Below are 57,671 nucleotides of genomic sequence, written 5' to 3'. Positions count from 1 at the left end.
CCTTCACCTATCCATAGGGGACAGACCATGGCTACGGGAGAACCAGGTAAGCTTGGCGTCGCAAAAAATGGGACGTTCGGCGTATTCACCCTCGCGATAATGAACGTCACCGCCGTGGTGAGCCTGTGCGGCCTGCCGGCGGAGGCCGAGTACGGATTGACCTCGATCTTCTATTATCTGTTCGCCGCGGTCTTTTTCCTGATCCCGGTGTCCGTGGTGGCGGCCGAGTTGGCGACGGCCTGGCCCCAGAAGGGTGGCGTCTTTCGCTGGGTGGGGGAGGCCTTCGGACCGCGGTGGGGATTCGTCGCCATCTTCGTGCTGTGGGCCATGTCGACGATCTGGTTTCCGACGGTGCTCAGCTTCGCCGCAGTGTCGCTCGCCTTCGTGGGCACGGACCAACAGTTGGACCAGGCACTCGCTGCCAACAAGGTCTATACCATCGTCGTGGTACTCGTCGTCTATTGGGGTGCGACGCTGGTGACACTGCGCGGGCTCAAGGCATCATCCACCCTCAGCACGTGGGCGGGGATGGTGGGAACCATCATTCCGGCAGCGGTCCTGATCTTGGTAGGCACCCTTTACTTGTTTCAGGGCAAGCCTTTGGAGATCCAGTTCGGATGGGATAAGCTGATCCCCGATCTTACGAACTTTGATAATTTAGTGCTGGCTGCCAGTATCTTTCTTTTTTATACCGGTATGGAGATGAACGCGATCCATGTCAACGAGATCGAGAACCCGAGTAGAAACTATCCCAAGGCGATCCTGATCTCCTCGATCGTGACCGTGATCATCTTCGCTCTCGGGACGCTGGCCATCGGCTTGATCGTGCCGAAAAGCCAGATCAACCTGACCCAGAGCCTGCTGGTCGCCTACGACGACTTCTTCCGCGTCTTCGGTTTGCCGTGGTTGGGCTCGGTGCTGGCGGTGGCGCTGTTTACAGGGGTCGTCGGCGGGGTGACGATGTGGGTAGCCGGTCCTTCGGCCGGTCTCGCCGAGGTGGGGCGCGCCGGCTATTTGCCGCCCTTCTTCCAGAAGATGAATAAGAAGGGGGTTGCCAGCCACATCCTGCTAGTCCAAGGGCTGATCGTGACTTGCCTGGTAATCATGTTCGTCATCCTGCCATCGGTGCAGGCAGCCTATCAGATCTTGAGCCAACTGACGGAGACGCTCTATCTGATCATGTACCTGCTGATGTTCTGCGCCGGCATTTACTTGCGGCACACGCAGCCGGTGACCCCACGCCCCTACAAGGTGCCCGGAGGTGAGGCGGGGATGTGGCTCTTCGCGGGCGCCGGGCTAGTCGGTTCACTGATCGCCTTCGTGCTGTCATTCGTGCCGCCCTCGCAGATCCCGGTGGGCAGCCCCACCAGCTACGTCGTGATCCTGATTTTCGGCAACCTGCTGTTCGTCACGATTCCGCTTGTCATCTACGCGTTACGCAAGCCGCACTGGAAGACGGCGGAGGGTGCGGCCGACTTCGAGCCGTTCGGCTGGGAGTTGGAGGGAGGGCATCCGGGCGCGGTCTAGCAACATACACCGGCATCGGCGGCCGGCGCCGTCGCCGTCGCCTGAACACCACAAGGGCTAAGGTCATGACTATGGACACCGATGCCATCGCCGCTGCGGCAGAATATCGGGACAGACCCTGAGATATTGACACAACAGGTATAAAAAAGTAGGGGTCAGTTCAGTGGGTGTGGCACCTCAATTTTGAACCCGCTAGGTTTCAGGTTGCTACAATTGGGTTGTCGCTGCCTCCCCCCGCATCCGGGCTTCGCCTGGCGCAATGCAATTTTGATCAACACCCGGAATCATAACGGGGACTGCGCGCCTATCTTCCATCTTGCCGCCACAGAGTATCCAATCAGTGACCATTGACGAATGTATTCGTGACGACCTCACCACCGTTGCCCTGACCGGCCGCCTGGATTCCATGACCGCTCCCGAAGTCGAGCAGCGGTTGCTGGCGCGGGCCACGGTGGCCTCGGTGAACCTGGTTCTCGACCTGTCCGGACTGGACTACATCTCCAGTGCCGGACTGCGGGTCATCCTGATGGTGGCCAAGCGGACCAAGGCTGCACAGGGGCAACTCGTCCTCTGCGGTATGAACCAACAGATCAGTACGATCTTCGAGGTCAGCGGTTTTCTGACGATCCTGCGGGTGGTGGAGCGGTGCGCAGACGCCCTGCCGGCCGCTGGCTCGGCTTGACCGCCACTGGCCCGCGGACGTTGCGGTTCTTCGCGTTCCTACGCGCGAGTGCAGCGGATGCTCCGCCGATCCCTCTCACCGTCCCCACCGTCCGCCTGTCCCGCATTCCCGGTCGCAGGAACCAAGAGCATCGAAATGACATACTCTACGCGGGCCGCTCGCCCGCGGTACCGCCCGGCCATCGCCGCCGGCCTCGGGGTGGTACTCACCGTCGGATGCGGATTCGCTATCCCGGAACCCACAGCGCCGGCTACCTTACCGGACGCCCTACCGTCATCCGGCACCGCGCTCACGGTCGTTCGCCTGGCGCTACAGTGGCAGCCGCAAAGCCAGTTCGCGGGCTATTACCTGGCGCGCGACAAGGGGCTATACCGGGCAGCGGGGCTCGACCTGCGGCTGCTGCACGCGAATCCCGAGCACTCCTCACTGGACATGCTACGGGCGGGGGCCGCTGACCTCGCCACCCTCTTTCTCACTGACGCACTCATCGCGGCGTCGCCGCGATTTGCGGACCGGTCTGTGGAATCGGCAATCGTGCAGGTAGCGCAACTGGTGCAACGTTCCAACCTCATGCTCCTGGCCTGGAAGGATATGGGTATCACCAAAGCCAAGGGGCTTGACGGACAGCGGGTCAGCTATTGGCCGGGGGGCTTTTCGACGAGTTTCCAAGCCTTCTTTGCTGCCGGCGGGATACGCCCCGCGGTGATACCTCAATACTATTCGGTCAACCTGTTCTTGCAGCGCGGCGTGGTCGGCTGCGCGGCCATGGAATACAACGAGTATCACCGGATCTGGCAGAGCGGAATCGACTCCGAGCGCATCACGGCCTTTCGTATGCGCGACTACGGGCTCGGGTTTCCCGAAGACGGACTCTATGCAACGGCACACTGGGTGCGCGACCATCCCGAACTGGCTCGCGCTGTGCGTCGGGCGATCCTGGCCGGCTGGACCTATGCCCGTGCGCATCCGCAGGAGGCGATCGATGCAGTCTTGGCCGAAGCCCGCCAGGCCGGGGTGTCGACAAACCGGCCACACGAGCGCTGGATGCTCCGCCACATCCTCGATTCCATCTTTGTCGCTGGGACCCCGCCCGCCGCGTTCGGCAGCCTGGACCGGAGCGCCTTCGCGAGCGCCGTGCTGGCGCTGCGGTCTGCCGGGCTAATGGATCAGGCACCCGAGTTCGCGGTCTTTGTGCCATTTGAAGGCGGGGCGTCGCCATGAAGGACCGACCGCCGCGCGGGGAGTTGTTTGCCTTCAGGCATAGCATTCGCACGCGCATGCTCCTGTGGACGGTCGGCGTGACCGGATTGCTCCTGATTGCGGTGGTCGTGTGGAATTACGTGACGGTCCGCGACCAGTTGAAAGTGGAGGCGAGAAACCGGGCGGCGTTCCTGGCCGCCGGATCGGCCGACAAGATTGATGCCAAGCTGGGGCCTATGCAAGGTCTGGTCCAAGGTATTGCGCTGACTTTGCAGGCACAGGCGCTGGATGTGCCTTTCGAGCGGCTGCGAGTATTGCAGGACGCCGCGTTGCGTGACTATCCGGAAATCTACGGTACGGCCGTGGCCCTGCTACCGGCCAAGAGGCCCGCCGCTTGGCCGGACGCCGCCCCCTACGCCTATCGCGAACGCGATGCCCTCGGCTACCAGAACCTCGACGAGGCTGATCACAGGTACCTCGGCGAGGACTGGTTCGCCCTTCCCAGATATCTGGACCGGGGGATCTGGAGCGAGCCCTACCGGTGGTCGAATGGCGTCAAGATGGTTACCTATTCGATGCCGATCCAGGTCCCGACGCCGACCGGGCCGGTGTTCGCGGGCGTTGTCACCTGCGATATCGACCTCGATTGGCTTGACCGCACCCTTGCGGACCTGCCACTGGGCCAGCGTGGATACGCTCTGCTGATGACCCGTAACGGCACCTACATTTCCCACCCGTTGAAGGAGCTCGTTCTCACCGAAAGCGTGTTCAGCATCGCTGAGGCCCGCGGCAGCGAGTCATTGCGCGAGGCTGGCCAGCGCATGGTGTCAGGCAGTCCCGGTCTCATTCCTTGGGTGAGTTGGACGACCGCAGAAGATGCCTGGCTCGCCTGGCAACCGCTCAAGACGGCCGACTGGACGATGGCCACGGTGATTCCGCAGGCCGAACTGCGGACTGAAATCCTGCGCCTCAGTCGGAACGAGGCCCTGGTCGGGGCGACCGGGTTGGTCGTGCTCACGCTCGCGGTGTGGCTCATCGCCCGGTCGATCACGCGCCCGGTGGGCGCGCTCAGCGCAGCGGCGGCGACCTTGGCGACGGGAGACCTCGACGCCGCGCTTCCCAGGCCGCGGGGTAGCGACGAGATTGCGCAACTGACCGCCGCCTTCGGCGCAATGCGCGACAACCTCAAACGCCACATCGCCGACATGGCGGTGACCACTGCCGCCCGTGAGCGCATGCAGAGCGAATTGCGGATCGCCCACAACATCCAAATGGACTTGGTACCGAAGACCTTCCCCATCATTCCCGCACGCACGGACCTGGATCTTTTTGCGCTCATGGCGCCGGCTCGCGAGGTGGGAGGGGATTTTTATGATTTCTTCTTCCTCGATCACGATCGGCTGGTGGTCGCGATTGGGGACGTCTCCGGAAAGGGCATTCCGGCCGCACTCTTCATGGCGGTCACGCGCTCGTTTTTTCGCTCGGCATTCAAGGCTGACCCCGATCCCGGGAGGGCCTTGGCCCGAGTGAGCGATGACCTGTCCGAGGGGAATGAGTCCTGCATGTTTGCGACCCTTTTCTGTGCGGTGGTCCGCCTCGCCGAGGGTACAGTCGACTTCGCTAACGCGGGTCATAACGCGCCACTGTTGGTGCATAATGACGGACGGATGGAATGGATCAGCAGCCCCCACGGGACTGCCGCGGCCATCCTTCCCGGCGCCGTATATGAGAGCGGCCGTCTAACCTTGGCCGCGGGGGATGCCCTGCTACTGTATACCGACGGCGTGACTGAGGCCATGGATCCCGAGCGCCGGCAGTACGGGGAAGAGCAGTTAGCATCCCGGATGGACTCATATCGCGCTCTGGCCTGCCGGGAATGTCTCGACGCCCTGGCCGGAGATATCCGCGCCCATGCTGCCGGGGCGGAGCAGTCCGACGACATCACCATGCTGATGCTCAGGCGCCTGGTGACCAGCGCCGCGGATGTTTCCCGTGATGATGAAAGCAGTCTGCAGCTGGAAATCGCCAATCACCAGGAGGGCTTGGCGAGCGCGCTCAAGCGGCTGGACAGCTTCCTCGCGACCGCCGCCTCCCCGCCGACACTACCCTATGTCCCCCGCCTGGTGCTCGAGGAATTGGTCACGAATATCATAAAGTACGGCTATCCTGACGATGACGTGCATGGTATCCACGTGGTTTTCAGGACCGGGCCACCCGCCACGATGACGATCGAGGACGACGGACAACCGTTCAACCCGCTCCTTGATGCACCGGCGCCCAACTTGGACGCTGTAACCGAAGAGCGTCCCATTGGGGGCCTTGGTCTGCATATGGTGAGGACTATAACAGCGTCCCTGAACTACCGGCGTGAGGGTCGGATCAATCGACTCAGCATCGTGTTTCCACTTGCTGCGTCTTTGCTACCCCCGGTAGCTGTAGCGGCCGACAAACATCCGCGCCCCGCCCCATAAACGTCGCGATTTGCGGCCCAGATTAACTGCAAGTAACCATCCCCCGGCACAGCCCGGCGGCTTTCGATCGCTGGCCCCTCAAAGGGGCCTAATCATGATCGGTTAAGACTGGCTGCAAGAGCGAAGTAACAAACCGAGCCCGCCTGGTGCTGCTGATCGGAAAAATGGCTGTCGCTCGTTGTCAGCACTGTCTGACCTCTACCCAAGCGTCGTGCCATCATCATCGCATCCCGGAAGTCCGACGGGCTGCTAGGAAGGGCCTGCCCCGGGACTTCCGGCGCCCTCGGCCGGTCGTCTCACTGGGGTATACCCCAGCAAGGCGTCAGACCGACCCCCAAAAAGCGTCAGGCTAGGGTAGCACGGTGGCGTTTCCTGACACCTGACACGACGGGTCTGAGGCCCCAAGCTGACAGGCGCTGTCGTTTTCGGAAGTCGTCTGCACCAGTTTGCTGGGCTCAAGGGGCCGTTGTGCAGGGGACTGCTGACACGCGCTGCTCAGACGTCGCCTGCACCAAGATTCGGGTTTATCATGGGGTCAGAAATATCCTTGATCGCCAAGTCGGTCCCTCAAAAACTATCCATTTGTACAGTAAGGATTTTATTGCACGACTCGCCAGGAGCCAGCCCCGGTTTTCCTTGTTTCTTCGTAGGTAGTGCAGGGATCTTCTGATATTTGGTGCAGACGACTTCTGATGAACAACCGACATAGCCCCTGTTGCGTCGCCGCGTCGATCACTCCTGCATCCAAGGTGCGGAACAGGCAAGTCTGCATGTTCAGGCCGTACTCATGCTTGAGCAGCACCAACGCGTTCGGCTCCAAGTGACGCCGCTGTGCGCCGAGATGCCCCATGACTGCCTGGCGCGGCATCAGAAAGGCACCCAACGGTTGCACAGGCGCTGCAGCGGGTCGCCACCGGAATGGGGCTTGCGCCAAGCGACCAGGCTTGGCGCAGTCCCTCGGCGCGAGCGTCTCGACCTGCCCTTCCTCGTGGATCGTGTCGATCAGACCACGCGGCACTGAGAACGCTGCGATCGGCGAATCAGGGTAGAGACTCAATAATTCCCGCCAACGCGCGGCCTGGTCCAGGACATCACCATGGACGTGATCCAACAGGCGTTTCGGCATGGACGCCTGCTTGCGGTACGCGACCCCGGTGATTTCCGCTTGCATCGGGCGAAAGAAAACCAGCCATCACTTCGCCGTCCTGACCTTGATCTGGTGTGTCGTTACGCCGTACCCGTCACGCCTTGGCCTTCCCCCGGCGACCTGCGGCGGTCCCGCCGGGGCCTTGATCAGGCTCCTCAGCGCCGCCTTCCCGGCCGATCTTGCTGGTCGTTGCCGCCTTTGCTACGTCCTGGTCCCTGACGACCGCTGCCATGTCGGTTTCGGATGCGCGGGAACGTCTCACGCCACCCCCGCCAACCGCACCGCCTCTTCCACATCCACCGCGACCAGCCGGGAGACGCCCGGTTCATGCATGGTGACGCCCAGCAGATGATCGGCGATTTCCATGGTGACCTTGTTGTGGCTGATGAAGATGAACTGCACCTGCTCGGACAGCGAGCGGACCAGGGCGCAGAAGCGGCTGACATTGGCATCGTCGAGCGGCGCGTCGACCTCGTCCAACATGCAGAAGGGCGCCGGGTTCAACTGGAAGATGGAGAACACGAGCGCGACCGCGGTGAGCGCTTTCTCGCCGCCGGAGAGCAGGTGGATGGTGGAGTTGCGTTTGCCCGGCGGGCGCGCCATGACGGTGACCCCGGTCTCCAGCAGGTCGTCCCCGGTGAGGTCGAGATACGCCTGGCCGCCGCCGAAGAGGCGCGGGAAGAGTTCCTGGAAGCCCTGGTTGACCTGGTCGTAGGTGTCCTTGAACCGGCTGCGGGTCTCGCGGTCGATCTTGCGGATGGCCGTCTCCAGGGTCTCCAGGGCGCGCGTGATGTCGGCGTGCTGGGCATCGAGATAGGCTTTGCGCTCGGACTGCTCCTTGTACTCGTCGATGGCGGCCAGGTTGATGGCGCCCAGCCGCTGGATGCGGGCAGCCACCCGCGTGAGGCGCTCCTGCCAGGTCGGTTCGTCCGCCGCGGGGTCCAGGTCGCGCAGCGCGTCCTGCGGGGTGGTCGCGGCCTCGGCGAGTTGCTCCTCCAGGGTGCGGCGGCGCACCAGGCGCTCCTGACGCTCCAGACGCAGACCGTCGAGCTCACGCTGGGCGTTCTGGGCGGATAGTTCGACCTGCTGGCGCTCCGTTTCCAGTGAGCGCACTTCCTGGTCCAGCGCTTCCAGACGGTTGCGCGCGGCACCCAGTTCGGCCTCGACTTCAACCCGCCGGGCGAGTTGTTCGTCCAGTCGCTCGCGCTGTTCCACCAGGGGCTCGATGGATTCCTCGTGGTCGGCCACCAGGTCGTCACGCCGGGCACTGAGTTGATTCTGCTGGTCCTGGGCGCGGGTCATGCTGCGCCGGGTGGCTTCACGCGCGGCGCGGCTGGATTCCACGTCGACCCGCAGACCCTGGGCGCGGTCGCGCGCGGTCTGCTCGGCCGCACGCGCCTGGGTGCGGGCGGTGCGCAGGGTTTCGCGCTCGGCGCTGAGCGACTCGCGGCGCTCGGCCAGACGACTGACTTGATCCAGGAGATCATTGAGCCGCTCGCGGCCGTCCTCGATCTCGGCCAGGGCGTCCTCGCATTGCGCGGCGAGTTCGGCGTGCTCAGCCGCCAGGGCCGCCTGGCGTTCGCGCAGATGACCGTCGCGGGCGCGCTGGCCGGTGAGCTCGGCACGGGCCGCGGCCAGGTCGCGATTGACGGCGGCCAACCGCTGGGCGGTCTGAGCGCGCGCGTCCTCGGCCTGGGCACGAGCGGTCCGCACCGCCTGCTCCTCGGCAGTGAGGGACTGCTCGCGGGCAGTGAGGGCGGCGATTTCGGACTCCAGCGCCTTGAGTGCCTCGGCGCGGGCCAGGACACTGTCGCCGGCAGCGGCGGCCGGGGTGCGCAGCCAGTTGGCGCCGACCTGGACGCCATCGCGGGCGATCAGCCACTCGCCGGGTCCGAGGTCACCCCGGCGGTCCATGGCCTCGTCGAGGTCCGCCGCCGCGTAGACCGGACCCAGCAGGCCGTCCAGGGGCCAGGGGGCCTTGACCCGCGCGGCCAGGCGCGTGTCCGGTCGGTCGCCCCGCGGGAGCGCCGGCACCGCGGCGTCGATCAGAACCAGCCCGGGTCTCAGCCCACCGGCCGCCATCGGGCGCAAATCCGGCACCGGGACGGCCTGCAGGGCAGCGCCCAGCGCCGTCTCCACCGCCCACTCCCAACCCTCGGCGACCTCGAGCCGATCCACCAGCCGCGGCGTCTGCGCCAGCCCGTTGGCCGCCAGCCAGGCGGTCACCCCCTGATCGGCGTCGGCGCGGGCGGCCTCCTGCAAGGCGGCGAGCGAGGCCCGCCGGCCCTTGGCCTGTTGCAGCGCGGTCCGGATGTCGTCCAACGCGACCGTCAGGCTGCGCAGCGCCGCCTCACGCGCGGCCAGCTCCGCCGCGTTGGCTTGTTGGCCGTCTTCCAGTTCGGCCACCTGTTCGGCAATCCCCGCCTCCTGCTCGATCAGTTCGGCGAGGCGCACCTCTGCCCCCGCCAGGTCGAGCCGGCCGGCGTCTTCGTCACTGCGCCGCAGCCGGTCCCGGTCGCGGGTCAGGCGTTGCTCCAGGGCGTTGATCTGGGCGCGCTGTACCTGGGCCTGCTGGCCGGGGCCGGCGGCTTCCTGATTGAAGCGGTCCCATTCAGACTCCCACTGCGCCTGCTGATCCTCGGCGAGCGCGACCGCGGCAGCGGCAGCGGCAAGTTCGGCCTCGGCGACGGCCAGCAGGGGCTCGTCCCGCGTCAGCGCCTCATCGATCTCGGCGAGCCGGGTCTGATCGCGCTCCAGATGATGGGCGGCGTCGGACAACTCCTGATCCAGGCGCACCAGTTCGGCCTCGCGGCGCCCGCGCGACTCGTTGGCGAACTGGATGGCCTGCTCGGCGCGGGCGATCTCCGCGCCCACCGCGTAGAAGCGGCCCTGAATTTGATTGAACGTCTCGGAGGCGCCCGTGTAAGCGGTGCGGCGGTCCTCGATGTCGGCCTCGATGCGGCGCTGGCGGGCGAGCGACGCGGCCTGATCGGTCTCCAGCGCGCCGAGCCGCCGGTCCTGCGCCTCGAGTTCCTCATCCAGGGCACGCCAGCGCAGGGCCTTGAGTTCCTGATCGAGCCGCCGCTCCTCGGCCCGATAGGCGGTGTAACGGGCAGCGGTATCGGCCTGACGTTCCAGATGCAGTAACTGCTTGCCGACTTCATCGCGCAGGTCGTCGAGGCGTTCCAGGTTCTCGCGGGTGCTGCGCATGCGCCCTTCCGTCTCTTTGCGCCGCTCCTTGTATTTGGAGATGCCGGCGGCCTCCTCGAGAAACAGGCGCAAATCCTCCGGGCGCGCCTCGATGATGCGCGAGATCATCCCCTGTTCGATGATGGCGTAGGACCGCGGACCCAGACCGGTGCCCAGGAAGAGATCCTGGATGTCACGGCGACGGCAGCGGCTGCCGTTCAGAAAGTAGCCGGACTGACCGTCGCGGGACACCTGACGCTTGACCGCGATCTGGTTGAAGGCGGCGTACTCCCCCCCGGCCCGCCCGTCGGCGTTGTCGAAAACCAGTTCGATGCTCGCCATGCCCACCGGCTTACGGCCGGTGCTGCCGTTAAAAATGACATCCGCCATCGACTCGCCGCGCAGCATCTTGGCGGACGACTCGCCCATCACCCAGCGCACCGCGTCGATGACATTGGACTTGCCGCAGCCGTTGGGACCGACAACCCCTACCAAATTACTCGGGAAATGGGCCGTGGTGGGATCGACGAATGACTTGAAACCGGCGAGTTTGATCTTTTCCAGGCGCATCCCGGCAGGGTACCGGAAGCGGGAGTGGGGGCCAAGCGTGTGTGCCCGCCACCAACGCGAACACATCGTCCGGCGTCTGGAAAGGACGGCGGTTGGTAAAGCAGCGCGAGGCCGAGGATGCGGAACGACTTGCCGCGCTATGGGCCTCCGGCGCTAGGCCGGCGGTGCTACCCGACGGCCCGGCAACACCATTCCAGGTTCAGAGATCCGGCAGCGGAAAGACGTCCGCCGACAACCCATCCGCCGCGCCCCGACGGCTGGTGTGCAAGGTGCTGGAAATGACCATGACCCCGGGCCGGCCCAGTCCATCGTAGCGTTCCATGGCGCGCGGACGGTCGCCCTGCAGGCTGCCGGTCAGCGGCTGGAGGAGCGTCAGGCGCGGATCATCGGCAAGCGTCAGGCTGTCGACACCCAGTTGGGCGGCCCCGCGCAGCCGATAGAGGCCCGGCTGCCCGGCCGCGGGATCAGCGGCTGGATCAGTAACCGGCCCGGACAGGATCAGCAGGCCGTCGCCCTGCCAGCGCAGCCCCTGGACGCCGCGGCCACCCAGGTCCACCAGATGTTTTCGATAGGGCCGGCCTTCCAGACCGATGGGCTCCAGGCGCAGCACACAGGGACTCTCCACCCGCGGCTCCACCTCCAGCACCACCGCGAAACCGCCCAGCACCGGCCCGCTGAAACCGATCCACAACCGCCCGGCACGACACCCGAGCCCCGCCAGTTCCAGACCGTTCTCGGCCATCGGGATGGGGCCGGGGGCGAAATAGGCGGCCAGGTGCGGATCCTCAGCCAGGGCGCGGGTGAGCGCATTGCCGCCGTCCTCGATGGGCAGCAGGGCCAAGTCCCGCGGCTCGGGCAGGCGGTCGGCCCTGACTTGGGCACAGCCCAGGCAGGCGCGCCGATGGATCGGCTCGATCCAGGTCAAACGCTCCAGGTTCTGCGCATCGCTCAACGCGGGGTCCGGGCGCAGTCGCGCGCCGGCATGGGACCCGATGAACCAGAGCAGCTCGCCGGCGCAGGCCAGGCCGGTCAGGTCCATGGATTCCCCCGGATTCGGCAGATCGAGCATCGTCGCGAGGTCCAGCGCGCTCGGGTCAGTCCAACCGGGCCGCGCGGACGAGGCCCCCCGCTTGGCGGGTTGGTCACCGGCGGCCTGGGGAAGCAACCGGAGGAGACCGTCCAACGGGGCGGCACCAAACCACAGATGACCGCCGCCATCCAGGGCAATCGCCGAGACCTGGGCGGGAATAGAGGCGGCGTCGATGGCCTGGCCGAACCGCAACTGGACCTGGCCGATGGGGATGGGCTGCATGAAAGGATACCTCTTCGTTTGGATGACGCGGGGGGCGGCCCCGGGTGCCTGAACGGATCAATTCCGGTCTGGGTGGGGGATTGTTGGGCGGCCGGCGATGCGGGTCAACAGGCACGCGTGATGGAAACAGCGATCGGCATCGACCAGCGGCAGCGGCGGCGTACCGTCATGGCGCGTCGGCACGCCCGTGGATCGGGTATCGGCACGCCCGTGCGTGTCGCGCCGATGCGCCCCGGCACCGCAATGCGGTAGGATTACGGCTCTATTCTTAGAAGGAGATGCTAATGTTCCCTCCCGAGGACGTTCGTAACAAGCGGCAGCCCATCGACATCGGCCAGTATTTCGTCTGGTTGGTCGTTTTGGCAGCCGCGTTCGGCATTTACTATGTCTGGTCTCATCCGGCACCGCGCTCCGCGCCGCCCGACGCGACCCAGGCGCAGCGGCTCGCCCCGATCGGGCTGGTCACCGTGACCCCGCCGACACCGCCGGCCGCACCGACCCCCCAACCGGCCGCCCCGGAGCAAGCCGCTAAAGCGCCGCCTCCGGCGCCGCAGCAGACTCAAGCCCAGGCACCGGTCAAGCCCGCGGCTGCGACCGCGGGGAGCGCACCCGGCCAGACGCCGTCAAGCGCCGCGCCCGTGGCGCAGCAGCCGCCTGCCAGGACCGCACCGGCAGCCGCACCGGCGCCCCAGGCCGGCCCGCAAAGCGCTCGGCCGCCGGCGGTCAGCACAGCACCAGCCCCGACACGCCCGACCGACCTCGGCGCGGGACCCGCCGGCCCCAAGGCGCCCCCGGCAGCCGCCGTGCCGAGCCGCGGCACTCCGCCGGCCGTCGCCCCCGCGGCCCCGGCCCGGCCTACCGGCCCGCCACCCGCCGCGCCCGTCCCCGCCGGTCCGCCGGCGCGCTATCCGGGCCGACCGGACATGGCGCAGCCCGGCTATCCACAGGGCTATCCCGGCGCCTATCCGGGCGCCTATCCGAACCGGTATGGACCAGGGTATCAGCAGGGCTACCCGGGCGGTTATGGCGCCGGGCAGTACCCGCCCGGCTATGTGCCCCCGTATCCGGCTTACCCAGGCGCCCCCCAGCAGCCGTCGTACCCGCCGGGGACCACCCGTTAAGGCGAGACACATGTAGGGGCGACTTTAGTCGCCCCTTCAGCCCCTTACGGACTTTATAGGCATGCGCAGTCGGGATCTATGTTCCTGGGAATCGCTAAGGCGAGTTTCACTGAGTTTTCAGGCAACCCGCTGACATCAGGGCACCAGAGATGGTCCGAGCGGAAACGCAACGAGTACGGACAGGAAATCGGCTCCGATGTTATACTTAGATATAACTTATGCCCCGCGGAGCGACACTATGCTGACGACGACACTGCGCAAGGTGGGCGGTTCGATCATGTTGACCGTGCCCCCCGCCATCCTGGACCTGCTGCACCTGCGGGCCGGCGAGACCGTTGGCGTGACCGTCGATGGGGGTCGGCTGGTGATCGAGCCGAGCCCGACACCGCACTACAGTCTGGACGAACTGTTGGCCCAATGCGACGCATCAGCCGAGGTCAGCGACGAGGATCGCGTCTGGCTCGACGACCGCCCGGTCGGTCGTGAGCTGCTGTAGTGGAGCGCGGCACTATCTGGCTCGTGTCGCTCGACCCGACAGCGGGGCACGAGCAGCAGGGTACGCGTCCGGTCTTGGTGGTCTCTCCGACCGCCTTCAATCGGCTGACCAAGACTCCGGTGGTGGTGCCGATCACCAGCGGGGGCAACTTCGCCCGCAGCAAGGGCTTCGCGGTGTCGCTGGTGGGCGCCGGGACGAGCACCACGGGGGTGATTCGCTGCGATCAGCCGCGCACCCTCGACCTGCGCGCACGCAATGCCCACAGGCTGGAAACCGTACCGGCAGCGATCATGGACGAAGTGCTGGCACGTTTGGCTCCGCTCTTCAACTAACCCTAACGGCTTTCTGGATGACCCTGCCCTGCGCAGCGCCAACGCCGCGGCCCAATCAACCGGCAAGGAACGGCTGACGCCCCACCAACACCCAATGACCCCGACTGACCACGATGCCTGAACCGACCGACAGCCCCACCCTTGACCGCTACGTCAGCTTCCTCGGCCTGGACTGCGACGCCAAATCGCAGCAATTTGTCGACACTTTGCGTACTGCGATGGCCAGAAATGGACGACAAGACCCGTTCTGGGACTACTTCGCTGCCAAACTGGACGGCACCCAGGGGCCGACGCATCATGATGCGCTTTACCATATCCACTGCCATCTCAACGATCTGCGCGACTTGTTGGAGCGCTGGGACGAGGCGGATTTGACGCCGATGCTCGAATCCCTGGAGATCGAATGCTGTTAGCAGGCCGTTCCGTTTGATCTCGTAGATCGACACTGGCTGAAAGTGACCATCCCTGGCCCTGAATTCCGGCATCCTGCCGGAATGACGGGGGGTGGTCTTCCGCGATGTTTAGGTAGAACACGGCACGCGTCGGTTCAGCCGACGCTGCCGTTCAATGACTTACCGATTCAAAGACCCTATGCCGACAGAACCAACGATTTCAGCCATTGCCCACGTCATTCAGCTCTCGGTCGCGCCGGTCTTCCTGCTCTCGGGAATCGCGGCGATCCTCGGGGTCATGGCGGCCCGCCTGGCGCGCGTCGTCGATCGCGCCCGCGCGATCGAGGAAGAGGTGATGGCCCAGCCGCTCCCCCCAGGCCCGCTCCATGAAGAATTGGCGGCCTTGTCGCGGCGGGCACAGATCATCAGTCTGGCCATCGGACTGTGCACTACCACCGCCCTGCTGATCTCGGCGGTGATCGCGGTCCTGTTTCTCAGTGCGTTGTTTTCTTTCGAAACCTCACCGGTCGTCGCGAGCCTGTTCGTCGCGGCCATGTTGACCTTGATTGCCGCGCTGATCCTGCTGTTGCGGGAGATTCTGGTCGCCACTGCCGGTTTACGCTTCGGGCCGCATTAGCGCGCACATCCGCGAAATCGGAGAAGCGAATCCTCGCGGGAATCATTCACTTGATTACGACAACGATTGTGTTGTACGTGTTATAGCATTCGTACCTGATATCCAGACAGACCCTTGGTGTAAAGGCGGGTTTGAAACCCGCCCCTACGTCCGGTTATCACGTTCGAATGCTCTATTGACTCGTTACTTGACGCGACGCCGCCACAGCAGCAACAGACCCGACGCCAAGAGCCCGAGTGTGGCCGGCGCCGGGATGGCCTTGATCGCTCCTTGCGATCCGGTACCCGCGTCCTCGGCACTCAACAAACGCAGGGCCGCGGCGCCGTCCGCGAAGCCCTTGACCCAGGTCACTTCGTCGACACCGGCCGCCAAGGTAAAAATGCCGGCGAGACGGTATTGGCCGACCAGTGGGCCGCTGATCCGATCCCGCTCGAACAGACACTCCAGACCGCCAAGCCGGGTGCCCGGACCCGATGAGTTCACCGAGTCGTTGAGTAATTCGGCTTCCGGACGGGCCGCCAAGGCCGGCAGGCTGCCGAAGGCATTGAAGTCCGCGCCGCGGAAGTCACCGAAGCGATCGGTCTTGACACCAAGATGCAGGGAGCCGCGCAGAGGCTCCTGCGCGCGGTCCGCGCTGCCGTCACCCAAGTCCGGGTCGGTTACGGGAAAGGCCATCGCACTGTCGACGGGCAAGGCGCGCGCACCCGGGTCGGGGGAATACGCCAAGTCTTCGCCGATGAAAGTAAAGTTGGCTAAGGTCCGCTCCGTCGTCAGGAGTCCGGCCGCGAGCGGCATGGCGCAGACGAGCAGGCTGCACCCGAGCCAGACACCGAGCACTTGCAACCTGCCAAAGGACTTACCAGGCACGCGGTCACCGGCCATGAGATCGCGGTGACCTCAGAGCAGTTTTTCGATCGCCTTCTCGATCTTCCCGCCGTCCGGCGCGGTGAAACTCACGTAGTGATCGACCAGATTCCCCTGGCGATCGATCAAATATTTGTAGAAGTTCCACTTGGGATAAGGTGCCCCGGCCGCGGCGAGTCGCTCGAATAGGGGGGTCGCGCTGCCCTTGGTGACGCTGACCTTCTCGAACATCGGGAACTCGACCGCGTAGGTCAGGCGGCAGAATTTCTGAATTTCCTCCTCGCTCCCCGGCTCCTGACTCATAAAATCATTGGACGGGAACCCCAGCACGACGAATCCCTGATCCTTGTATTTGCGGTAGAGTGCCTCGAGCCCCTCGTACTGGGAGGTAAAGCCGCATTTACTGGCGGTGTTGACGACCAGGATCACCTGGCCGCGGTAAGCCTCGCACAGATTCACCTGCTCATCCCCCGCCAGCCGGCGCAAGGTGACGTCCAGCAAGGGCGGACAGGGTGTGGGGTCGGCACCGGCGCCGGCACTGACCGCGGCAAGACTAAGGGCGAGCAAAGCTGTTTTCACGTCGAATCTCCGGTTATAAGGGACAGGAAGCGGGCTTGGGAGATAGTGCGCTCACTGCGGAAAGCAACCAGTCCCCGCCTTGCCGCGGCCAGGGTTGCCGGTGGTTTGAATGCGGATGCCGGAGGACCAATGTCCCAGGTAGCGGGGCGCATCGGATCGGCGCGCCCCGCAACCCCTTATAATCAGCAACTCCCCGATGTAAACGGAACAAAAATGAGCGAATGGGTCAAAGGCACGGTCGTCGGCAAACACATTTGGACCGACGGGCTTTACAGCATACAGGTCGACGCCCCGATGGCGGATTTCACGGCAGGTCAGTACACGAAAATCGCCCTGGATATCGGTACCGATCGCGTGGGACGGCCCTACTCGCTGGTCAATGCACCCCAGGATCGCCCCTTGGAGGTCCTCTTCAACGAGGTGCCGGGAGGGCCGCTCACCCCGCGCCTGTCGGAACTGAAGATCGGCGATCCGGTATGGGTCGCGGCCCAGGCCGGCGGCATCTTCACCCTGGAGTCGGTGCAGCCCGCCGACACTCTGTGGCTGCTTGCCACCGGGACGGCGATCGGGGTTTACCTGTCGATTCTGCGCACGGCGGCCCCCTGGGAGCACTTCAAACGCGTTATCCTGGTCCATGGCGTACGTGCCGCCGCCGATCTGGTCTACGGTGAGACCCTGGCGTCGATCGCGGCCCAGCGCGGGCCGCAATTCAGCCTGATCCCGGCGATCAGTCGGGAAACCCAGGCGCAGGCCCTGCACGGGCGTATCACCGACCTGCTGACCAGCGGCGCGCTGGAAGAGCGGGCGGCCGCCCGGATCGATCCGGAGTCCAGCCACGTCATGCTGTGCGGCAACTCCGCGATGATCAAGGATGCCAAGCAGATCCTGGAGGCGCGCGGTCTGGTTCGCCACCGCCGCCATGCCCCAGGCCATTACTCCGCCGAGCAGTATCACTAATCGCAATCGCAGGGCGTGACCGGGCCATGAATGCGGATGTCATCATAATCGGCGCCGGCTTGTCCGGCCTCGCCTGCGCCTCGACGCTGCGGGACAACGGGCTTGAACCCCTGGTGCTGGAGGCGTCCGACGGCATCGGCGGGCGCATCCGGACCGACCAGCGCCAGGGATTCCTGCTCGACCGCGGGTTTCAGGTGCTGCAGACCTGGTATCCGGATGCGCGGCACCTGCTCGATTACGACCGGCTCGATCTGCGGCCCTTCTATCCGGGCGCGCTGGTGCGCGTCGGCGGGCGTTTGCTGCGGGTCAGCGATGTCTGGCGGCGACCGCTGCGGCTGCCGGAAATGCTGGTCTCGCCGGTCGGCACCCTGGCGGATAAGTTACGGCTGCTGCGACTGCGGCACCGCTGCCTGCGCGGCGACTTGGAAGCGCTCTACAACCGTCCGGAAACCGAGGCCTGCGCCTATCTGCGCACCCTGGGCTTTTCTGCGCGGATCATCGACCGCTTCTTCAAGCCATTCTTCAGCGGAGTGTTCTTCGACCCTGAGCTGGCGGTCTCGTCGCGCGCCTTCGAATTCGTCTTCCGTGCCTTCGCCCTCGGGGATACCTCACTGCCGGCCCGCGGCATGGGCGAGATTCCGGCCCAACTCGCCGCTCGGCTGACCCGCACCCAAGTCCGCACCGGGTGCCGCGTCGACAGCATCACCGAGCGGACGGTCACCCTGGCCTCCGGCGAGCGCCTGCGCGCCCGCGCCCTGGTGATCGCCGCCAGCGCACCCGCGGCCGCGCGCCTGCTCGATCCATCCGACGCCGCCACCGCGAGCCGCGGGACCACCTGTGTCTATTTCGCGGCCGTGCGGCCGCCCATCGAAGGGCCTTACCTGGTCCTCAACGGCGAGGGCCACGGACACATCAACAGCCTGCTGTGCCCGAGCAACCTGTCCGGTCATTACGCCCCGGCGGGTCAAACGCTGGTGAGCGTCAATTGCCACGGGGCAGAACACAACCCGGACACATTGGAAACCATCCTGCGCCGCGAACTCGCCGGCTGGTTCGGCGATCAGGTGCGGGGCTGGGAGCGGCTTGCCGTGTACCGGATACCGCAGGCCCTGCCGCTCCAGACGCCGCCGGTCCACTATCCGGGCGACGCCGGGCAACGCGTCGCCGATTGGCTCTGGGTGTGCGGTGAGTACCGCAGCGCGCCCTCGATCCAATGGGCGCTGCACTCCGGCCGCCGGGCCGGGGCCGATGTCGCACGGTCACTGCTCGGCCGGGTAGCCGCGCAAAGCACCGCCGGGCTGCGACTGCCGAGCGCCCCGCCGACCCTCAGCGGGAGCGCGGTCCAGAAACCCTGAACGCGCACAGTTGTAGCGGACGAGTCGGCTCGCGTATGCTCCCGGCGTTTCACGGCCCGGACCTCCGGCTCGGGGCCGGGCGTTTCACCAGCAACACCATCACCAGTCCAGCGGACGCCGCATGACAGAGTACGCCCTGATCCTGATCAGCACGGTGCTGGTCAACAACTTCGTACTGGTCAAGTTTCTCGGCCTGTGCCCCTTCATGGGTGTCTCCAAGCGATTCGAGACGGCGCTCGGCATGGGCCTGGCCACCACCTTCGTCATGACCCTGTCATCGGTCTGCACCTGGCTGGTGGAAGCCTATGTGCTGCTACCCCTGGGGATCGAATACCTGCGTACCATCGCCTATATCCTGGTGATCGCGGCAGTCGTGCAGTTTACCGAGACCGTCATGCACCGCCAGAGCCCGGTTCTCTATCAGGTGCTGGGCATCTTTCTGCCGTTGATCACCACCAACTGCGCCGTACTCGGCGTCGCGATCCTCAACACGCAGCAGGGACACACGCTCGCGGAGTCAGCCGTTTACGGATTCGGCGCGGCCGTCGGTTTCTCGCTGGTCTTGATCCTGTTCGCCGGTATCCGTGAGCGCGTGACCGTGGCTGACGTACCCCGACCCTTCCAGGGCAGCGCCGTCGCCATGATCACGGCCGGTCTGATGTCGCTCGCCTTCATGGGCTTCGCCGGACTGGTCTCGCGCTAAGGCGATTGCATCCGATGTCCTCGGCCGTGCTGACCGCCATCCTCGCCATGACCACGCTGGCCGCCGTGCTGGGTTTGCTGCTGGGCTATTCGGCTATCCGGTTTCGGGTTGAGGGTGACCCCATCGCCGATCAGATCGATGCATTGCTCGCCCAGTCGCAATGCGGGCAGTGCGGATATCCGGGCTGCCGTCCTTACGCGGAGGCGGTGGCCAAGGGCGAAGCCGCCATCAACAAGTGCATTCCCGGAGGGGAGGCGACCGCGCGTGCCTTGGCCGACCTGCTCGGCCGCGAACCCGAGCCCCTGGAGACCGAGGTTCAGGCACCCAAGGTCGCCCTGATCGACGATCAGGCGTGCATCGGCTGCACCCTGTGCGTCCAATCCTGCCCCGTGGATGCCATCGTCGGAGCGGCCAAGCAATTGCACGGGGTCCTCGCCGCCGAGTGCACCGGCTGCGGACTCTGCCTGGCGCCCTGCCCGGTCGCCTGCATCCGCATGGTTCCGGTGGGTAGTGATCTGGCCCATTGGCGCTGGCCGGCACCGACCGAGCGCCTGGCAGCTTAGTCGGATGAGTGTCACCAACCCGGAATCCGAACACGGGCAATCGCGGCTCTGGACCTTTCATGGCGGGCTCCACCTGCCGGATGAAAAGGCCCTGTCCAACGATCAGCCCATTGAACCGCTGCGCCTGCCGCCGCTGCTCGTCATTCCGTTGCGCCAACACATCGGCGCGCCGGCCCGGCCCGGTGTGCGGGTCGGCGACCAGGTGCGCAAAGGCCAGGTGATCGGCACGGCGGACGGCTATGTCAGCGCCGCCGTGCATGCCTCCAGCTCCGGCACGGTGATCGCCATCGAGGAGCGACGGATCCCGCATCCGTCGGGGCTGCCCGCACCCTGCGTGGTGATCGCGACCGACGGACAAGACGCTTGGGCGCCGCTCCCCGCACCCCTGACCGACTATCCACACCTGGATCCGGCGCTGCTGCGCGAGCGGGTGCACTGGGCCGGGGTGGTGGGTCTCGGCGGGGGCGCCTTCCCGACCAGTGTCAAGCTCAGATCCGAGCGGCATATTGAAACCCTCATCATCAACGGCGCCGAGTGTGAACCCTACATCACTTGCGACGACCGGCTGATGCGCGAGCGGTCCGTCCAGGTCCTGGAGGGCGCACGGATCATCCGCACGCTGTTGGGGGCCGAGCGGGTGCTGATCGGCATCGAGGACAACAAACCCGCGGCCATCGCCGCCCTGTCCGCGGCCCTGACCCAATCCGGCCCGGACCCACACATCCGGATCATCCCGGTGCCGACCCGCTACCCGAGCGGCGGCGAACGCCAGTTGATCCGCATCCTCACCGGCCGGGAGGTCCCGACCCGCGGCCTCCCCGCCCAGATCGGGGTCGCCTGCCAGAACGTGGCCACGACGGCCGCGGTGGCCGATGCGGTCCTGCTGGGTCGGCCGCTGATCACGCGGGTGGTCACGGTCACCGGTCGGGCGGTGGCCCGGCTGGGCAACTTGGCGGTCCCCATCGGTACACCGCTGTCTCATCTGGTCGCGCACTGCGGCGGCTTTCGTGAGACGCCGCGGCGGCTGCTGTGCGGCGGTCCCATGATGGGTTTCGCGCTCAGCGACCTGGAAATCCCGATCACCAAGGCGTTCAACTGTCTGCTTGCACTGACCGCGGCCGAGGCCCCCGACCCCGGCCCGGCCCTGGCCTGCATCCGGTGCGGACGCTGCGCCGAGGTGTGCCCGGTGCGGCTGCTGCCTCAGCAACTCTATTGGCACGCCCGCGCCAAGGCGTTCGACCGGGCCCAGGGCTACAACCTGTTCGACTGCATCGAATGCGGCTGCTGCGCCCAGGTCTGTCCCAGCCATATCCCGCTGGTCCAGTATTATCGGTTCGCCAAGAACGCGATCTGGGCACACGAGGAGGAACGCCGCAAGGCCGATCAGGCCCGCGCCCGCCATCAGGCCCGGCAGGCCCGCCTGGAGCGACTGGAGCAGGAGCGCCAGTCCAAACTGCGCAAGAAGCGGGAAATCCTGGATGACACGACCGCGGCGACCGTCCCTGGTCAGGTCGCGGACGGCGACCTGGACGCGCGGCGCGCACTGATCGAGGCCGCCAAACAACGTGCCGCGGCCAAGAAGGCGGCGGCCCAGTCCCGGATCGAGCCCGTCGACCTGGGCTGACCTCTGTCTCGCCAACGGACTCTCGCTACCGACCGATGGATCAGAACAATGGCCCCAAATGCTGCTCCCAAGATGACCGCCGCCATCCTCTCCTCGCCGCACGGCCCGCGCGCCAACCGGGTCGATCAGGTGATGCTCCAGGTGCTCCTGGCTCTGATCCCCGGCGTACTGGTCATGACCTGGTTCTTCGGCTGGGGGCTCCTGATCAACTGCGTGCTCGCGATCCTGTTCGCAACGGCCGCCGAGGCCTTGGTGCTGCGGCTGCGCCGCCGCCCGGTGTTGCCGACGCTGGGGGATTACAGCGCGGTGGTGACCGCGGTCCTGTTCGCCTGCGCCATCCCGCCGACCCTGCCCTGGTGGCTGACCCTGCTCGGCATGGTCTTCGCAATCATGCTGGTCAAGCAACTCTATGGCGGCCTGGGCTACAACCCCTTCAACCCGGCGATGGCGGCCTATGTCTTCCTGCTCATCGCCTACCCGGTGGAGATGACCAACTGGCTTGCGCCTCACCTGTTGACGCAGCATCACTTGTCTTTGACAGAGTCCTGGCGCCTGATCCTGTTCGGCGCGCTGCCGCCGGACCTCTCCTGGGACGCCCTGTCGGCCGCCACCCCGCTGGAGGCACTGCGCGGCCAACTGCGCGAGCATCAGGTGATGGATGCGATCCGCGGCGCGTCCTGGTGGGGTAGCCTGGGCGGGCGCGGCTGGGAATGGGTGAGCAGTGCCTTTCTGGCCGGCGGGCTCTATCTCCTGTGGCGGCGGGTCATCACCTGGCGGATACCGGTCGCCATGCTCGGCTCCCTGCTGATGCTGGCCGGGCTCTTCTGGCTGATCGACCCCCAGCACCATCCGAACCCGGCCTTTCATCTGTGGAGCGGCGCCGCCATGCTGGGCGCATTCTTCATCGCCACCGACCCGGTGACCGCCAGCACCACGCCGCGCGGCCAGTTGATCTTCGGGGCCATGATCGGTGTGCTGGTCTTCGTGATCCGCACCTGGGGCGGGTATCCGGATGCGGTCGCCTTTTCGGTCCTGTTGCTCAACATCGCCGCCCCCACCATCGATCACTACACCCAGCCCAGCGTCTTCGGTCACGGCCGCAAGTCATGAATCCAAAGCCCATTTTACTCGCCGCCCTGGTACTCGCCGGGTTCGCGGTCGCCGGGGTCAGCCTGGTCGCGGTCACCAAGGCCGCCATGGCGGATCGCATCGCCGCCAATCAACGGCTGGCCATGCAGCGCAAGCTGGCGGCAATTGTCCCGAGCGGCGGTGACAATGACCCACTGGCTGACCACCTCGAAGTGAGCGACCCTGAGCGGCTGGGGACCGCACTGACCCGGATCTACCGGGTGCGCCGCGGCGACCAGCCGGTGGCGCTGATCCTGGACCCGGTGGTTCAGAACGGCTATGCCGGCCCCATCCATCTGCTGATCTCGGTGCTGCCGGACGGCCGTGTGGGCGGGGTCAGGGTCCTGTCCCACCGCGAGACTCCGGGCCTGGGAGACAAGATCGACGAGGCCAAATCAGATTGGATTTACCGCTTCAACGGCAAGTCGCTGGATCAACCGACACTGGATCAGTGGGCCGTCAAGCGCGACGGCGGCACCTTCGACCAGTTCACCGGGGCGACCATCACCCCGCGGGCGATTGTCACGGCGGTGAAAAACGCATTACTCTATGTTCAATCCCAAGGTGCACGGCTTTACGGCGAACCGCCGGTCGCCCAGCACCATGCGCCGGAGGCATCCTGATGGCAACACCGCCGACCTACAGCCGGATCATCACCGATGGGCTGTGGACCAACAATCAGTCCCTGGTCGCCCTGCTCGGGCTCTGTTCCCTGCTCGCCACCACCACGTCCGCAACCAGCGGGCTGGGCATGGGCATTGCGACCACCTTCGTCTTGACCGCCTCCAATGTCAGCATCTCGCTGATCCGCCCGCTCGTGCGCCCGGAGGTGCGGATCCCGGTCTATGTCGTCGTGATCGCGTCGTTCGTGACCATGGTCGAGCTGACGATGCAGGCCTGGTTCTTCGACCTCTATCAGATTCTGGGCCTGTTTATCTCGCTGATCGTGGTCAACTGCATCATCATCGCCCGCGCCGAGGCCTTCGCCTCCAAGAACCGCGTGGACCGCGCCTTCCTGGACGGCGTCGCCATGGGACTCGGCTCAACCCTGGTGCTGGTGACCCTCGGGGGCCTGCGCGAACTGGTCGGACAGGGCACCCTCTTCTATCAGTCGCACCTGCTGCTCGGGGACTGGGCGAAGGACTTGAGTTTCAGCCTGGGCGACGGCTACCACGGGGCACTCATCGCCATCCTGCCGCCCGGCGGCTTCATCGGGCTGGGGCTGCTGATCGCGCTGAAAAACGTCCTCGGCCGGCACCTGGAAGAACGCGCGGCCCGTCTGCGTGAGGCGCGCGGTGCACCGGGCGCGGCGCAGGCGCCCGCCGTGTCGCTGCGCAACGGATATAGCGTTCGCACCTGATATCCAGACAAACCTTCGTGTAGGGGCGGGTTTAAAACCCGCCCCTACGTCCGGTTATCACGTCCGAAGGCTATCAGGCGCTTGCCGGAAAAACAGCTACTGAGTCAACGCCAAAACCCCGAGCAGCATGATCAGCGCACCGAGCAACTTCGGCGCCAGATGCCCTTCATTGAAGAACCAGCGCCCGAGGAACACCGAGAACACCCCGGCGGTCCGCTTCACCGCCATCGCGTAGGACGCCAGCGTCAGACCGAGCGCGATCTGGTCGGCGATCCGCATCAGGGCGAACAGGACCCCGAGCAGGAGCAGGGGGCGCAACTGCCGACGCGCCTCCGGGGTGATCAGCCGGGTATGGAATCGGTGATCCCGCAGGGTGAACAAGACCCAGAGAATCAGCGGATTGATCATCGCCACCATCACCGAGAAGGAGAGCGGGTCACTCAACTGGATGCCGATCCGGCCGAACACGCTGGCCGCCGCGAAGCAAGCCGCGGCCACCATCGCCAGGACGCTGCCGGGCTCCAGCCACAGCCGCTTGAACGGGAGATACCAGCGCGGCTCATGCTCACCCAGGCTCAGGATATAGCCCCCCGCCACCAGCATGGCGACGCCAAGCAGCCCGATCCGCCCCGGCAGATCGCCGGTCAGAAACCATTCGATGACGATGGCGAAGCCCGGCGTCAGGGTCATCACCGGCCCGACCAGCGAAACCTCGGTCCGATGCAGGGCCGCGTTGAGCGCCCACCCGCCCAGCCCGGACAGGACTCCGCCCGCCGTCACCGCGAGCAGATAGTCAGGGTTCTCATAAGGAAAATCGTGATACCGGATCACCAGCGGCAAGGTCACGACCAGGCTCGCCACGTTGACATAAAAGGTCAGCGCCTCGATTGAAAAACTGAGACTGAGATGCTTGGTGACCGCCAGCCGCGAGGCATGGAAGAAGGCCGAGGCCAGGGCGAACAGGACCCAGAGGTGGGCGAAGGGGGAGAGATCCATGGCGCGGGCGTGCAGGGCTCGGTGACGCGGGGAATGGGTGCGGATTCGGATTCGGTGCCCGTTCCGCGGACAAGTCGGTCAGTCTGAAGCCTCGACCAGGATCACTCAACCTGAACAAAGCTGACATGCCCAGGCTCAGGCCTCCCGAAAAATCCTTGCCAAGGTCGCTCTGGAAGGGGTTTCGCACAACCGATCATACGAGATCGACATTGTGAGTTTGGCAAAATCTGCACTATCCTGACGCCTGGGGCCAATGTGGTCTCCCTGATGCCCACAAGTCCCGGTGAAGGCGATATCCTCACGATCAAGCATGCTCGCGCACTTGGAACGGCTGGTCGACGATCTCGCCGCCCTGCACAGCAAGCTTGTCCTGCTAATCGGGCCGCCCGGAAGCGGCAAGACCGCACTGCTGCGGGCCTTCGGCGACCGCACCGGCGCCTCGCCTCTGAATGTGGGCGCGGAGTTGGGCCGACGGCTTGCAGCGGTCCCACACCGTGACCGCCAGCTCCAGGCGGGCAGCCTCCTGCGCGAGATCGCGAGGCCCCACTGCTGCGGGGATTTGCTGCTGATCGACAACATCGAGCTGCTGTTTGATGCCTCGCTCGCCCTCAACCCCCTTGACCTGCTCAAGCGCCAAGCCCAGGCCCGGCGAGTCGTCGCGGTCTGGCCGTCCGCGTCGCGGCACGGAGGCAACGGGCCGCGCCTGACCTATGCGGAGATGGGGCACGCGGAATATCGCGACTACGGCCTTGACGGCGTGATCGCTTGCGACCTAGCACAATAGAAAGACGGGAAAGGAGCCGATGCGCTACGGGGATCTCATCCAATTCGAGCCGATCGAGTCGGTCATCCAGTTGCTCGATGCGAACCGCCCTGACGAGGGCCAAAAACTCGTCTCGACCTATGTCATTTCCGACGACATGGCCGAGCGCATCGCAGGCAGGATAATCCCGCAACTCTCCTTCGACGAGTCCGTCGACCACAAGGGCGTGCTCGTCGTCGGCAACTACGGCACCGGCAAATCACACCTGATGTCGGTGCTCTCGCTGGTCGCGGAAGACGCCAGCTACCTGTCGATGCTGCGTCATCCCAAGGTCGCCGCGGCGGCCGGCGCGATTGCCGGCCGGTTCCAAGTCCACCGCACCGAGGTTGTAAGCGAACTGTCGCTGCGCCGGATCGTGACCGGCGAGTTGGAGTCGCTATTCGCGCGGATCGGCGTGGACTACCGTTTCCCGCTCGCGGACCAAGTCGTCAACAATAAGGCCGCCTTCGAGGCGATGATGGCCGCCTTCGACGAGCGCTATCCGGGCCAGGGCGTCCTGCTGGTGGTTGACGAATTCTTGGAGTATCTGCGCTCGCGCAAGGACCACGACCTGGTGCTCGATCTGTCCTTCCTGCGCGAGCTCGGCGAGGTCTGTAAGCACCTGCGCTTCCGCTTCGTGGCCGGTGTCCAGGAGGCGGTCTTCGACAGCAGCCGTTTCCAGCATGTTGCAGACAGCCTGCGACGGGTCAAAGACCGATTCACCCAGGTGCTGCTCGCCCGCCAGGATGTGAGTTTCGTGGTCGCGGAACGACTGCTGAAAAAGTCCGCCGATCAGCAGGACAAGATTCGCACCTATCTGACGCCCTTCGCCCGCTGCTATGGCACCATGAACGAGCGGATGGACGAGTACGTCCGCTTGTTCCCGGTGCATCCGGACTACATCGGCACCTTCGAGCGCCTGATCTTCGCCGAAAAGCGCGGCGCACTCGTCACCATCCGGGATCAGATCCAGGCCATGCTTGCGGATGAAGTCCCCGTCGATCGGCCTGGACTGCTCGGGTATGACCGTTTTTGGGACACCGTCACGGCCAACTCGGTGCTGCGTGCCGACCCCGCCATCGGTCCCGTGGTCAAGGTCTCCGAGGTACTGTCCGGACGGGTCCAACAAGCCTTTACTCGCCCGGCCTACAAGCCCATGGCCCTACGCCTGATCGCCGCACTGTCGGTGCACCGGCTGACCACCGGCGGCGACATCTATGTTCCCATCGGGCCAACGGCCGAGGAATTACGCGATACCCTGTGCCTGTACCAGCCGGGTATCGAGGACATGGGCGGCGACCCGGCAGCCGATTTGCTCTCACTGGTCCAGACGGTGCTCCGCGAAACCCTGAAGACCGTCAACGGACAGTTCATTTCCAAGGCGCCAGGCACCGATCAGTATTACCTGGATCTCAAGAAAGACATCGACTACGACGCGCAGATCGAAAAGCGCGCCGATGCCTTGTCAGACGATGCGCTGGATCGAGCCTACTTCAGCGCGGTGCGCCAGCTCATGGAGCGCACCGACGAGACCACCTACGTCTCCGGCTTCCAAATCTGGCAATACCAGATCGAATGGCAGGAGCGCCGGGTCGAGCGCGTCGGTTACCTCTTCTTCGGCGCCCCCAATGATCGCCCCACGGCCCAGCCGCCGCGGGACTTCTACATCTACTTCATCCAGCCCTTCGACGCGCCGCGCTTTCGCGACGAACACTTGGCGGACGAGGTGTTCTTCCGCCTCAAGGGGCTCGACGAAGACATCAAGCACCACCTGGCCACCTATGCCGCGGCCCTTGATCTCGCCTCCACGGCCAGCGGTAACCCCAAGAACATCTATCTTGGAAAGAGCCAGGATGCTCTGAAGGCCATGAGCAAGTGGCTACAGGAAAAGCAGATGACCGCCCTGGAAGTCACCCACGCCGGCAAGAGCAAACCCCTTGCCGACTGGGTGCGGGGCGTCTCAATGCGCGACAAGGCCCGCCTGGGGGCAGACGACCGCATCAACTTCCGCGATATCGTCAATGTGGTCTCCGGGCTCGCATTCGGCCAACAGTTTGCCGACCTCGCCCCCGAGTATCCGACCTTCTCGCTGCTCGTCACCGAGATCAACCGCAAGCAACTCGTGGTGAGCGCGTTGCGGTGGCTGGCCGGCGGCCCGCGTACCAAAGACGCCGTGGCGATCCTGGATGCCTTGGCAATGCTCGACGGTGACCGCATCGACGCTGCTCGCTCGCCCTACGCCCAGGAGGTGCTGGCCCGCCTCAAGGCCAAGGGTCATGGCCAAGTGCTCAATCGCGGCGAGCTGCTGACCGGCGCCTACGGAGCCGAGCACTTCGCCCCCGCCCGGTTCCGCCTGGAGCCGGACCTGTTCGCGGTCGTCCTGGGCGCCCTGGTCTACAGCGGCCACTGCGTGCTCGCCATTACCGGTGACAAGATCGACTCCGGCAAACTCGCCCAACTGGCCGAGCATTCGCTCGATTCGCTCGCGGCATTCAAGCACATAGAGGCCCCGAAAGCACTCGACGTGGAGGTCCTGCGCGCGCTGTTCGAACTGCTGGGCCGCTCCCCCGGCTTGGCGCAACTGGCGACCCAAGGCTCAGAGGAGCCCGTCAAACAGTTGCAACAGGCCGTCGGCGAGCTCGTCAACCGCGGCCTCAAGGCGACCACCGATATGCCCGGCCGCCTGGCCTTCTGGGGCCAGTCACTGCTGCGCGATGAGGAGCTACGCGACTGGCGCACGCGACTCGACGCACTCAAGACCTTCAGCGAGGCCCTCTCGCCCTACAACACCGTCGGCAAGCTCAAGAACCTGCGCATTGGTTTGGAAGACATCGCAGCCCAGCAGCAGAACCTGGAGGTGCTCTCCGCCTGCGAGACCCTGCTGGCGCTGGTCGCCGAACTCGGTCCCACGGCCGCGTATCTGTCCCAGGCCGAGATCGTTCTACCTGGCGACCACCCATGGATCGCTCAGGCCCAGACCGATCGGGCCGCGACCATCGCCAAACTTAGCGGCGCCCGCGGTAGGACTCCCGATGCGATCAAGTCCGGCACGACCAGCGGTCAGATCGCCGCCGACTGCCGCCACGCCCTCGCAACGTTGAAAAAGGGCTATGTCAACGCCTATATCGCAAGCCACAGCAAGGCGCGCCTGGGTGTCGCTGAAGACAAGACCAAGACCGCCCTACGCAAAGATCCCCGTCTGGTGGCCCTGCGCGCCTTGGCGGGTATCTCACTGATGCCGACCAGCCAGCTCGCCGCCTTCGAGGATCGGCTGGCGAATCTCAAGAGCTGCTATCAGCTCACCGAGTCCGAACTGGTCGCAAGCCCCATTTGCCCCCATTGCAGCTTCAAACCAGCCAACGAATCGCTTGCCTTCGGTCCCGCCGCCAATGCCCTGACCAAGCTCGACGATGACCTGGACCGGTTGCTTGCCGCCTGGCAGCAGACCCTACTGGACAACCTGGACGACCCGATCATCCAGGCTAACTTCACCCTTCTGAAGGGGGGCGACCGCCAAATCATCGAGGCATTTCTCGACGCCCAAGTCCTACCGGAGCCGATCCCCCCGGGGTTCGTGGCAGCCGTCGCCGAGGCCCTGTCGGGGCTGGAGCCGGTGACCGTCACCGGTGATGATATCAAGCACGCCTTGCTCACGGGCGGCTCGCCGGCCACTCCGGACGAACTGCGCAAGCGCTTCGAGACCTTCATCAATGACCGCTGCAAGGGCAAGGACGTCGGCAAGCTGCGGTTTGTGGTGGAGTAAGCATGAAGCAGGACGAATTACTCGTCCGTCTGCGCGGCTTCGAGTGGAATGACTTCGAGTGCAAGAAGGCGTCCCGTGGAGTACCGGACGATGCCTACAAAACGGTCGCCGCTTTTGCCAACACGGCGGGCGGTTGGCTGGTGTTTGGCGTCAGCGAGCACAACGGCCAGCTTGAAGTCACCGGCGTAGACGAACCCGACCGGGTACAGAACGATTTCTTGAGCACCCTGCGCAGCGGCCAGAAGCTCAACCAGATCATCCGTGTCGAGGAGCAGCGTTACAGCATCGACGGCAAGACCGTGTTCACGTTTCACGTACCAGAGAGCCCCCGCTTTGACAAGCCCATCTATTTGAAGGGCGATCCGCGCCAGACCTATATCCGCCGTGGTGCCGGCGACGAGCAATGCACAGCGCGCGAGTTGGGGCGCTTTCTGCGCGACCACGATACGCAATCGTTTGACGGTGAATTGCTCGCTGACCTGGACGTGCAGCGCTGCTTCGACGAGGATACCGTTCGTTGGTACAAGGCCCAGTTTTTACTCCGCAACCCCGATCAGTCCGACATCGCCGACCCGGTAGCCTTCCTGCATCACTGGAACTATGTCACCGAGCACCAAGGGCAGATGCTCCCCAGTCGCGCGGGTGTCCTGCTCTTCGGCAAACGCCAATACGTTGAACAACTCCTGCCGCGCCCGGTACTGGACTATCAGCGCATCGACACCGCGTTCGACAACTGGTCTGCCGATCAGCGTTGGCACGACCGTTACGTTTTTGAGGAAAACATTTTCTCGACGTGGCGCGGATTGGTCGCTCGCTATATGCGCATTGCCGAGCATCCATTCTCACTCGACCCCGCAACCTTGCGCCGCAACGATGATCCCCCCGATTACGTCGCCTTCCGCGAGGCGGCCATCAACCTGCTGGTGCATCAAGACTATGGCGATCCTGGCCGCAAGGCAGCGATCAAACTGTTCACCGACCGCACCGTCTTCTGGAACCCCGGCGATGCCTTCCCTTCCACCGCGGCATTGCTGGAGCCCACCGAAAAGGATGTGCGTAACCCTGCGCTGATCAAAGCCTTCCGGCGCATCGGCCTGTCCGATCAGGCCGGCACCGGTATCCGCGCCATCTTCCGCAACTGGCACGAGTTGGGCCGCGTGCCACCGCAGATCCGCAACGATAAGGCATCCAAGGAATTCGAGCTGGTGCTTGTCAACAAGCCATTACTGACCGTTGCCATGCAGCAGTTTCGGCAGTCCCTCGGCGTCGACCTCTCCCCGGAGCAGGCCGATGCCCTGGCGCTGGGATTGGAAAAACCGGCAGGTGAGTCGCTCAGTCTGACCGACATTCGCGGTCTCGGGTTCAGCACGACTCAGCAGGCAAAGGCGCTGGCCGATCGCTTGGTGGCCCAGAACCTGCTGGAACCACAGTCAGAAACGCGGTTTCAGGTGCCTGAGTCGATTCGCCAACGCTTTGACTTGGAGACTGCACAAGTCACCGAACAAGTCGGGACCAAGTCGGGACCAAGTGAGGACCAAGTCCGGACCTGGTCCCAACTGACAGCAGAGCAGCAAGGACTCCTGACCAAGATGCACGCAGAGCATACCATCACCGAGCTCATGGATTGGGTCAAGCGCGTCAACCGCACCAAATTCCGTGATCAGTGCTTGACGCCCCTGCTGGAGCAAGGGCTTGTGACGATGACCATTCCGGACAAACCGCAAAGCAGTAAGCAGCGCTACCGCCTGACCGAGCGCGGGACTGCCTTGCTCGCCGGGCAGCACACTCAGGATAAGACGCCCCATGAACGACCTGTTTGACGGCCAGAGTGCCGCGGCCGGCGGTCCCGTCGACTGCCTGGGCCAGACCTTCCCGAGCGACGTGGCGCGCCGCGAGCACTTTCTCGCGCTCTTACGGGAGAAATTGGAGGACCCGGAGTTTCGCAAGATCGAGGGGTTTCCGATCGGTACGGACGCGGACATCCTGGCGATGTCAGACCCGCCGTACTACACCGCCTGCCCCAACCCCTTCCTTGAAGACTTCGTCCGGCACTACGGGCGACCCTATGACCCCGAGCTTGCATATCGCCGGGAGCCGATGACCATCGATGTCTCGGTGGGCAAGACGGACCCGCTCTACAAGGCCCACGGCTACCACACCAAGGTCCCGCACCTGGCGATAGTGCCGTCGATCCTGCATTACACCGAACCCGGCGATCTCGTACTCGACGGCTTTGCCGGCTCCGGCATGACCGGGGTTGCCGCCCAATGGTGCGGCGCCGCACCGGCCGCCTATCGGCATCAGTTGGAGAGCGAGTGGAAGAGCCAAGGCAAGGAGCCGCCCCGTTGGGGTGCGCGACGGGTCATCCTGAATGACCTGTCACCCGCGGCCACCTTCATCGCCGCCAACTACAACCTGCCATTCGACGTGGGCGCCTTCGCCGTTGCCGGTCAAGAATTGCTCAAGGCGTTGGAGAAGGAATTGGGCTGGATGTACGAGACCCTGCATACCGATGGCAAGACCAAGGGTCGGATCGACTATACCGTGTGGAGTGAGGTCTTCGCCTGTCCCGAATGCGCGGGACAGATCGATTTTATCGCGGAGGCACTGGATGCACAGACCAAGCGGGTACGGGACCACTTTCCTTGTCCGCACTGCGGGGCCGATTTGAATAAGGATCGGCTGGAGCGCGTCCTTGAATCGCGGATCGATCCGGCGACCGGCGAGCCCTGGCAGCGGGTCAAGTTTCAGCCGGCACTGATCTCTTATGTCGCACAGGGACAGCGCCGGGAGAAGCGGCCGGATGCGCACGACCTGGAGATACTAAAGCGGATCGATGCCCTGCTGCTACCGGCGGAGATACCGACGGTACGGTTTCCCATCGAGGCCATGTATCACGGATCGCGAATTGCCCCGAAGGGATTCTCGAATACGCATCATTTTTTCCTGCCGCGCGCCGGGCAAGCACTTGGCGCACTCTGGAAGGTGGCGAAGAAGAACCCTGACGAACGCATCCGAGAGATATTGCTGTTCTTCGTCGAGCAAGCGATTTGGGGTCTATCAGTTCTTAACCGCTACGGGCCGACTCACTTCTCACAAGTAAACCGCGCACTATCCGGTGTCTATTACATTTCATCACAGCACTCCGAATGCAGTCCCTGGTACATCCTTGATGGCAAGCTTGCCAGGCTCACCAGCGCGTTTCGCGCCTACAGGACGACCCCAGGGACAGCCTTCATCGGCACCGGTACGGCTGCCAATGTACCCTTGTCCGACAATAGCATTGATTACATCTTCACCGATCCGCCTTTCGGCGAGAACATCTTTTACGCCGATCTCAATTTCCTGGTCGAATCCTGGCACCGGGTCTTCACCGATGCCGCACCCGAGGCGATCATTGACCGCTTCAAACACAAGGCGCTGCCCGAATACCAACACCTGATGCAGCGTTGCTTCGCCGAGTATTATCGGGTGCTGAAACCCGGCCGCTGGATGACGGTGGTCTTCTCCAACAGCAAGGCGGCGGTGTGGAACGCGATCCAGGTCGCGTTGCAGCAGGCGGGCTTCGTCGTGGCGGAGGTCACGGCCCTGGACAAGGTGCAGGGCAGCTATCGCCAAGTGACCTCAGCAACCGCGATGAAGCAAGACCTGGTGATCTCGGCCTACAAACCGAATGGCGGCCTGGAAGAGCGCTTCAACCGCAACGGCGCCACGGGGGATTCCGTCTGGGACTTTGTCAAGACCCATCTCAAGCAGTTGCCCGCGGTCAAAGTGACACAGGGTGATTTTCAGGAACTGGTGAACAACGTCGAGCGCGACCCGCGCCGGATCAAAGATCGTCTGGATGCCTGGTTCATTCGCCATGATGCCATGGTGCCTCTCTCCAGCCCCGAGTTCATTGCCGAGTTGGCCACGCGTTTCGAGATGGTCGATGGGATGGCATTCTTGCCGGAACAGCGCCTGGAGTACGAGCAGGCGCGGGCACGGATGCCCCAAGCCAGGCAAGCCGAGCTATTCATTTCAGACGAACGCAGCGCCATTGATTGGCTCATCCAACACTTGGGCAAGTGCCCATCCACCCGTTCGGAAATCCTGCCGGAGTATATGCCGCAGATCGGCGCGGCCAAGAAGAAAGGCGAGATCATCCCTGAATTGAGCCAACTGCTGGACGACAGCTTCCTGTGTTACGACGGATCGGCCGAGGTCCCGAGCCAGATCCACAGCTACCTCTCGACCAACCACAAGGACCTGCGAGGTCTCGCCAAGGACCACCCGGCGCTGATCGCCAAGGCGCAAGACCGCTGGTATGTCCCCGACCCGAACAAGGCCCAAGACCTTGAGAAGAAGCGCGAGAAGATGCTGCTGAAGGAGTTCGCGACCTACCAGGCACACACCGGCCGGCGCCTGAAGGAGTTCCGGCTGGAGGTCCTGCGCGCCGGCTTCAAGGCCGCCTGGGCGGCCAAGGACTACCGTGCCATCGTCGCCCTCGCGGCTAAGATCCCGGAAGAGGCGCTGCAAGAAGATGAAAAGCTGCTGCTCTGGTACGACCAGGCGCTGACCCGCTTGGAGTTGCAGATATGATTGTCGGGTTGACGCTGCGCAATTTCAAAGGTATTCAATCGCTCGATGCGCTGCCGCTGTCGCGCTTTCAGGTGTTGGTCGGGCCGAATGGCGTCGGCAAGACCACCGTATTGGATGCGATCGACTTTGTGCGCGATTGTCTGGCCCATGGTCCTGGGGCAGCAGTGGAGTTGCGCGGCATCGCGGATTTCAACGACCTGACTTGGATGCGGCGCGGTGGTTCGGTCGAGATTGAACTCTTGTTGGATCTTTCCTCTGAGTTGCCGGCCCTATCCTCAAGCTTTTTGCAGTATCGCCTCGTCATTCGTCAAGACGCCGAACTCGGGGTCTGCGTGGAGGATGAGGCACTGCGTCAATACTCTCGTGCCTGGCTGCCCAAGAGCGGCAAGCTACGTTTTAGCGCGTCGGTCAAGCCGAAGCGTTTGCTCGGCAAGACATCGAAAGGCACGGATTATTATTCGCGGGAAAAGGGTACCTATAAGGATTCTTTCAATTTCGGACTCGATAAGCTGACCCTGGCCCTGACGCCACCCGACGAGGAACTCTACCCGACGGCCAACGCGGTGCGTCGCTTTTTGATGCAGGGGGTGCGTTATATTCAGCTCAACAGCCGCGCGATGCGCCTGCCGTGCCCAGCAACCCGAGGCACTGACCTGGATCTGGATGGCACCAACATGGCCCGGGTCGTTGGTAGACTACTCGATACCAATGGCCAATCAGCGCCGCGCGCGGCAGAGTCCAAAGCAAGATCAGTGCCCCGGCTTCTGAAAAGAAACAAACGACCTCGATGGGCAGAGCCCGACTCGGCGGTTACGCGCTGGGTGGAACATCTGCGCTACGCCCTGCCCGATCTGGTCAACATCGGTTGGGACCGGCGCCAGGCAGATAACGCCGAGTTCCTGGTGCTTCGCTACGGCAACGACTTGGATGTGCCAAGTTGGCTCTTGAGTGACGGCACCCTGCGGATGTTGGCCCTGACCCTGCCGGCCTTTCTACCCGCGGAGTCCGCGCTCTACATGGTCGAGGAGCCGGAGAACGGGGTCCATCCCAAGGCGTTGGAGATTATCCTGCGCTCGTTGTCAGCCATCCCCGGCGGACAGATGCTGCTCGCGACCCATTCGCCTCTGGTAGTCCAGCAATGCGGAATCGACCCACTCTTGTGCTTCTCCAGGGACAAAGAGGGGACTCACATCGTCCCAGGACCCAAGCATCCAATATTGAAAAAATGGGACGGTATACCTGACTTAGGCGTGGTTTTTGCCGCCGGGCTATTGGAATGAAGAAACCAGCGACAGTTGTTCGCCGCCGGGCTGCTGGGCTCAATACCCAGGAAATGAAGGATCTACTGGTTTACACGGCGGACGCCGATGCCTTGAGTCTGATGCGGGCGGTACTGACGCGACCTCAGGCGCTGGGCATCCGACCCATTGAATTCCATATTGACCGCCATACTGGACGTGACCCCGGCATGGTGCAAAGCGGTCCCGAATTGACCGGGATGATGAAGGACGGGTACCACAAAGCCCTCTTGCTTTGGGATTTCCACGGTTGCGGTCGCGAACATCGGATGACGCCGCAGGCACTGGAGACCGAGGTTCAAGGCCGACTCAATGACATCTCTTGGTCGGGAAGAAGTGCCGCTACCGCATTGGTGCCCGAGGTCGAGGTCTGGCTGTGGTATTGCGAGCCGGCACTCGCAAAGCATTGCGGGGTCACGGTGGACGAGATCGCCTCCCTGTTACGTACCTTCGCGAAACAGCAGGGCAAGGCGCTGGAGATATTGAAACAGGAGCAGCCCAAAGAACTGTTCGAGCACCTGATGATCAAGGGCCTGAGCCGCACCATCACATCGCGCGACTTCGAGGAAATTGGTCGGCAGGCCAGCATCAAACGTCTCCGGGAGTGTCCCACGTTCGACCGGATCGTCAGTATTCTGCAGGGCTGGTTTCCGCCATGAGCGCCTGGGTCGATCGCATCCTCGGTGAGTTTCCGTCCGACCTGGCTCGTCTGTGGATCGCGGCGGACCCCGACGCGGTACTGCTGGACGAGCGGATACTGGCCGGGTTGCGCACCCGGGGGTTTGAGGTGCTGCCCTTCGAGGACCCGATGGCCTTTCGCGCCGAGTACGAGGAGCACTACCGGCAGGCATGGGACCGCGGTGAGGATGGGCGGGCCTTGAGCCTGGTGTTGCATCTGCGTTGCGCGGAGCCGGACGCGCTGCCCTGGGACTATCTGCGTCAGGCGCGGACGGTCCACCTGAGCCTGGCGAACCTGTTCCCTGCTTTAAGCTACGGCGTCGTCAGGCAAGTCGCCGCGGAGCATCTGGACGCATTGTTCGATGCGCACGCCAAACATGCTTCCCAGCCGCTCGGTGAGGCGGCGACCAAGGCCTTCATCCTGACCCATGTGTTCCGCCTCGCCCCGCATCTGATCACCCGCATGGACGACCTCTGGCGGGAACTGCTGCGGCTGCATCACCGGGATCTGGTACTGCCCCCGGTCCTCATCGAGCACATGGCCAAGATCATCGGGGCAAACGACACCTTCTCGGGATTACCGATCGATGAACTGTTGTCCTCAAAGGCAAGTACACTGCGATGTGTTCAGGATGCCTGGTATCTGTACCTGAAGGACTTCGGAATCACCGGCTCGCGCATCGCGGAGGCAACACCGCCGGGGCACGGGGTCAGGATCGACATTCCGTTCGCTCATCCGGATATTCGGGGCCTGGTCGCTTCGATGTTCCTGGATGGGACCCTTCATCCCCTGGCCGTGCACTACCTTCCCGCCAACCTGCCGGCTACTGTCTCGAAAAGCATCGCGATTGGGATCGTCAAGGACGCCGCTGCACTGCGCAACCTGGTCGTGGACGGCCTGAAAGCCCTGGTCGAAACGCTCCCGACCACAGAGGCCACGCACCGGGACTGGGGGGCCTTCGCACGACGGTTCGGCGAGATCCTCGCCCGTTTCCACAACCTTGATACCGCCCGCGCCCAAGGGCTCAGGGCAGAGGTTGCGCAGTTGCAGCGTCTCGCGGATGAACGTCTGCTGGCCTGGATGACCGAACACTATGCGGACCTGCCGTCACTGCCGGTGGCGAACGCGCCGGCCATGGTGCACCAGATCCCGCGCTTTCTGGCCCTGCGCCGCAACGCCGGGGAGCCACGGGTGGCGCTGTTGGTGTTTGATGGGCTAGCCTTGGACCAGTGGGTCCTAATACGCGAGGCGGTCACGGCACGGACACCGCGGTTCGCGTTTGCGGAAGGGGCCTGCTTCGCCTGGCTCCCAACCCTGACCGCCGTCTCTCGGCAAGCCCTGTTCTCTGGGTTACTGCCTCGAGAATTCCCGGGCTCGCTGGAGACCACCAGCCGGGAGCCGGCCCTGTGGTCCCGTTTCTGGCAGGACCAGGGGTTACGCCCCGGCGAGGTGCTTTATCACAAGGGCATTCGCCATGCCGATCAGCTCGACGCGTTGGGGGTCGCCCTGGCGAACCCGGACGTCCAGGCGGCGGGAATCGTCGTCGATACGATTGATGCGATCGTGCACGGGGCCTTCCTGGGCAAACGGGGGATCGCGAGCCTGATCGCGAGTTGGTGCGAGTCCGGCTTTGTCGATGGGCTCTTTGCACTCTTGCTCGATCAGGGCTTCCAGGTCTACTTGACCGCCGATCATGGCAACTGCGAAGCCGTCGGGATCGGGCGGCCGAATGAGGGGGCGATTGCGGAGACCCGCGGCGAACGGGTGCGGGTCTACCGTAGTACGCTGTTAAGGGCCGAATCCGCGGGGCAGTTTCCCGGAACCTTCAGCCTTGAGGTTCCGGCTTGGCCCAAGGACTTCCTGCCGTTGTTCGCCGCTGGCCGGACCGCCTTCGTCACGCCCGGTGAAGCGCTGGTGTCGCACGGCGGCTGCTCGATCGAAGAGCTGATCGTCCCCTTCGTGAACGTGAGTGACGGGCGTTGAAGAACATCCCGGCCGCCGCGCCCCGGATCGGTTTCGATCGCTTCATTCCGCTCGACTGGGCGACGTGCGCACTCAAGGTGCGCGGCGGGGCTGCGGACCCGCAAGCGATCGACGCGCTGCTGGAGGCCGCGGGGTTAGGGATACCGTCCAGAACCAAGACCCGCAGCATCCTCAACGGCCTGTGGCTGGACCCACGCGCCGAGCTGATTGGCTTCGCCCAGCGGGGCTTTGGTGTTTGGCAGGAGTTCCCCACGGTGCCCATCCCGGCCCTCTGTTGGGGGATGGCCATCGCCGCCTATCCCTTCTTCGGCAAGGTCGCCGAATTGGTGGGCCGCCTCACGGCCATCCAGGGTGACTGCACCGCCGCCGAGATCCATCGCCGCCTGGCCGAGACCTACGGCGAGGGTGAAGTCACCCGGCGCGCCGCCAACCGAGTTATCCAGACCCAGGCGAGTTGGGGCACCTGCGAGCGGGTCGACAAGGGGCGACGTGTGATCCGCAACCCGTCCACGGCCATCACCAATGAGGCGTTGATCGCCTGGCTCATCGAGGCCGCCATCCGCTGCACCGGCCGTGCCATCAGCGTTTCCGGGCTTGCGTCCGCGGCCGTGCTCTACCCGTTCCGGTTGGACCACTCGCTCACCCTCGTCGTGTCGCGCAGCCCGGTGTTGGAACTGCGCTCCGAGGGGTCCGGCTCACCGCTTGTTATGCTTCGGTGGGTTGATCATGATTCATCAGAGCATTAGCGATGACCGACAGGTTCCACATTGATGCAGCGACCGTGCGCGATCTGCCGTGCATCATGGCGCTTGAACGCCGTGGTTTCGCACGCGAGATCGTCGAGCATCACAGGGTGTTCCGGCGGCGCTTGGCGACCTTCCCCGAGGGCTTTCTGGTCTTACGCGATGACGCCACGCGCCGGGCGCGGGGCTATCTGGTGACGGAACGGTGGGCGACCGATCCGGACGTCGACCCGGCGTCGTACGCCCTGGGTCACCATCCCGCGCCCAGGTATTCGCCGTCCGGCCCGGTCCTGTATGTCGCCTCAATGACGATTGAGCCGGCACTGCGCGGGCGCCGACTCGGTGCCTTCTTGTTCCGTGAAGGCCGGGCGCGGATCCTGCGAAATGTCGGCGGCATCGAACGCGAGCTACTGATCGTCCATGATGCTTGGCAAGCGGCGCAGCAGTTGTACGCATCTGAGGGGTTTGTCGTACGCGCGGTGCTCCCGGCGTTTTTTCCTGCAGTGGCCGCCGGTCGCGAGTCGGCCGGTGGGTCGTCGACGGCAGCACTGCTCATGGAGCGCAACCTCCCGCGCAACGAGGTCGCCACTTCGGCGAATCCGCTACCCGCAGCCGCGTTCCCGTGTCCATAGTTGCTCCATGGCCGAGCACGATCAGTCCTACGAACTCCGGTTCGCCTCCAACGGCTCCGCCGCGGATCGCAGGTCCAGCGCGTCGAGCCGCCGCGCCAGGTCGCCGTACAGGGATTCCTGCGCCGCGAGCCGGGCCTGGAGCCCGCACGCGATTCCCTCCTGCGTCGCCAGGGCCTGCCGTAGCGCGCGCTCCTCGGCGACCAGCGCCGCGCGTGCCCCCTCGGCGACCGTCAGTTGCTCGGCCAGCGCGGCTTGTTCGGCTTCCAGCCGCGCCTGGCTGGCGACGAGATCGTCGCGGGTCTGCCGGGTCACGCGCAGGGTCTCGTGGGTCTCGCGCAACTCCCGGCGCGACTCGGCCAGCTCGGCGGACAGCCGGGCGGTGTCCTGGCTGAGCCGGGTCACGGCGTCCTGTTTGACGACCAGGGTCTGGGCGAGCTGGCGCAGCTCCGCCTGGACCTGCTGGACCTGGGTCTCGTGGCGGCGCTGGTCCAGATCGCGTTGATCTTTCACCGATTGCCGGTAATGCTCCAGGGCATCCCGCGCGTGCCTGTGTTGCTCTTCCAGGGAGGCGCTGTGCCGTGCATGCTCTTCCAGCCGCACGGTGAGTGCCGCGTTTTCGTTCGCGGTCGTCGCGCTGCGGATACGCTCCTGCTGCAAGGCCCCTTGAGTCGCCGCGTGGGCCTCGCGCTCGGCGTCCAGTGCGGCGGCGAATTGCCCGGCCTGCGCCTGGATGTCGCCGAGCGCCTGCGCCAGCCGGGCGATCTCGGTGCGCTGCGCGCTTGCCTCGGTGGTATGGCGCGTCTCGGCGGCGGCCACCACGGCGCGGGCCTCGTCCAGTAGTTGCCGGGCCAGCCCCGCGACGGTGGTGCGCAGGGTCTCACTCAGCAAGGGCTCGTCGTCGAGGCGCGTGCCGTCTTCCCGCGCCAGTTCCTGGAGGTAGCGGTGCAGCGTGCTCTTGGAGCCGGTGTTGCCCAACTCCACCCGGACCGCGTCGATCGAGGGGTTTTCACCGCGGGCGACCAGCGCATCGCGGGCCTGCTGTACCCGAAATTTCGAAATACCCGCGCGCGCCATCGGACCTCCGGAAACATCATACCGTAGTACATACGGGCGAATTACAGTCTATCATGCCGGGGTCCAAGCGTCGGCCCTGGTCGGCGGATAACATGCGATAATCCCCGCTCATTGCATTGATCATCGAGCCGATTCGCCGGCCGATTGCTCTGAGAACTACCCATGACTGACCTTGACCGTTATGTCGCGGCGGCAGAGCGTGAGCACACCCGCCGCAGCTACGCGTCGGCCGTCCGTCACTTCGAAGAGACCTGGGGCGGCTTCCTCCCGGCGACCGCCGAGGCGGTGGCCCGGTATCTGGCCGCACATGCCGAGTCGCTGGCGCTCAATACGCTGAAACTGCGGCTGGCCGCGCTTGCGCAGTGGCATCGCGATCAAGGCTTTGCCGATCCCACCAAGGCGCCGCTGGTGCGCCAGGTGCTGAAGGGGATCGGGGCCTTGCACCCGGCCCGCGAGCAGCGCGCTCTGCCGCTGCCGCTGGCGGAACTGACGCGCATCGACGCCTGGCTCGCCGCGGAGATCCTGCGCGCGGCCGACGCGGCGGCGCGTGCCGATCAGTTGCGGGCGCTGCGTGACCGCGCGCTGATTCTGCTCGGATTCTGGCGGGCTTTTCGCAGCGACGAGCTGAGCCGGCTGTGCATCCAGGACATCACGGCGGTGCCCGGCGAGGGACTGACACTCTATCTGACCCGCACCAAGACGGATCGCGGCTCAGCGGGCACCGCCTTCAAAGTCCCCGCCTTGTCGCGCCTGTGCCCGGTGCAGGCCTATTCGGCGTGGATCGACGCGACGCAACTGACCGACGGACCGGTCTTTCGACGCATCGACGCGCATGGTCACCTGGGCCCGACGTCCTTGCACCCAAATAGCCTGATACCGGTGTTGCGCCACTGCTTCGCCGCGGCCGGCGTACCCGAACCCGACCGCTACAGCGGCCACTCACTGCGGCGCGGTTTCGCCACCTGGGCCAGCGCCCATCAATGGGACGTCAAGGACCTGATGGAGTATGTCGGGTGGAAGGACCCCGCCTCGGCCCTGCGCTACATCGAGCGCGACGACGCCTTCGGCCGCCGACGCATTGAGCAGGGCCTGGCCGGAGATGCCCCCGCGAGCATCTAGCCCGCGGCGCGGCTCCCGAATACCCGCGGCTGCCGCGTGGTGTTCTTTGTCGCGTGCAATCGCGCCCTCTGTGATAAAATTCAATATCTTGGCGAACATCCTTACGGTCGCCTGTGTTTATTACGCGTGTTGTTCGGTTGGAGGTCAACGTGAAGGGGCGTTCGTTTGCGATTCTTGGTTGGTGCCTGCTCGGCATCGGGTTACTGTCCGGTTGCGCCGGGAACCAGTTGGTGTCCGATGGCTTTGATGCGACCAACCGTCCACAGTTGTTCTTCCCCGGAGCCAACCGCGCTGAGGTCAAGGGCCTGGCCATGGGTTCGGCACGGACCAAGGGCTGGAGCATCGTCCAGTCCAGAGACGATCGGCTGGTCATGCAGCGCCCCGTCGACCCGTCCTCACCGTCGGCACTCGCCCTCGCGCCGGCCACGAGCAGCGTACCGCCGGTCATCGAGGTTACATCAGCGTTCATTGAGCAGTCCGGAGGAGTGAATGTCGCCTTGGGCGCCGCCCTGATCAGCCAACCTCCGGGCGAAAAAGCACCCAAACGGATCGACTACACCGAGAACTACCGGGACGCGCTCACGCAATCACTCGAATCACTTCGTTCGAACTGGACGGCCAACCGGCAGCGGGTGGCCAACGCGATGCCGACCCTCTCCCCGAAGTCCGACCCGGTTCCCAATACCGCCGTGGAGAACAACCCGCTGGTGCAGGCATGGGGTGAGACTGTCGCCGCGACGACCCCGTCAGGAGCAGGCGCATCCGGGAGCGCCGACGCGCCGACGGCAGTGTTGGAGCGCACCCCGACGGAAGCGGCGCCGGCACCTGAGCGCGCCGCGGCGTCGCTCACCCCCACGCCGGAACCCACGACTCCAGCCTCCTCGGGATTGCAGTGGTCGACCTCAACCCCGGCACCGGTGGTTGACGGCAGCAGTGCGCTCGCCGGCGGCGACCTGATGGCCGCCCCCACCCCGGTGCCCGTGGCGCGCGCGATGCCGCTGCCGCAGCCGGTACCTGAGCCGGCGGCCGTACCGAAGGAAGCCAAAGTCGCCAAACCCGAGGCAACGACTGCCAAGACCCCGTCGAAGACCGCGGCGCCCGCGGCAAAGGCCGCCAAAGCCGAGCCGCGGACCGCAAAACCAGCGGCGCAGACCGCGAAGGTCGCGTCGAAACCGGCAACGCCTGGTACAAAAACCGCTAAGACCGACGCCAAGACAGCCAAATCAGAGCCAAAAAGCGTCAAGACCGAGTCCAAGGCGACCAAGCCCGCCGCGAAGATCGCCAAGACCGATCCCAAGGCAGCGAAACCCGAGGCAAAGATCGCCAAAGCCGATACCAAGACGGCCAAACCCCCGCCAAAGAACGCCAAGACCGACGCTAAGGCAGCCAAACCCGACGCAAAGAGCGTCAAAGCCGATACCAAGACGGCCAAACCCGAACCAAAGAACGCAAAGACCAATAACAAGGCCGCCAAACCCGAGCCAAAGAACGCCAAGACCGATTCCAAGGCGGCTAAGCCGAACGCGAAGAGCGCCAAAACCGGCAAGTCCTGACCGGGGCGGCACAAAGGGTCTGCCTAAATTCGGCAGTTGCTCACACCCACCCCCGTTCGAAATCGACAAAACGGCGGATCGGCAGGCCAGCGGTGACCGCATCCGCACCCGGCGCATCCCGATTGAAACAGGCGAAGGCGCGCTGGAAGCGGGCCCGCTGCCGCCATTGCGCCAAGCTGAAGGTCCCCTGAGCGCGCAGGACGCGCACGCTGGGCACGCCGCCCAAGGTCAGCAATCCGGCCCCGCCGATCCCGGAGAACAAGCGGGGCTGAATGATGAGATGAACCACCGGCGCCTCGGCAAGGCCGTGCGCGGACGGCCGGGGGGCATGGAGATTCAGCGCATAAGCGGGATGGTTGAGGGTCATCAGGTCCATCCGCACCGCCGGGGATGCGCGCGCCAGCCGGGCGGCCGAGCGCGGCGTGAGCGAACGCAGACCCGCGGCCAGGCACTCGAGCCCGTCCCGAACGCCTGACGTGAAGGGTCCGGCGAGGATACGCGCGCTGATGTCGCGCCGCGGCAGCAAGGGGTGACGCTGCCAGGGCGGCGGCGGCTCCCGCTCACCGGTGAATGACTCGAGCAGGTCGGCCGCCAGCGTCGCGAGTCGGACATGGATGCGGCGGATCAGCGCCTCGAAATCCGGCTCACCCAGCACCGACCAGCCGGGGAGCGCGATCACGCAGCCCAGCGGGCGCTCGCCGACAATGACGGCCGGGGCGGCGGGGGGCAGCAGCGCCGCCCCTGGAAGACCCAGATCCAGCGCGGACAGCGCATCGAAGATCAGGCGCGCGCCCAGGAAGCTGATCGGGTCCAGGGCCTGACGGCGCAGCCGCGCGTCGCGCACGCGCGCCAGGGGTTCGGCACCGGCCAGGGGCGCCAGGGCGGCCGGCGTCCAGTAGAGCAAGTGCAAATGGAACTGCTTGGCGGCCTGTACGCTCTCCCGGTCGACAGTGTGCGGATCGCAGTTCAAGGCCAGGTGCAACTCGCCGCCCGCAAGCCCGAAGTCCTCCACCACCCGCGGCTGCGAGCAGAATCGCACGAAGTTGCCGCCGGTTCGCCAGAGCGCGCGGCCGGTGGCCGCGGCGACGTCAACCGGCGTGGATTTGGCAACGGCCGAGACCTCGGTCAGCATCAAATCGAACAGACTATGCGGCGACGCTTTGTCCACCAGCGCCAGGGTATCGCGTCCGTTGGCACAGGGCATGCTGGCCACGATCCGCCGGGCGAAGCGGACGCGCGGGTCCGGATGGGCCAGTTCGACACCGCGCAACTGGTAGGCGGGCAGCGGTCCCGGGATGGCGAGTTGTCGCCAGGCGACCAGCATGTGCTCCAGACCCACCGGATCGAGGCCGGCGAAGCGGTTGGGATGCAGCGGCTCAGTCATGGGGTGATGGCTGGCCGCTGGCCGCTCCCCTCACGGCCGCGCCGCTCCGTGCAGGCGCGGCTTGACGGACTGGAGATCGCGCACCACCGCGGCCGCCAACCGGGCGCTCAGCCGGTTGAAGGCCGCGATCATGGCGTCCGGCGTGGCGGCGTCGACCGGCTCCTCGCCGCGGTAGTCCCGGGTCGCGACGACGCTGCGGTCATCCGCCCGCACCAGCGCCAGATGGAAGGTCGCCGCCACCCGCGGCGGCTGATCGGTCGGCAGATGCTCGAAGCGTTCCAACTCACCGCCCAGCAGATAATCCGCGCGTGCCCGCTCGGCCGACACCACGACGAACTCGAAGACCCGCGCCGCCCGCAGCGCGGTCACCAGCGCGCGCGCCAAGGCCCGCGCGGGCGGCTCCTCCCACAGCAGATCGTCGTAGCGCTGAGCGACCAGGGGATCCTCACGGGTGCGGAAAGGGATGGCGCGACTCCCCAGGAAGCCGCGGGCCGCCAGGTCGTTCACCACGAGGATCGCCGGAACCGGGGCGCCCGCCGGTCCCTCCAGCACCGCCGGGTCCAGACGATAGAACCGATCGGACTTGATCGGACCGGATGTGCCGCACCCGACGAGGCCCGCCAGGGCGAACAGCACGGCGATCCCGATGCCCGCCCTGATCATTTGAACCACGGCGCCTGTTCCTTGACCTCACGGCCCTTGATGATGGTGGCCGGATCGCGCCGCAATTCGCGCGCGAGGGCCGACAGATTGTGGCTCATGTCGTCAATATTGCTGAGGATCGGAGTCAAGGCGGCAGAGACCTCCTGCAACAGGAATTGGGTATCGTCCAGTGAGCGTTGCAGGGCCGGCTTGTTGTCGCGCACGACCCCCCGGATCTCCTGCGCCAGTTCGCCATATTGCCGCACCGCGCCCTTGACCGCCTCCGTGCTGCCGCCGAGCGTCCCCGAGACCTCGCTCAGATGCCGGGACATCCGCTCGACCGAGTCCAGGATCGCCGCGATCTTTTTCGGGTCCACCGCCGACTCCATGGCCGCGCTCAAGCGCTGCAGGCTCTCGAAGGCGCCGGCCAGACGCTCGCGGTTACCCTCCTGATCCGCACCGGTACCAAGCAGGGCCTCGATGGTCTGGATCTGGGCCTTGATGCTGGCAAGCGCCGGGGCGATGGTCTCCGTGACCACCAGCGCGAGCCCATCCGTCAGCTCACTCAGCTTGGCCAGCAAATCCGCCTCCCGGCCCTCGGCATCGATGATGGCGCCGCTGGCCAGCAGTGACGGCGAGGCGCCGGGATGGATCTTGACGGCATCGCCCTGGAGCAGACCGGCCGCACCGATCCGGGCCAGGCTGTCGACCGGCACCGGCCAGTCGTTCTTGATGCGCAGTGAGGCGCGGAAACACGGCAGGGCCGGGGAGCGCGACGCGCCCATCGGCGGTGCCGGACAGCGCGCCGCAGCGGCGTCCCGCCCCGGAAAGAGCGGGGAGACGCTCTCCACGATACCGATGACATAGCCTTCCTGGATCACCTGGATGCCCTCGGTGAGCCCCTGCGCCTCCAGAAAATAGGCGTGCAGCCGATAGGTTCCGCCAAAGAACCCGGGCATCACCAGGGCCAGTGCGGCGATGGCGATAGCCGCCATGGCGATGACGAACAGCCCCGAGTAAAGGAGGTCGCGGCGGCGCCCGCGCGCCTGGCGCTTGCCGGGTGCGCCGATCTCCGGGGGCGAATAGAGTCGTTCCAGGCGGCTCATCGCGGCGGGCTCACGGACGTTGAAACGGGTGTGCGCAGAGTAACCGAAATTGCCCGGGCGGCGGCCGGCTTCGGTGCGCCGGTGCTGGACAGCCGCGCCGCCCGGCAGCATCCTTCGCCCACGCACACCAAATCAACGGCCTTGCGCCCAGCGCGGAGACGGAGCATGAGCACGACACACCCGGCATTGCAATCCCCGGACCTCGACGGTATGGGCAAGGTGGTCACGGCGCGCGCGGCGGTGCGTCTGATCCAGACCGGCGATACCCTGGCGACCGGCGGATTCGTCGGCATCGGTTTCGCCGAGGGTCTGGCCGTCGCCCTGGAGGAACGCTTCCTGGAAACCGACGAGCCGCGCGATCTGACCCTGATCTACGCCGCCGGCCAGGGCGACGGCGGCGAGCGCGGGCTCAACCATTTGGCCCATCCCGGCCTGCTGCGGCGTGTCATCGGCGGCCATTGGGGACTGGCCCCCAAGCTCGGCCGACTGGCTGCGGCAAACCAGGTGGAGGCCTACAATCTGCCCCAGGGCGTCATCTCGCACTGGTTCCGGGAGGTCGCCGGCAAGCGTCCGGGGGTGATTTCCCGGATCGGGCTCGGCACTTTCGTCGACCCCCGCAACGGCGGCGGCAAGCTCAATAGCCGCACCACGCAGGACCTCGTGGAACTGATGAACATCCACGGTGAAGAGTACCTGTTCTACCCGAGCCGGCCGGTGAACGTCGCGCTGCTGCGCGGCACCACCGGCGACGCCGACGGCAATATCACGATGGAGAAGGAGGCGCTGTTCCTGGAGGCACTGGCCATCGCCGGCGCCGCCCACAACTCGGGGGGCCTGGTCATCGTCCAGGTCGAGCGGCTCGCCGCGCGCGGCACGCTGCCGGCCAAGGCGGTGAAAATCCCCGGCATCCTGGTGGACTGCGTCGTGGTCGCGCCGGCCCCGGAGCATCATTGGCAGACCTTCGCCACCCCGTACAACGCCGCCTTCGGCAGCGAGGTCCGGGTGCCGATGCAGTCGATCGCCGCCATGCCCATGGGCGCCCGCAAGATCATCGCCCGGCGCGCCGCCTGCGAACTCAAGCCCAACAGCGTCGTCAACCTGGGAATCGGCATGCCCGAGGGGGTGGCCAGTGTCGCCAACGAGGAGCGCATCCTCGAACTGCTGACCCTCACCACCGAGCCCGGAACCATCGGCGGGCTGCCCGCCGGAGGGCTCAACTTCGGCGCCGCAACCAACGCTCAGGCGATCATCGATCAGCCATCCCAGTTCGATTTTTATGACGGCGGCGGGCTGGATCTGGCCTGTCTTGGTCTGGCCCAGGTCGACCGCGAGGGCAATGTCAACGTCAGTAAATTCGGACCCAAGCTGGCCGGGGCCGGGGGCTTCATCAATATCAGCCAGCGCGCCCGGACGCTGATCTTCGTCGGGACCTTCAGCGCCGGCAAGTGCCGCTACGAGGTCGCGGACGGGCAACTCCACATCGACGAGGAGAGCCATGCGTCCAAGTTCGTCCAACAGGTGGAACACCGCACTTACAGCGGACCCCATGCCGCGGCCAAGGGCCAACCGGTGCTCTATGTGACCGAACGCTGCGTCCTGCGCCTGCGTCCGGACGGACTGGAATTGATCGAGATCGCCCCGGGGCTGGACCTCGAACGCGATATTCTGGCGCGGATGGACTTCGCACCCATCATCGATCAGCCGCCCCGGCTGATGGACGCGCGCATCTTCCGACCCGAACCGATGGGGATTCGCACCGACCAGCACGCGGTTCCACTCACCGAGCGCCTGGCCTACGCGCCGCACGGGCGCCTGTTCTTCATCGACCTGGAACGGCTGACCATCAAGACTCAGGCGGACATCGACGCGCTGCAAGCCGCCGTGAGCACCCTCCTGACGCCCATGAATCATCGCGTGCACGCGATCGTCAACCGCGATCACCTGAGCATGCCACCCGACCTGGAGGCCGCCTACCACGCCATGACGGCGGACCTGTACGCGTGTTTCTATGCCGACATCACCCGCTACACCACGAGCGCTTTCCTGCGCCTGAAGCGCGGCCAGACCCTGGCCGTGCCGACCAACGACGCGCCTGAGTAAGCCGCGCGGACCGGGTCAGGCGGGCGGTCCGCACAGCGGACCCTACGGTAAAACATTGATCCGTAGGGTCCGCTGTGCGGACCGACGACCGCGCAATGCCGGGCGGGGTGTCGCCACCGCGCCCGGCGGCGGGATCAGGTCTTGTCGCCGGCCTTCGTCATCAGGCTCTGCAGTTCAGCCAGACCGTCGTTCATCCGCGTCTGGATGATCTCCAGGGACGCGGTGTTGGACTTGGTCATCATGTCCGCCAGTTCCTTCATGTTGGCGGCGGCCTTGTCGAACGTCTGCTTGGCGATTTCAGCCTGGCGCGCGGCAAGTTCCTGGGCATCTTTGGCCGAGGACAGCTCGGTACCGACGACGCGCACCTGCTCCAGGGCGTCCTTGACGATCTCGGCCTGACGCTTGACCAGGGCCAGCATCCCCTCGTTGGCGACCCGCGTGGCCGAGGTCACGGCCTCGACGTTCTTGCGGTAAGCCGCCATCATCGCATCCATATCCAGGCCAGGTATTTTCATCTGTTTGAATATCGTCTCAAAATCGCCAAAAGGGTTCTTGGTATCAGACATTTTAGGGTCTCCTTCGGTTGGTTGATTCGCCGCGTCGAGCACGGCAACTCGGTGGGACTTTATTTTAACCTGTCCCATGGGTCAAATCAGGGTCATTACGCACATCAGTTCCAGATCGGAATTGCCGGCGGGACACGCAAGACACTTGCAGGAAACCGGCGCCTCTTGCAGGATGTCTGGTCCCGTGACCCCATCCGGCCGACCGAGGGGATGGAACGATCGAGACCGGCCCTCCCCAGGCAACCGGAAATACCAAGAAACCACCAACAATATCGAGGAGTGAAGACAACATGAGTCATCCCGAAATCGCCCTGCTCTCCGGCGTACGCACCGCGATCGGCGACTACGGCGGGGCCCTCAAGGATGTTCCGCCCACCCAACTCGGCGCCCTGGTGATCCGCGAGGCCATCGCCCGCTCCGGGGTCCCCGCCGCCGAATTCCAGGCCTGCGTCTTCGGCAACGTGATCCATACCGAGCCCAAAGACATGTATCTGTCGCGGGTGTCGTCCGTCATGGCCGGCCTGCCCCACGAGAGCCAGGCCTTCACCCTCAACCGGCTCTGCGGCTCCGGCCTGCAGGCCATCGTCTGCGCCGCCCAGCAAATCCTGCTTGGCGACCTGCAGATCGCGGTCGCCGGCGGGGCCGAGAGCATGTCCCGCGGGCTCTACGGCCTGGCCACCGCCCGCTGGGGCCAGCGCATGGGTGACGGCACCATGATGGACATGATGGTCGGCGCACTGACCGACCCCTTCGACACCATCCACATGGGCATCACCGCCGAGAACGTGGCCGCGCACTACCAGGTCAACCGCGCGGACCAGGACGCGCTGGCCGTGCTGTCGCACCAACGCGCCGCCGCCGCCCAGGCCGCCGGTCGCTTCAAAGACCAGATCGTCCCGGTCGAGCTCAAGACCCGCAAGGGCGTCACCCTGTTCGAGATCGACGAGCATGTGCGCGCCGACGCGAGCCTGGAGGGCATGGCCAAGCTGCGCACCGCCTTCAAGCCCGACGGCACCGTGACCGCCGGTAACGCCTCGGGCATCAATGACGCGGCCGCCGCTGTCGTCGTGATGGACGGCGCCACCGCACGGGCGCGCGGACTCAAACCGATGGCGCGGCTGGTGGGTTACAGCCTGGCCGGCGTCGAGCCCAAGCATATGGGCATCGGCCCCATCCCCGCGGTGCAGCAGGTGCTGGCCAAGACCGGCCTGTCGGTCGCCGACATGGACGTGATCGAGCTCAACGAAGCCTTTGCGGCCCAGGCCCTGGCCTGCACCCGTGAGTTGAAACTGGATGGGGACAAGGTCAACCCGAACGGCTCCGGCATCTCGCTCGGCCACCCCATCGGCGCCACCGGGGCCATCGTCACCGTCAAGGCCATGCATGAGCTGCAGCGCTGCGGCGGGCGTTACGCACTGATCTCCATGTGCATCGGCGGCGGCCAGGGCATCGCGGCGATCATCGAACGCTGGTAGGACGGGGCACCCGGCACGTCCGGGTGAAGCCTGATACCCCGTTTAATCGTCAGTTGCACCGTCATTCCGGCAGGATGCCGGAATCCAGCACCACGGATGGTACTTTGCGACAAGCGCGGACCAGCAAGACAAGACGGAACGCCCTACCAGCACCGCGTCGGTCACTGAACGACTCCGACCGGTGTGAGACTCAGGCAGGCAACGTGAAGCCAGCGGCTTCGCGTCGCCTTTTTTCGTCGCCGCGCCGGGCGCTTCTCCCATCTCTTACGACCCCACGGCGTGCTAATCTGGTCATACGACGCGTCATCCGCGGAGACTTCTGTGCAGATCCGGCCGGTGCAAGAAGCGAAAGCGCGCTTCAGCGAACTCCTCGATACCTGTCTGGCGGAGGGTCCGCAAATCGTTACCAGGCGGGGGGTGGAGGCGGCGGGGCTGGTGCCCGTCGATGAATGGCGGCGGCTCACGGCAGCAGCCAGACCCTCGCTGAAGGAACAGTTGCTGCAGGAGTCGGCACGGGCCAATTTTTCCATTCCCGTGCGCGGCAATGCCCGCAGACGCCCGGTGACCGCACTGGGTTGAGCAACGTGTACCTGTTGGACACCAACGTCGTCTCGGAATTGCGCAAGCCCAAGCCGCATGGTTTTGGTATTTTTTCCTTCGCGGCACTCGTTTCCGGAGAACACTGGAGGAATGTCGATGAACGCGCTCTTCGTTGGCCTGCCGCTGCTGATCATCGTCATCACGCTGCTTATCTGGTTTGCGGGACTGCAGGCCAAGCGTGCCGACTTCATACGAACCTACAGCTTTCCGGCCGGTCTGGCCGACCGACTCGGTACCCATTACCCTCAACTGACCGCACCGGATCGCCAACTGGTCGAGGCCGCACTGCGCCAGTTTTTTCTCGCCTATCTCAAGGGCGGACGCAAGTTCGTCTCCATGCCGTCACAGTCGGCAGAACAGGCAGTCAGGGCCGCCCCGTCAAGATATAGCGCAGATCAAGCCGCTCGGGCAGCACCGCCGTGAGTTCGCTCGGTGACCCCCAAAAAGCCATGTGGCCGCGTTCCAAGACCGCGATGCAGTCACAGGCGTCGCCTAAGGCGTCCGCCCGGTTGTCCGTGGCAATCAGGGTCAGGCGGCGAGTCTCGCGCTGCGCCCGCAGCACCTGGAGCGTCTCGATGGCCGCGGCCGGGTCCAGTCCATCGGTGAGCCCATCCCACACCAGCAGACTCGGCCCGCTGATCAGCGCGCGGGCCAATTCGACCTGACGCCGCTGACCAAGCGAGAGCGCACGCGGCAGGTGATTCTCCAATCCGTCCAGGCGCAGCGTGGCGATCACCAGCCGCGCCGCACGGGCCTGCTGCGCCCTACCGCCGGGCAGGTCGCGCAGGGGCAGCAACAGGTTCTCGATCACGCTGCGATGTTCCAGCAATGAGCCGCCCTGGAGCACGGCGCCCATGCGTCCGCGCAACGCGGTCATGGCGCGGACGCTCAGGCCTTGCAGATCCTCGCCCAGGACGCGCACCGACCCCGCGGACGGCGTGTCCAGGCCCAGGATCAGGCGCGTCAACAGACTCTTGCCCGCGCCGTTGGGACCGACGATCAGGAGCCAGGCCCCGCGCGGCACCCGCAGGTTGATCTCCGCCAGAGCACAGTGCCCGCCGACATGTTGATAGACACCGGTCAGTTCCAGCGCCCACTCCGGAGCCGGAGCAGACTCCGTGAGCACGTCCGCCGTTGCGTCCGGACCGGATGCCGCGCTCACTGACGCACCAGCAGGATGATCACCAGGTCGGCGATGAGGATGATGGTGACCGCGCCGATCATGGTCCGGGTGGCCGCCTCGCCGATGTTCAGGGGATCACGGCCCGCGGCCGTGCCGTTGACCGTGGCGATGAGTGCGATGAGCAGCGCGAAGAGCATGGGTTTGAGGATGGCTTCAAGCAGATCCCCCGGACCCAGGGCGCCGGCCAGTGAATCCAGAAACAGTGCCGGCGGGACATTCGCGACCAGCCACAGCCACAGGAAAGTCGCGGCGAAGGTGACCAGACTGCCCCACACCGCAAAGGCGAAACTCATGATCAGCATGGCCAGCAGCGCCGGGGCCAGGGTGTAGGTCAGCGGGTCGATCCCGGTGATCAGCAATCCATCCACCTCGCCCCGCACCGAGAGCGCGGCCTGACGCACCGCCAGGGCCACCCCGGCCCGGCCCGCCACCAGAATGCCGACCAGAATCGGCACCAACTCCATGACCAGCGCGTAGTTGATCGACAACAGCACCAGTCCGGGCAGGTTGAATCGCTCCAGAATCGACTCGGTCTGATGGCCCAGGATGGCGCCGGCGACGATCCCAACCAGGGTCATGGCCGGGAGGATGGTGAGCCCGGACTGGCGCAGCGACCAGGCGAAGGCCGGCAGGTCGAGCCGCCCCCGCCCCACCAGGATTCGCAGATAGAGTCCAAGACAGCGCCGCAACGCCAGGGCCGCGAGGCCCAGGCTCTCGATCCAGCCGAGCGGCCAGGTCCCGGCACGGGGCGGGCGATCGTACGCGTCGCGATTCAGGTTTGCGGCCATCGTCAGGCGGGGCGCCTGAGACAAAAGATCCAACGCATTCCGATCTCCCCCGCCATCGCCTGGTAACGAGTCACGAACAAGTTAAACACAATCGTTGTCGTTCGGAAGATGAATGTCCCCCGTGGGAGCGGCGTCCCGCCGCGATGCGATGCCGCGGTGACCTCGAACGCTGCGGCGGCGCGCCCGGCCCCGTCGCGGCGGGACGCCGCTCCCACAGGGTCGCTGCGCGACCTTTATGGTTTTCTTGTGGCCGGAACGGCGATTAAGGCCCCGGTTGCTGCCGCCTAAATTTGGAACTGCGGGGCTTCCGCATTCTTACTCTCTGTGTCCTCTGTGGTTAATCATCCTCTCTAGATCAAAACGATATCATATTGCTCCTGAGAATAGAGCGCCTCGGCCTGCAGCCGAATGGGTCTGCCGATGAACTCTTCCAACTCGGCCAGATGGGCGGACTCCTCGTCCAGCATCCGGTCCACGACCTCCTGCGAGGCCAGGACCAGCAGGGTCTCGACCTCGAACTGGCGCGATTCGCGCAGGATCTCCCGAAAAATCTCATAACAAGTGGTCTCGGCGGTCTTGACCGAACCGCGCCCGCCGCAGCAGGGGCAGGGCTCGCACAGCACATGCTCCAATGACTCGCGGGTGCGCTTGCGGGTCATCTCCACCAGCCCCAGCGAGGAGACCTCGGTGATGTGGGTCTTGGCGTGATCGCGCGCCAGCGCCTTCTCCAGCGCACGCATGACCTGCCGCTTATGCTCTTCCTCGGTCATGTCGATGAAATCGATGATGATGATGCCGCCCAGATTGCGCAGCCGCAATTGACGGCAGATCGCCTGAGCCGCTTCCAGGTTGGTCTTGAAGATGGTCTCTTCCAGATTGCGATGCCCGACGAAGGCGCCGGTGTTGACATCGATGGTGGTCATGGCCTCGGTCTGATCGATCACCAGATGACCGCCGGATTTCAGACTCACCTTGCGCAGCAGGGCTTTCTTGATCTCCTCCTCCACCCCGTAGAGGTCGAACAGCGGGCGCTCGCCCTGATACTGCTCGATGCGGTCCTTGATCTCCGGGATGTACTTGGCGGCGAAGGGGATCGCTTTCTCGACCATGGCGCGCGAATCGATGCGCACCCGCTCCACCTCCGGGGTGACCAGATCGCGCAGGGCACGCAGGGCCAGCGGCAGATCGTCGTGGATGAGTCCGATCTGGGTGGCCTGGAGACACCGCTCCCGCACCCCGCGCCACAGCTTGGCGAGGAACTCCATGTCCTTCACCAGCGCCTCCTCACCAACGCCCTCCGCGGCCGTGCGGGCAATGAAACCACCCTGACCCGGATGCGCCTCCACATAGCGCGCCAGGATATCGCGCAGGCGGCGGCGCTCCTCCTCGTCCTCGATCTTCTGGGACACCCCGGTACTGGAAAGCGCCGGCATGCATACCAGATAGCGCGAGGCCACCGAGATATTGGTCGTCAGGCGCGCGCCCTTGGTGCCCAAGGGGTCCTTGACCACTTGCACCACCATCTCGTCACCTTCGCGGACCAACTCGTTGATATGCTCGCCGCGCGGCTCACCCTCGGCACCGATGATGTCGGACGCGTGCAGGAAGGCGGCACGATCCAGGCCGATCTCGATGAACGCGGCCTGCATCCCCGGCAGCACCCGCACCACCCGCCCCTTGTAGACATTGCCCACCAGACCGCAGCGTTCGGCGCGCTCGATGATGATCTCGTGCACCACGCCATTCTCCACCACGGCGACCCGGGTCTCCGGCGGGGTCACATTGATCAGGATTTCTTCGCTCATGGGGTCGTCTCGGTGGGAACCTGCGCGATCGGAACGGACGCCCGGACGGCCGTGTTGGGAATGAGTTCGATCCCGGCCTGACCCAGCAGCCGCCCGGTCTCGAACAGCGGCAGGCCCATGACACCGGAATAACTGCCGTTGAGACCGGCGATGAAGAGCGCGCCCAGACCCTGGATGCCGTAGCCCCCGGCCTTATCCTGGGGCTCACCGGTGAGCCAATAACGCAGGCACTCGTCCTGGGTGAGCGACCGGAAGGTCACCCGGCTCTCGGACAGATCGGTCCGCTCCCCGTCCGGCGCAATCAGCGCGACCGCGGTCAACACCCGATGCGAACGCCCGGACAGGGACTGCATCATCGCCAGACAGTCCTCCAGGGTCGTGGGCTTACCCAGGATGTGCTCCCCCACCACGACCGTGGTATCCGCACCCAGCACCGGGCGGGAGTCGCCTGCCGGGAGGGCCGCATGCGCCTGCCGCGCCTTCTCCAGGGCCACGCGCAGCACATAATCCTCCGGGTGCTCGCCGGGGCGGCAGGTCTCGTCGACCTCGGCCTCCACCACCGCGAACCGCACCCCGATCTGGGTCAGGAGCTCGCGCCGGCGGGGCGAGCGGGAGGCCAGGTAAATCTGAGGATCAGCGTCGGACATCATCAACTTAACTTGTCTACCGAACAGTCGCGGGCGGCGAGATTTCGATGAGTATACAGAGCGGTAAAGAACTCCGCCGCCTTCTGCGCGAAGCTCCGTAGGGTCCGCTGTGCGGACCGGACTGCGCAGATCTCCGTAGGGTCCGCCGTGCGAACCCGGACCAACACCCTTGCAGTCGGCGAAATCACCGGGATGAAGATCGGTCGTCCGCCGCGCGGACCAGCACCAGACCGCCGCATCTCAACCCCGATGGTAAGGATGCCCCTTGAGCAAGCTCCAGGCCCGGTAAACCTGTTCGGCCAGGATCACCCGCACCAGTGGATGCGGGAAAGTGAGGCGCGACAACGACCAACACTGATCCGCGCGCTCCAGACAGGCCGGGGCCAACCCATCGGGCCCGCCCACCAGCAGCGCCTGATCCCGTCCGCCGCCCAGCCATCCCGCCAACTGGCGGGCCAACTCCTCGGTGCTCCAGCCCTGGCCCCGCCCATCCAGCGCGACCACCCCCGCCCCCTTCGGAATCGCCTTGAGCAGACGCGCCGCCTCATCCTGCCGGGCCAACTCCGCGCCGCCGGTCTTGCCGCGATGCAGCGGATCCACCTCGATCAGGTGCAGCGCGCACTCCGGGGGCAGGCGTCGGGCATACTCCTGATAACCGGCCTCCACCCAGTCGGGCATCCGGCGCCCGACGCAGATCAGATGGATACGCATCGGCGGCGCGCGTTCTCAGTCCAGGGTCGGCCCCAGAATGACCTCCAGCACCTCGAAGCCGCGCTCCTCCAAGGCATCGATCACATCCTCCACCGGCACCCGCCCGGTCCCCGGCGCGCGCGCGGACTCCAGCGCGGCGATCAGCCCGGTCACCAGGCGATACGCTTCAGTGCTGCCCAGATCGCGCGGCAGCCGCAGCAGGCGCATTCGCGCCGGGTCCGCGTTCGGCAACAGCATGAGTTGTTCGGCCATGGGCATGTCCTCGTGGCGCGGCGGCCGGTTGGCCACCGTTGGTGGGGATCATAGCCGGGGGAGCGCTGGTCCCGCCAATCCGGCAGCGTCGAGTCAGCAGTTCCAAATTTGGACGGCAGCAAGCAGCATGGAACCGTCGGCGGGGCTGAGGGTGGATGGGCGCGCTTATCCAGCCGACGAAACCGACGCTGCAAGCAGCGTGTGGCGCGCCCTAGGCAAGGACGATCAGGAGGATATCGGACCCTGATCCTATACCGCCAGGCGCATCGCGCGTTCTTCGTCTACGGATTCGCCAAGAGCCGGCAGGCAAATATCAGTGACGAGGATGAAGCGGCATTCAAGAAGGCCGCGCGGCACGTCCTGGACCTGACGGACGAACAACTCGCGGCGCTGATCCGGAACGGGCAATTTTCGGAGGTTGACTACGATGACTAAGCAGTACCGCAGCGACGCGCTGGCTTCGATCCACGAAACCATGGAGGCACTCAACGGGGTGGGCGCCATCGACAATCAGACCATGCGCGAGTTCGACGACTCATGCCTGACGCCCATCGCACGCCTCTCGCCCGAGGCCATCCGCGCCCTGCGCGAGCGTGAGCATCTCTCTCAGCCGGTCTTCGCCCGCTACCTCAAAAGCGCCCCGGCGGCCCGGCGCTTCGACTTATCCTCAAGGCCCACGTGACTCAGACTCTCCAGCCAGTGATATTATAGTGGACCCTGAAAACCGGACAGTAATTTAAGCTCGCGTCGAACCAAAAGGGGCATATCATAATGGGCGAAGCGAAGCGCAAGACGTACACGGCATCCTTCAAGGCCAAAGTCGGCCNGGAGGCGATCCGCGGGGTCAAAACGACGAACGAGATCGGACAGGAGCATGGAGTCCATCCGGTCCAGGTGGGGCAGTGGAAAAAGGAGATCCTGGAGCAGGCCGGGACGCTGTTTGAAACCAAGCGTGGACGTCAGAAAGTGGACGATCAGGC

Annotated in this window: 53 protein-coding genes; 36 read left to right on the top strand and 17 right to left on the bottom strand. The window is 65.2% G+C overall.

Annotated features, from left to right (window positions below):
* The first annotated feature begins 27 nt into the window (after positions 1-27).
* From gadC to A39O_RS0117040, 4 genes are all read left to right on the top strand, one after another.
* Complete coding sequence (gene gadC / locus A39O_RS0117055) at positions 28-1,527, top strand: putative glutamine/gamma-aminobutyrate antiporter GadC (RefSeq protein ID WP_051088836.1); 1,500 nt, start codon at positions 28-30, stop codon at positions 1,525-1,527.
* Positions 1,528-1,867: 340 nt separating this feature from the next.
* Positions 1,868-2,209: an STAS domain-containing protein gene (locus A39O_RS0117050; protein WP_020505879.1), complete on the top strand. Its 342-nt coding sequence runs from the start codon at positions 1,868-1,870 to the stop codon at positions 2,207-2,209.
* A gap of 135 nt (positions 2,210-2,344) precedes the next feature.
* Complete coding sequence (locus tag A39O_RS0117045) at positions 2,345-3,430, top strand: ABC transporter substrate-binding protein (RefSeq protein ID WP_020505878.1); 1,086 nt, start codon at positions 2,345-2,347, stop codon at positions 3,428-3,430.
* On the top strand, positions 3,427-5,880 hold the full coding sequence (locus A39O_RS0117040; protein ID WP_020505877.1) for a SpoIIE family protein phosphatase: 2,454 nt from the start codon (positions 3,427-3,429) through the stop codon (positions 5,878-5,880). Before A39O_RS0117045 ends, A39O_RS0117040 begins: the two co-directional genes overlap by 4 nt.
* A 598-nt stretch (positions 5,881-6,478) precedes the next feature.
* Here the strand turns inward: A39O_RS0117040 and A39O_RS0117035 are convergent.
* The 3 genes from A39O_RS0117035 to A39O_RS0117020 all read right to left on the bottom strand — a co-directional run bounded on the left by A39O_RS0117035 (position 6,479) and on the right by A39O_RS0117020 (position 12,098).
* Positions 6,479-7,051, bottom strand: coding sequence for a hypothetical protein (locus tag A39O_RS0117035; RefSeq protein ID WP_020505876.1), 573 nt, complete (start codon positions 7,049-7,051; stop codon positions 6,479-6,481).
* Between the two features lie 234 nt (positions 7,052-7,285).
* Positions 7,286-10,786, bottom strand: a complete 3,501-nt coding sequence (smc, locus tag A39O_RS0117025) for a chromosome segregation protein SMC (protein WP_020505874.1) — start codon at positions 10,784-10,786, stop codon at positions 7,286-7,288.
* 199 nt (positions 10,787-10,985) lie between these two features.
* Positions 10,986-12,098 carry a DUF3616 domain-containing protein gene (locus A39O_RS0117020; protein WP_020505873.1) on the bottom strand — a complete coding sequence of 371 codons (1,113 nt, stop codon included), beginning with the start codon at positions 12,096-12,098 and terminating at the stop codon, positions 10,986-10,988.
* A 120-nt stretch (positions 12,099-12,218) separates the two neighbouring features.
* Between A39O_RS0117020 and A39O_RS43180 the strand changes: the two genes are divergently transcribed.
* The 6 genes from A39O_RS43180 (at position 12,219) to A39O_RS0116990 (ending at position 15,076) form a co-directional block, all read left to right on the top strand.
* Positions 12,219-12,350 carry a hypothetical protein gene (locus tag A39O_RS43180; RefSeq protein WP_281170090.1) on the top strand — a complete coding sequence of 44 codons (132 nt, stop codon included), beginning with the start codon at positions 12,219-12,221 and terminating at the stop codon, positions 12,348-12,350.
* A 32-nt stretch (positions 12,351-12,382) separates the two neighbouring features.
* The gene (locus tag A39O_RS43175) at positions 12,383-13,219 is read left to right on the top strand and encodes a hypothetical protein (protein WP_020505871.1); all 837 of its coding nucleotides are present in this window, start codon (positions 12,383-12,385) and stop codon (positions 13,217-13,219) included.
* 238 nt (positions 13,220-13,457) lie between these two features.
* Complete coding sequence (locus tag A39O_RS0117005) at positions 13,458-13,715, top strand: AbrB/MazE/SpoVT family DNA-binding domain-containing protein (RefSeq protein ID WP_020505870.1); 258 nt, start codon at positions 13,458-13,460, stop codon at positions 13,713-13,715.
* Positions 13,715-14,047 carry a type II toxin-antitoxin system PemK/MazF family toxin gene (locus A39O_RS0117000; protein WP_020505869.1) on the top strand — a complete coding sequence of 111 codons (333 nt, stop codon included), beginning with the start codon at positions 13,715-13,717 and terminating at the stop codon, positions 14,045-14,047. The genes A39O_RS0117005 and A39O_RS0117000 overlap by 1 nt, the downstream gene beginning before the upstream one ends.
* 113 nt (positions 14,048-14,160) lie before the next feature.
* Entirely contained in the window at positions 14,161-14,460 is a 300-nt protein-coding gene (cowN, locus tag A39O_RS0116995; RefSeq protein ID WP_020505868.1) for a N(2)-fixation sustaining protein CowN, read from the top strand.
* A 178-nt stretch (positions 14,461-14,638) separates the two neighbouring features.
* Positions 14,639-15,076, top strand: coding sequence for a DUF2721 domain-containing protein (locus A39O_RS0116990; protein ID WP_020505867.1), 438 nt, complete (start codon positions 14,639-14,641; stop codon positions 15,074-15,076).
* A 183-nt stretch (positions 15,077-15,259) separates the two neighbouring features.
* On the opposite strand, the gene A39O_RS0116985 is transcribed toward A39O_RS0116990, so the two are convergent.
* Both A39O_RS0116985 and A39O_RS0116980 read right to left on the bottom strand, forming a co-directional pair.
* The gene (locus A39O_RS0116985; RefSeq protein ID WP_020505866.1) at positions 15,260-15,958 is read right to left on the bottom strand and encodes a hypothetical protein; all 699 of its coding nucleotides are present in this window, start codon (positions 15,956-15,958) and stop codon (positions 15,260-15,262) included.
* Positions 15,959-15,973: 15 nt separating this feature from the next.
* Positions 15,974-16,519: a glutathione peroxidase gene (locus A39O_RS0116980; RefSeq protein ID WP_026199483.1), complete on the bottom strand. Its 546-nt coding sequence runs from the start codon at positions 16,517-16,519 to the stop codon at positions 15,974-15,976.
* Between the two features lie 213 nt (positions 16,520-16,732).
* Here A39O_RS0116980 and A39O_RS0116975 point away from each other — a divergent pair, with 213 nt between their 5' ends.
* From A39O_RS0116975 to A39O_RS0116935, 8 genes are all read left to right on the top strand, one after another.
* Entirely contained in the window at positions 16,733-17,476 is a 744-nt protein-coding gene (locus tag A39O_RS0116975; protein ID WP_020505864.1) for a ferredoxin--NADP reductase, read from the top strand.
* Between the two features lie 26 nt (positions 17,477-17,502).
* Complete coding sequence (locus tag A39O_RS0116970; protein WP_020505863.1) at positions 17,503-18,831, top strand: NAD(P)/FAD-dependent oxidoreductase; 1,329 nt, start codon at positions 17,503-17,505, stop codon at positions 18,829-18,831.
* A gap of 121 nt (positions 18,832-18,952) precedes the next feature.
* Positions 18,953-19,534 (top strand): electron transport complex subunit RsxA, encoded by a 582-nt coding sequence (gene rsxA / locus A39O_RS0116960; RefSeq protein WP_020505861.1) that lies wholly within the window; start codon positions 18,953-18,955, stop codon positions 19,532-19,534.
* Positions 19,535-19,548: 14 nt separating this feature from the next.
* Positions 19,549-20,097 carry an electron transport complex subunit RsxB gene (gene rsxB / locus A39O_RS0116955; protein WP_020505860.1) on the top strand — a complete coding sequence of 183 codons (549 nt, stop codon included), beginning with the start codon at positions 19,549-19,551 and terminating at the stop codon, positions 20,095-20,097.
* A 4-nt stretch (positions 20,098-20,101) separates the two neighbouring features.
* A complete protein-coding gene (gene rsxC / locus A39O_RS0116950) occupies positions 20,102-21,721 on the top strand; it encodes an electron transport complex subunit RsxC (RefSeq protein ID WP_020505859.1) in 1,620 nt (539 codons plus the stop codon).
* 72 nt (positions 21,722-21,793) lie between these two features.
* Positions 21,794-22,831 (top strand): electron transport complex subunit RsxD, encoded by a 1,038-nt coding sequence (rsxD, locus tag A39O_RS0116945; protein ID WP_020505858.1) that lies wholly within the window; start codon positions 21,794-21,796, stop codon positions 22,829-22,831.
* Positions 22,828-23,472 (top strand): electron transport complex subunit RsxG, encoded by a 645-nt coding sequence (gene rsxG / locus A39O_RS0116940; RefSeq protein WP_020505857.1) that lies wholly within the window; start codon positions 22,828-22,830, stop codon positions 23,470-23,472. The genes rsxD and rsxG overlap by 4 nt, the downstream gene beginning before the upstream one ends.
* The gene (locus tag A39O_RS0116935; protein WP_020505856.1) at positions 23,472-24,209 is read left to right on the top strand and encodes an electron transport complex subunit E; all 738 of its coding nucleotides are present in this window, start codon (positions 23,472-23,474) and stop codon (positions 24,207-24,209) included. The genes rsxG and A39O_RS0116935 overlap by 1 nt, the downstream gene beginning before the upstream one ends.
* A gap of 96 nt (positions 24,210-24,305) precedes the next feature.
* Here A39O_RS0116935 and A39O_RS0116930 read toward each other — a convergent pair whose 3' ends face one another.
* On the bottom strand, positions 24,306-25,205 hold the full coding sequence (locus tag A39O_RS0116930; RefSeq protein WP_020505855.1) for a DMT family transporter: 900 nt from the start codon (positions 25,203-25,205) through the stop codon (positions 24,306-24,308).
* Between the two features lie 310 nt (positions 25,206-25,515).
* Here A39O_RS0116930 and brxF point away from each other — a divergent pair, with 310 nt between their 5' ends.
* From brxF to A39O_RS0116885, 9 genes are read left to right on the top strand one after another with little or no spacing between them, the layout of a single operon-like run.
* Positions 25,516-25,989 (top strand): BREX-3 system P-loop-containing protein BrxF, encoded by a 474-nt coding sequence (gene brxF, locus A39O_RS0116925; protein ID WP_020505854.1) that lies wholly within the window; start codon positions 25,516-25,518, stop codon positions 25,987-25,989.
* Positions 25,990-26,008: 19 nt separating this feature from the next.
* Positions 26,009-29,770: a DUF6079 family protein gene (locus A39O_RS0116920; RefSeq protein WP_020505853.1), complete on the top strand. Its 3,762-nt coding sequence runs from the start codon at positions 26,009-26,011 to the stop codon at positions 29,768-29,770.
* A gap of 2 nt (positions 29,771-29,772) precedes the next feature.
* A complete protein-coding gene (locus A39O_RS0116915; RefSeq protein ID WP_020505852.1) occupies positions 29,773-31,590 on the top strand; it encodes an RNA-binding domain-containing protein in 1,818 nt (605 codons plus the stop codon).
* Complete coding sequence (locus tag A39O_RS0116910) at positions 31,574-34,351, top strand: DNA methyltransferase (RefSeq protein WP_020505851.1); 2,778 nt, start codon at positions 31,574-31,576, stop codon at positions 34,349-34,351. The genes A39O_RS0116915 and A39O_RS0116910 overlap by 17 nt, the downstream gene beginning before the upstream one ends.
* Positions 34,348-35,631 carry an AAA family ATPase gene (locus A39O_RS0116905; protein ID WP_020505850.1) on the top strand — a complete coding sequence of 428 codons (1,284 nt, stop codon included), beginning with the start codon at positions 34,348-34,350 and terminating at the stop codon, positions 35,629-35,631. Before A39O_RS0116910 ends, A39O_RS0116905 begins: the two co-directional genes overlap by 4 nt.
* Positions 35,628-36,308: a methylation-associated defense system protein MAD4 gene (gene mads4, locus A39O_RS0116900; protein WP_211211616.1), complete on the top strand. Its 681-nt coding sequence runs from the start codon at positions 35,628-35,630 to the stop codon at positions 36,306-36,308. The genes A39O_RS0116905 and mads4 overlap by 4 nt, the downstream gene beginning before the upstream one ends.
* Complete coding sequence (gene pglZ / locus A39O_RS0116895; protein ID WP_020505848.1) at positions 36,305-38,311, top strand: BREX-3 system phosphatase PglZ; 2,007 nt, start codon at positions 36,305-36,307, stop codon at positions 38,309-38,311. Before mads4 ends, pglZ begins: the two co-directional genes overlap by 4 nt.
* A complete protein-coding gene (locus A39O_RS0116890; protein WP_020505847.1) occupies positions 38,308-39,057 on the top strand; it encodes a hypothetical protein in 750 nt (249 codons plus the stop codon). The genes pglZ and A39O_RS0116890 overlap by 4 nt, the downstream gene beginning before the upstream one ends.
* A gap of 2 nt (positions 39,058-39,059) precedes the next feature.
* Positions 39,060-39,686 (top strand): N-acetyltransferase, encoded by a 627-nt coding sequence (locus tag A39O_RS0116885; protein ID WP_020505846.1) that lies wholly within the window; start codon positions 39,060-39,062, stop codon positions 39,684-39,686.
* A gap of 27 nt (positions 39,687-39,713) precedes the next feature.
* Here the strand turns inward: A39O_RS0116885 and A39O_RS33890 are convergent, their stop codons facing one another.
* A complete protein-coding gene (locus A39O_RS33890; RefSeq protein WP_020505845.1) occupies positions 39,714-40,760 on the bottom strand; it encodes a DNA-binding protein in 1,047 nt (348 codons plus the stop codon).
* Between the two features lie 162 nt (positions 40,761-40,922).
* Between A39O_RS33890 and A39O_RS0116875 the strand changes: the two genes are divergently transcribed.
* Positions 40,923-41,879: a site-specific integrase gene (locus A39O_RS0116875; protein WP_020505844.1), complete on the top strand. Its 957-nt coding sequence runs from the start codon at positions 40,923-40,925 to the stop codon at positions 41,877-41,879.
* 497 nt (positions 41,880-42,376) lie between these two features.
* Complete coding sequence (locus A39O_RS36725) at positions 42,377-43,432, top strand: hypothetical protein (RefSeq protein ID WP_157640224.1); 1,056 nt, start codon at positions 42,377-42,379, stop codon at positions 43,430-43,432.
* 40 nt (positions 43,433-43,472) lie between these two features.
* Here A39O_RS36725 and A39O_RS0116865 read toward each other — a convergent pair whose 3' ends face one another.
* From A39O_RS0116865 to A39O_RS0116855, 3 genes are read right to left on the bottom strand one after another with little or no spacing between them, the layout of a single operon-like run.
* Positions 43,473-44,816 carry a hypothetical protein gene (locus A39O_RS0116865; protein WP_020505842.1) on the bottom strand — a complete coding sequence of 448 codons (1,344 nt, stop codon included), beginning with the start codon at positions 44,814-44,816 and terminating at the stop codon, positions 43,473-43,475.
* 30 nt (positions 44,817-44,846) lie between these two features.
* Positions 44,847-45,479, bottom strand: a complete 633-nt coding sequence (locus A39O_RS0116860) for an ABC-type transport auxiliary lipoprotein family protein (RefSeq protein ID WP_020505841.1) — start codon at positions 45,477-45,479, stop codon at positions 44,847-44,849.
* Entirely contained in the window at positions 45,476-46,564 is a 1,089-nt protein-coding gene (locus A39O_RS0116855) for an MlaD family protein (protein WP_026199481.1), read from the bottom strand. The genes A39O_RS0116860 and A39O_RS0116855 overlap by 4 nt, the downstream gene beginning before the upstream one ends.
* 165 nt (positions 46,565-46,729) lie before the next feature.
* Between A39O_RS0116855 and A39O_RS0116850 the strand changes: the two genes are divergently transcribed.
* Positions 46,730-48,664: an acyl CoA:acetate/3-ketoacid CoA transferase gene (locus tag A39O_RS0116850; protein WP_245561918.1), complete on the top strand. Its 1,935-nt coding sequence runs from the start codon at positions 46,730-46,732 to the stop codon at positions 48,662-48,664.
* A gap of 134 nt (positions 48,665-48,798) precedes the next feature.
* Here A39O_RS0116850 and A39O_RS0116845 read toward each other — a convergent pair whose 3' ends face one another.
* On the bottom strand, positions 48,799-49,272 hold the full coding sequence (locus A39O_RS0116845) for a phasin family protein (protein ID WP_157640222.1): 474 nt from the start codon (positions 49,270-49,272) through the stop codon (positions 48,799-48,801).
* 248 nt (positions 49,273-49,520) lie between these two features.
* On the opposite strand from A39O_RS0116845, the gene bktB reads away from it, so the two are divergent.
* From bktB to A39O_RS40925, 3 genes are all read left to right on the top strand, one after another.
* On the top strand, positions 49,521-50,705 hold the full coding sequence (gene bktB, locus A39O_RS0116840; RefSeq protein ID WP_020505837.1) for a beta-ketothiolase BktB: 1,185 nt from the start codon (positions 49,521-49,523) through the stop codon (positions 50,703-50,705).
* 321 nt (positions 50,706-51,026) lie between these two features.
* Complete coding sequence (locus A39O_RS0116835) at positions 51,027-51,284, top strand: type II toxin-antitoxin system Phd/YefM family antitoxin (RefSeq protein WP_020505836.1); 258 nt, start codon at positions 51,027-51,029, stop codon at positions 51,282-51,284.
* 117 nt (positions 51,285-51,401) lie between these two features.
* Positions 51,402-51,728, top strand: coding sequence for a hypothetical protein (locus tag A39O_RS40925; RefSeq protein WP_157640219.1), 327 nt, complete (start codon positions 51,402-51,404; stop codon positions 51,726-51,728).
* Here the strand turns inward: A39O_RS40925 and A39O_RS0116830 are convergent.
* The 6 genes from A39O_RS0116830 to A39O_RS0116805 form a co-directional block, all read right to left on the bottom strand.
* Complete coding sequence (locus A39O_RS0116830; RefSeq protein WP_020505835.1) at positions 51,670-52,467, bottom strand: ATP-binding cassette domain-containing protein; 798 nt, start codon at positions 52,465-52,467, stop codon at positions 51,670-51,672. The two genes, A39O_RS40925 and A39O_RS0116830, sit on opposite strands and share 59 nt — an antisense overlap.
* Positions 52,464-53,276, bottom strand: coding sequence for an MlaE family ABC transporter permease (locus A39O_RS0116825; RefSeq protein ID WP_020505834.1), 813 nt, complete (start codon positions 53,274-53,276; stop codon positions 52,464-52,466). Before A39O_RS0116825 ends, A39O_RS0116830 begins: the two co-directional genes overlap by 4 nt.
* Positions 53,277-53,626: 350 nt before the next feature.
* The gene (rng, locus tag A39O_RS0116820; protein WP_020505833.1) at positions 53,627-55,081 is read right to left on the bottom strand and encodes a ribonuclease G; all 1,455 of its coding nucleotides are present in this window, start codon (positions 55,079-55,081) and stop codon (positions 53,627-53,629) included.
* A complete protein-coding gene (locus A39O_RS0116815; protein ID WP_020505832.1) occupies positions 55,078-55,731 on the bottom strand; it encodes a Maf family protein in 654 nt (217 codons plus the stop codon). Before A39O_RS0116815 ends, rng begins: the two co-directional genes overlap by 4 nt.
* A 237-nt stretch (positions 55,732-55,968) precedes the next feature.
* The gene (gene rlmH, locus A39O_RS0116810; protein WP_020505831.1) at positions 55,969-56,439 is read right to left on the bottom strand and encodes a 23S rRNA (pseudouridine(1915)-N(3))-methyltransferase RlmH; all 471 of its coding nucleotides are present in this window, start codon (positions 56,437-56,439) and stop codon (positions 55,969-55,971) included.
* Positions 56,440-56,454: 15 nt separating this feature from the next.
* Positions 56,455-56,691 carry a hypothetical protein gene (locus A39O_RS0116805; RefSeq protein ID WP_026199480.1) on the bottom strand — a complete coding sequence of 79 codons (237 nt, stop codon included), beginning with the start codon at positions 56,689-56,691 and terminating at the stop codon, positions 56,455-56,457.
* Between the two features lie 108 nt (positions 56,692-56,799).
* On the opposite strand from A39O_RS0116805, the gene A39O_RS33875 reads away from it, so the two are divergent.
* The 3 genes from A39O_RS33875 to A39O_RS0116790 form a co-directional block, all read left to right on the top strand.
* Entirely contained in the window at positions 56,800-57,126 is a 327-nt protein-coding gene (locus A39O_RS33875) for a type II toxin-antitoxin system RelE/ParE family toxin (RefSeq protein WP_157640217.1), read from the top strand.
* Positions 57,119-57,373 (top strand): helix-turn-helix domain-containing protein, encoded by a 255-nt coding sequence (locus tag A39O_RS33870; protein WP_245561917.1) that lies wholly within the window; start codon positions 57,119-57,121, stop codon positions 57,371-57,373. The genes A39O_RS33875 and A39O_RS33870 overlap by 8 nt, the downstream gene beginning before the upstream one ends.
* An 89-nt stretch (positions 57,374-57,462) precedes the next feature.
* Positions 57,463-57,671: IS3 family transposase (locus A39O_RS0116790; RefSeq protein ID WP_020505828.1), on the top strand; the 209-nt coding region annotated here is incomplete at its 3' end.

Source organism: Lamprocystis purpurea DSM 4197, from assembly GCF_000379525.1.
Taxonomy (GTDB): domain Bacteria; phylum Pseudomonadota; class Gammaproteobacteria; order Chromatiales; family Chromatiaceae; genus Thiodictyon; species Thiodictyon purpureum.
Note: the sequence above shows the minus strand (reverse complement) of the source record. Positions and strands in the feature narration are given on the sequence as shown.

Coding starts and splice junctions, on each gene's coding strand:
- gadC (WP_051088836.1), top strand. CDS start 28: ATGGCTACGGGAGAACCAGGTAAGCTTGGCGTCGCAAAAAATGGGACG.
- A39O_RS0117045 (WP_020505878.1), top strand. CDS start 2,345: ATGACATACTCTACGCGGGCCGCTCGCCCGCGGTACCGCCCGGCCATC.
- A39O_RS0117040 (WP_020505877.1), top strand. CDS start 3,427: ATGAAGGACCGACCGCCGCGCGGGGAGTTGTTTGCCTTCAGGCATAGC.
- A39O_RS0117035 (WP_020505876.1), bottom strand. CDS start 7,051: ATGCAAGCGGAAATCACCGGGGTCGCGTACCGCAAGCAGGCGTCCATG.
- smc (WP_020505874.1), bottom strand. CDS start 10,786: ATGCGCCTGGAAAAGATCAAACTCGCCGGTTTCAAGTCATTCGTCGAT.
- A39O_RS0117020 (WP_020505873.1), bottom strand. CDS start 12,098: ATGCAGCCCATCCCCATCGGCCAGGTCCAGTTGCGGTTCGGCCAGGCC.
- A39O_RS43180 (WP_281170090.1), top strand. CDS start 12,219: ATGGAAACAGCGATCGGCATCGACCAGCGGCAGCGGCGGCGTACCGTC.
- A39O_RS43175 (WP_020505871.1), top strand. CDS start 12,383: ATGTTCCCTCCCGAGGACGTTCGTAACAAGCGGCAGCCCATCGACATC.
- A39O_RS0117005 (WP_020505870.1), top strand. CDS start 13,458: ATGCTGACGACGACACTGCGCAAGGTGGGCGGTTCGATCATGTTGACC.
- cowN (WP_020505868.1), top strand. CDS start 14,161: ATGCCTGAACCGACCGACAGCCCCACCCTTGACCGCTACGTCAGCTTC.
- A39O_RS0116990 (WP_020505867.1), top strand. CDS start 14,639: ATGCCGACAGAACCAACGATTTCAGCCATTGCCCACGTCATTCAGCTC.
- A39O_RS0116985 (WP_020505866.1), bottom strand. CDS start 15,958: ATGGCCGGTGACCGCGTGCCTGGTAAGTCCTTTGGCAGGTTGCAAGTG.
- A39O_RS0116975 (WP_020505864.1), top strand. CDS start 16,733: ATGAGCGAATGGGTCAAAGGCACGGTCGTCGGCAAACACATTTGGACC.
- A39O_RS0116970 (WP_020505863.1), top strand. CDS start 17,503: ATGAATGCGGATGTCATCATAATCGGCGCCGGCTTGTCCGGCCTCGCC.
- rsxA (WP_020505861.1), top strand. CDS start 18,953: ATGACAGAGTACGCCCTGATCCTGATCAGCACGGTGCTGGTCAACAAC.
- rsxB (WP_020505860.1), top strand. CDS start 19,549: ATGTCCTCGGCCGTGCTGACCGCCATCCTCGCCATGACCACGCTGGCC.
- rsxC (WP_020505859.1), top strand. CDS start 20,102: ATGAGTGTCACCAACCCGGAATCCGAACACGGGCAATCGCGGCTCTGG.
- rsxD (WP_020505858.1), top strand. CDS start 21,794: ATGACCGCCGCCATCCTCTCCTCGCCGCACGGCCCGCGCGCCAACCGG.
- rsxG (WP_020505857.1), top strand. CDS start 22,828: ATGAATCCAAAGCCCATTTTACTCGCCGCCCTGGTACTCGCCGGGTTC.
- A39O_RS0116935 (WP_020505856.1), top strand. CDS start 23,472: ATGGCAACACCGCCGACCTACAGCCGGATCATCACCGATGGGCTGTGG.
- A39O_RS0116930 (WP_020505855.1), bottom strand. CDS start 25,205: ATGGATCTCTCCCCCTTCGCCCACCTCTGGGTCCTGTTCGCCCTGGCC.
- brxF (WP_020505854.1), top strand. CDS start 25,516: ATGCTCGCGCACTTGGAACGGCTGGTCGACGATCTCGCCGCCCTGCAC.
- A39O_RS0116920 (WP_020505853.1), top strand. CDS start 26,009: ATGCGCTACGGGGATCTCATCCAATTCGAGCCGATCGAGTCGGTCATC.
- A39O_RS0116915 (WP_020505852.1), top strand. CDS start 29,773: ATGAAGCAGGACGAATTACTCGTCCGTCTGCGCGGCTTCGAGTGGAAT.
- A39O_RS0116910 (WP_020505851.1), top strand. CDS start 31,574: ATGAACGACCTGTTTGACGGCCAGAGTGCCGCGGCCGGCGGTCCCGTC.
- A39O_RS0116905 (WP_020505850.1), top strand. CDS start 34,348: ATGATTGTCGGGTTGACGCTGCGCAATTTCAAAGGTATTCAATCGCTC.
- mads4 (WP_211211616.1), top strand. CDS start 35,628: ATGAAGAAACCAGCGACAGTTGTTCGCCGCCGGGCTGCTGGGCTCAAT.
- pglZ (WP_020505848.1), top strand. CDS start 36,305: ATGAGCGCCTGGGTCGATCGCATCCTCGGTGAGTTTCCGTCCGACCTG.
- A39O_RS0116885 (WP_020505846.1), top strand. CDS start 39,060: ATGACCGACAGGTTCCACATTGATGCAGCGACCGTGCGCGATCTGCCG.
- A39O_RS33890 (WP_020505845.1), bottom strand. CDS start 40,760: ATGGCGCGCGCGGGTATTTCGAAATTTCGGGTACAGCAGGCCCGCGAT.
- A39O_RS0116875 (WP_020505844.1), top strand. CDS start 40,923: ATGACTGACCTTGACCGTTATGTCGCGGCGGCAGAGCGTGAGCACACC.
- A39O_RS0116865 (WP_020505842.1), bottom strand. CDS start 44,816: ATGACTGAGCCGCTGCATCCCAACCGCTTCGCCGGCCTCGATCCGGTG.
- A39O_RS0116860 (WP_020505841.1), bottom strand. CDS start 45,479: ATGATCAGGGCGGGCATCGGGATCGCCGTGCTGTTCGCCCTGGCGGGC.
- A39O_RS0116855 (WP_026199481.1), bottom strand. CDS start 46,564: ATGAGCCGCCTGGAACGACTCTATTCGCCCCCGGAGATCGGCGCACCC.
- A39O_RS0116850 (WP_245561918.1), top strand. CDS start 46,730: ATGAGCACGACACACCCGGCATTGCAATCCCCGGACCTCGACGGTATG.
- bktB (WP_020505837.1), top strand. CDS start 49,521: ATGAGTCATCCCGAAATCGCCCTGCTCTCCGGCGTACGCACCGCGATC.
- A39O_RS40925 (WP_157640219.1), top strand. CDS start 51,402: ATGAACGCGCTCTTCGTTGGCCTGCCGCTGCTGATCATCGTCATCACG.
- A39O_RS0116825 (WP_020505834.1), bottom strand. CDS start 53,276: ATGGCCGCAAACCTGAATCGCGACGCGTACGATCGCCCGCCCCGTGCC.
- rng (WP_020505833.1), bottom strand. CDS start 55,081: ATGAGCGAAGAAATCCTGATCAATGTGACCCCGCCGGAGACCCGGGTC.
- A39O_RS0116815 (WP_020505832.1), bottom strand. CDS start 55,731: ATGATGTCCGACGCTGATCCTCAGATTTACCTGGCCTCCCGCTCGCCC.
- rlmH (WP_020505831.1), bottom strand. CDS start 56,439: ATGCGTATCCATCTGATCTGCGTCGGGCGCCGGATGCCCGACTGGGTG.
- A39O_RS0116805 (WP_026199480.1), bottom strand. CDS start 56,691: ATGGCCGAACAACTCATGCTGTTGCCGAACGCGGACCCGGCGCGAATG.
- A39O_RS33870 (WP_245561917.1), top strand. CDS start 57,119: ATGACTAAGCAGTACCGCAGCGACGCGCTGGCTTCGATCCACGAAACC.